At 65.3% G+C, this 54812-nt stretch carries 61 protein-coding genes (2 of these 61 cut by a window edge); 31 read left to right on the plus strand and 30 right to left on the minus strand.

Annotation, left to right across the window (positions count from 1 at the left end):
* Together EKH81_RS16720 and EKH81_RS16725 are read left to right on the plus strand one after the other, a co-directional pair.
* A protein-coding gene (locus tag EKH81_RS16720) for an RIO1 family regulatory kinase/ATPase domain-containing protein (protein WP_132060519.1) crosses the window boundary here: on the plus strand, positions 1-402 show its end. Its footprint begins 408 nt before the window's first position; 402 of the gene's 810 nt are visible here — the last part of the coding sequence; its start codon lies off the left edge, out of view; its stop codon occupies positions 400-402.
* Positions 403-533: 131 nt separating this feature from the next.
* Positions 534-2072 carry an aldehyde dehydrogenase family protein gene (locus EKH81_RS16725; RefSeq protein ID WP_132060521.1) on the plus strand — a complete coding sequence of 513 codons (1539 nt, stop codon included), beginning with the start codon at positions 534-536 and terminating at the stop codon, positions 2070-2072.
* A gap of 262 nt (positions 2073-2334) precedes the next feature.
* Here the strand turns inward: EKH81_RS16725 and EKH81_RS16730 are convergent, their stop codons facing one another.
* The 5 genes from EKH81_RS16730 to EKH81_RS16750 form a co-directional block, all read right to left on the minus strand.
* Entirely contained in the window at positions 2335-2919 is a 585-nt protein-coding gene (locus tag EKH81_RS16730) for a DUF7344 domain-containing protein (protein WP_132060523.1), read from the minus strand.
* A gap of 65 nt (positions 2920-2984) precedes the next feature.
* The gene (locus tag EKH81_RS16735) at positions 2985-3839 is read right to left on the minus strand and encodes a nitrilase-related carbon-nitrogen hydrolase (protein ID WP_132060525.1); all 855 of its coding nucleotides are present in this window, start codon (positions 3837-3839) and stop codon (positions 2985-2987) included.
* Complete coding sequence (locus EKH81_RS16740) at positions 3836-4258, minus strand: SRPBCC family protein (protein WP_132060527.1); 423 nt, start codon at positions 4256-4258, stop codon at positions 3836-3838. The genes EKH81_RS16735 and EKH81_RS16740 overlap by 4 nt, the downstream gene beginning before the upstream one ends.
* Positions 4259-4349: 91 nt before the next feature.
* Entirely contained in the window at positions 4350-4574 is a 225-nt protein-coding gene (locus EKH81_RS16745; RefSeq protein ID WP_132060528.1) for a DUF7123 family protein, read from the minus strand.
* Between the two features lie 101 nt (positions 4575-4675).
* Entirely contained in the window at positions 4676-4864 is a 189-nt protein-coding gene (locus EKH81_RS16750) for a DUF7525 family protein (protein ID WP_132060530.1), read from the minus strand.
* Between the two features lie 92 nt (positions 4865-4956).
* Here EKH81_RS16750 and EKH81_RS16755 point away from each other — a divergent pair, with 92 nt between their 5' ends.
* On the plus strand, positions 4957-6105 hold the full coding sequence (locus EKH81_RS16755; protein WP_132060532.1) for an LEA/WHy family protein: 1149 nt from the start codon (positions 4957-4959) through the stop codon (positions 6103-6105).
* 196 nt (positions 6106-6301) lie between these two features.
* Positions 6302-6691: a DUF7528 family protein gene (locus EKH81_RS16760; RefSeq protein WP_132060821.1), complete on the plus strand. Its 390-nt coding sequence runs from the start codon at positions 6302-6304 to the stop codon at positions 6689-6691.
* A gap of 67 nt (positions 6692-6758) precedes the next feature.
* On the opposite strand, the gene EKH81_RS16765 is transcribed toward EKH81_RS16760, so the two are convergent.
* The 8 genes from EKH81_RS16765 to EKH81_RS16800 form a co-directional block, all read right to left on the minus strand.
* On the minus strand, positions 6759-7787 hold the full coding sequence (locus EKH81_RS16765; RefSeq protein ID WP_132060534.1) for a phosphate uptake regulator PhoU: 1029 nt from the start codon (positions 7785-7787) through the stop codon (positions 6759-6761).
* 66 nt (positions 7788-7853) lie between these two features.
* Positions 7854-8984, minus strand: a complete 1131-nt coding sequence (locus EKH81_RS16770) for an ATP-NAD kinase family protein (RefSeq protein ID WP_162224664.1) — start codon at positions 8982-8984, stop codon at positions 7854-7856.
* Between the two features lie 79 nt (positions 8985-9063).
* Complete coding sequence (locus EKH81_RS16775; protein WP_202935182.1) at positions 9064-9831, minus strand: four-helix bundle copper-binding protein; 768 nt, start codon at positions 9829-9831, stop codon at positions 9064-9066.
* A 481-nt stretch (positions 9832-10312) separates the two neighbouring features.
* Positions 10313-11005 (minus strand): competence/damage-inducible protein A, encoded by a 693-nt coding sequence (locus EKH81_RS16780; RefSeq protein WP_132060536.1) that lies wholly within the window; start codon positions 11003-11005, stop codon positions 10313-10315.
* Between the two features lie 76 nt (positions 11006-11081).
* Complete coding sequence (locus EKH81_RS16785; protein ID WP_132060538.1) at positions 11082-11849, minus strand: DUF5803 family protein; 768 nt, start codon at positions 11847-11849, stop codon at positions 11082-11084.
* Positions 11846-12517, minus strand: coding sequence for a DUF2110 family protein (locus EKH81_RS16790; protein WP_132060540.1), 672 nt, complete (start codon positions 12515-12517; stop codon positions 11846-11848). Before EKH81_RS16790 ends, EKH81_RS16785 begins: the two co-directional genes overlap by 4 nt.
* On the minus strand, positions 12517-13053 hold the full coding sequence (locus tag EKH81_RS16795; protein WP_132060542.1) for a transcription factor: 537 nt from the start codon (positions 13051-13053) through the stop codon (positions 12517-12519). Before EKH81_RS16795 ends, EKH81_RS16790 begins: the two co-directional genes overlap by 1 nt.
* Before the next feature lie 78 nt (positions 13054-13131).
* A complete protein-coding gene (locus tag EKH81_RS16800; RefSeq protein ID WP_132060544.1) occupies positions 13132-14016 on the minus strand; it encodes a DNA-3-methyladenine glycosylase family protein in 885 nt (294 codons plus the stop codon).
* A gap of 128 nt (positions 14017-14144) precedes the next feature.
* Here EKH81_RS16800 and EKH81_RS16805 point away from each other — a divergent pair, with 128 nt between their 5' ends.
* A complete protein-coding gene (locus EKH81_RS16805) occupies positions 14145-14594 on the plus strand; it encodes a DUF555 domain-containing protein (protein ID WP_132060546.1) in 450 nt (149 codons plus the stop codon).
* 177 nt (positions 14595-14771) lie between these two features.
* Here EKH81_RS16805 and EKH81_RS16810 read toward each other — a convergent pair whose 3' ends face one another.
* Entirely contained in the window at positions 14772-15011 is a 240-nt protein-coding gene (locus tag EKH81_RS16810; protein ID WP_132060548.1) for a UPF0058 family protein, read from the minus strand.
* Positions 15012-15265: 254 nt separating this feature from the next.
* Between EKH81_RS16810 and EKH81_RS16815 the strand changes: the two genes are divergently transcribed.
* On the plus strand, positions 15266-15673 hold the full coding sequence (locus tag EKH81_RS16815) for a translation initiation factor IF-2 subunit beta (protein WP_132060550.1): 408 nt from the start codon (positions 15266-15268) through the stop codon (positions 15671-15673).
* A 13-nt stretch (positions 15674-15686) separates the two neighbouring features.
* Here EKH81_RS16815 and EKH81_RS16820 read toward each other — a convergent pair whose 3' ends face one another.
* A complete protein-coding gene (locus EKH81_RS16820) occupies positions 15687-15866 on the minus strand; it encodes a DUF7836 family putative zinc-binding protein (protein WP_132060552.1) in 180 nt (59 codons plus the stop codon).
* Between the two features lie 113 nt (positions 15867-15979).
* Here EKH81_RS16820 and EKH81_RS16825 point away from each other — a divergent pair, with 113 nt between their 5' ends.
* Positions 15980-16498, plus strand: a complete 519-nt coding sequence (locus EKH81_RS16825) for a hypothetical protein (protein WP_132060554.1) — start codon at positions 15980-15982, stop codon at positions 16496-16498.
* 103 nt (positions 16499-16601) lie between these two features.
* On the opposite strand, the gene EKH81_RS16830 is transcribed toward EKH81_RS16825, so the two are convergent.
* Complete coding sequence (locus tag EKH81_RS16830; protein ID WP_132060556.1) at positions 16602-16886, minus strand: DUF357 domain-containing protein; 285 nt, start codon at positions 16884-16886, stop codon at positions 16602-16604.
* A 165-nt stretch (positions 16887-17051) separates the two neighbouring features.
* A complete protein-coding gene (locus EKH81_RS16835) occupies positions 17052-17618 on the minus strand; it encodes a hypothetical protein (protein ID WP_132060558.1) in 567 nt (188 codons plus the stop codon).
* Positions 17619-17748: 130 nt separating this feature from the next.
* Between EKH81_RS16835 and grxC the strand changes: the two genes are divergently transcribed.
* Positions 17749-19062, plus strand: a complete 1314-nt coding sequence (gene grxC, locus EKH81_RS16840; protein ID WP_132060560.1) for a glutaredoxin 3 — start codon at positions 17749-17751, stop codon at positions 19060-19062.
* Between the two features lie 187 nt (positions 19063-19249).
* Positions 19250-19939 carry a VOC family protein gene (locus tag EKH81_RS16845; protein ID WP_132060562.1) on the plus strand — a complete coding sequence of 230 codons (690 nt, stop codon included), beginning with the start codon at positions 19250-19252 and terminating at the stop codon, positions 19937-19939.
* Between the two features lie 9 nt (positions 19940-19948).
* Here the strand turns inward: EKH81_RS16845 and EKH81_RS16850 are convergent, their stop codons facing one another.
* The 3 genes from EKH81_RS16850 to EKH81_RS16860 all read right to left on the minus strand — a co-directional run bounded on the left by EKH81_RS16850 (position 19949) and on the right by EKH81_RS16860 (position 21469).
* Positions 19949-20254 (minus strand): DUF5779 family protein, encoded by a 306-nt coding sequence (locus tag EKH81_RS16850; protein ID WP_132060564.1) that lies wholly within the window; start codon positions 20252-20254, stop codon positions 19949-19951.
* Positions 20255-20321: 67 nt separating this feature from the next.
* Positions 20322-20810: a DUF3592 domain-containing protein gene (locus tag EKH81_RS16855; RefSeq protein WP_132060566.1), complete on the minus strand. Its 489-nt coding sequence runs from the start codon at positions 20808-20810 to the stop codon at positions 20322-20324.
* Positions 20811-21019: 209 nt separating this feature from the next.
* Positions 21020-21469: a ferritin-like domain-containing protein gene (locus EKH81_RS16860; RefSeq protein WP_132060568.1), complete on the minus strand. Its 450-nt coding sequence runs from the start codon at positions 21467-21469 to the stop codon at positions 21020-21022.
* Between the two features lie 317 nt (positions 21470-21786).
* Between EKH81_RS16860 and EKH81_RS16865 the strand changes: the two genes are divergently transcribed.
* From EKH81_RS16865 to EKH81_RS16900, 8 genes are all read left to right on the plus strand, one after another.
* On the plus strand, positions 21787-23043 hold the full coding sequence (locus EKH81_RS16865; protein WP_132060570.1) for a LeuA family protein: 1257 nt from the start codon (positions 21787-21789) through the stop codon (positions 23041-23043).
* Positions 23044-23467: 424 nt separating this feature from the next.
* On the plus strand, positions 23468-25252 hold the full coding sequence (gene ilvB / locus EKH81_RS16870; RefSeq protein WP_132060572.1) for a biosynthetic-type acetolactate synthase large subunit: 1785 nt from the start codon (positions 23468-23470) through the stop codon (positions 25250-25252).
* Entirely contained in the window at positions 25249-25938 is a 690-nt protein-coding gene (ilvN, locus tag EKH81_RS16875; RefSeq protein WP_132060574.1) for an acetolactate synthase small subunit, read from the plus strand. Before ilvB ends, ilvN begins: the two co-directional genes overlap by 4 nt.
* Before the next feature lie 28 nt (positions 25939-25966).
* Positions 25967-27010 carry a ketol-acid reductoisomerase gene (gene ilvC, locus EKH81_RS16880; RefSeq protein WP_132060576.1) on the plus strand — a complete coding sequence of 348 codons (1044 nt, stop codon included), beginning with the start codon at positions 25967-25969 and terminating at the stop codon, positions 27008-27010.
* A 26-nt stretch (positions 27011-27036) separates the two neighbouring features.
* The gene (locus EKH81_RS16885; protein WP_238392226.1) at positions 27037-27300 is read left to right on the plus strand and encodes a DUF7989 family protein; all 264 of its coding nucleotides are present in this window, start codon (positions 27037-27039) and stop codon (positions 27298-27300) included.
* Entirely contained in the window at positions 27297-28721 is a 1425-nt protein-coding gene (gene leuC, locus EKH81_RS16890) for a 3-isopropylmalate dehydratase large subunit (RefSeq protein ID WP_132060580.1), read from the plus strand. Before EKH81_RS16885 ends, leuC begins: the two co-directional genes overlap by 4 nt.
* Entirely contained in the window at positions 28718-29344 is a 627-nt protein-coding gene (gene leuD, locus EKH81_RS16895; RefSeq protein WP_132060581.1) for a 3-isopropylmalate dehydratase small subunit, read from the plus strand. The genes leuC and leuD overlap by 4 nt, the downstream gene beginning before the upstream one ends.
* Positions 29341-30333 (plus strand): isocitrate/isopropylmalate dehydrogenase family protein, encoded by a 993-nt coding sequence (locus tag EKH81_RS16900; RefSeq protein ID WP_132060583.1) that lies wholly within the window; start codon positions 29341-29343, stop codon positions 30331-30333. Before leuD ends, EKH81_RS16900 begins: the two co-directional genes overlap by 4 nt.
* Before the next feature lie 30 nt (positions 30334-30363).
* Here the strand turns inward: EKH81_RS16900 and EKH81_RS16905 are convergent, their stop codons facing one another.
* Entirely contained in the window at positions 30364-30597 is a 234-nt protein-coding gene (locus EKH81_RS16905; protein WP_132060585.1) for a DUF7563 family protein, read from the minus strand.
* A 385-nt stretch (positions 30598-30982) separates the two neighbouring features.
* Here EKH81_RS16905 and EKH81_RS16910 point away from each other — a divergent pair, with 385 nt between their 5' ends.
* Entirely contained in the window at positions 30983-31291 is a 309-nt protein-coding gene (locus tag EKH81_RS16910; protein WP_132060587.1) for a HalOD1 output domain-containing protein, read from the plus strand.
* Between the two features lie 6 nt (positions 31292-31297).
* Here the strand turns inward: EKH81_RS16910 and EKH81_RS16915 are convergent, their stop codons facing one another.
* Positions 31298-31534 (minus strand): amphi-Trp domain-containing protein, encoded by a 237-nt coding sequence (locus EKH81_RS16915; protein ID WP_132060589.1) that lies wholly within the window; start codon positions 31532-31534, stop codon positions 31298-31300.
* Positions 31535-31671: 137 nt separating this feature from the next.
* Here EKH81_RS16915 and EKH81_RS16920 point away from each other — a divergent pair, with 137 nt between their 5' ends.
* Positions 31672-32676 carry a hypothetical protein gene (locus EKH81_RS16920; RefSeq protein WP_132060591.1) on the plus strand — a complete coding sequence of 335 codons (1005 nt, stop codon included), beginning with the start codon at positions 31672-31674 and terminating at the stop codon, positions 32674-32676.
* Here the strand turns inward: EKH81_RS16920 and EKH81_RS16925 are convergent.
* Entirely contained in the window at positions 32673-33482 is an 810-nt protein-coding gene (locus tag EKH81_RS16925) for a YihY/virulence factor BrkB family protein (RefSeq protein ID WP_238392227.1), read from the minus strand. The genes EKH81_RS16920 and EKH81_RS16925 overlap by 4 nt on opposite strands.
* A 199-nt stretch (positions 33483-33681) precedes the next feature.
* Here EKH81_RS16925 and EKH81_RS16930 point away from each other — a divergent pair, with 199 nt between their 5' ends.
* From EKH81_RS16930 to EKH81_RS16960, 7 genes are all read left to right on the plus strand, one after another.
* The gene (locus EKH81_RS16930; RefSeq protein WP_132060595.1) at positions 33682-34950 is read left to right on the plus strand and encodes a Single-stranded DNA binding protein; all 1269 of its coding nucleotides are present in this window, start codon (positions 33682-33684) and stop codon (positions 34948-34950) included.
* A complete protein-coding gene (locus tag EKH81_RS16935) occupies positions 34947-36689 on the plus strand; it encodes a hypothetical protein (RefSeq protein WP_132060597.1) in 1743 nt (580 codons plus the stop codon). Before EKH81_RS16930 ends, EKH81_RS16935 begins: the two co-directional genes overlap by 4 nt.
* The gene (locus tag EKH81_RS16940; RefSeq protein ID WP_132060599.1) at positions 36689-37432 is read left to right on the plus strand and encodes a metallophosphoesterase; all 744 of its coding nucleotides are present in this window, start codon (positions 36689-36691) and stop codon (positions 37430-37432) included. The genes EKH81_RS16935 and EKH81_RS16940 overlap by 1 nt, the downstream gene beginning before the upstream one ends.
* A 94-nt stretch (positions 37433-37526) precedes the next feature.
* Positions 37527-38327, plus strand: coding sequence for a YqcI/YcgG family protein (locus tag EKH81_RS16945; RefSeq protein ID WP_132060601.1), 801 nt, complete (start codon positions 37527-37529; stop codon positions 38325-38327).
* Positions 38324-38920 carry a cysteine hydrolase family protein gene (locus EKH81_RS16950; RefSeq protein WP_132060603.1) on the plus strand — a complete coding sequence of 199 codons (597 nt, stop codon included), beginning with the start codon at positions 38324-38326 and terminating at the stop codon, positions 38918-38920. Before EKH81_RS16945 ends, EKH81_RS16950 begins: the two co-directional genes overlap by 4 nt.
* Before the next feature lie 514 nt (positions 38921-39434).
* Positions 39435-40295 (plus strand): 3-hydroxyacyl-CoA dehydrogenase family protein, encoded by an 861-nt coding sequence (locus EKH81_RS16955; protein WP_132060605.1) that lies wholly within the window; start codon positions 39435-39437, stop codon positions 40293-40295.
* A gap of 36 nt (positions 40296-40331) precedes the next feature.
* The gene (locus EKH81_RS16960) at positions 40332-41135 is read left to right on the plus strand and encodes a hypothetical protein (RefSeq protein WP_132060607.1); all 804 of its coding nucleotides are present in this window, start codon (positions 40332-40334) and stop codon (positions 41133-41135) included.
* Positions 41136-41323: 188 nt separating this feature from the next.
* Here the strand turns inward: EKH81_RS16960 and EKH81_RS16965 are convergent, their stop codons facing one another.
* Positions 41324-41881 (minus strand): Ig-like domain-containing protein, encoded by a 558-nt coding sequence (locus tag EKH81_RS16965; protein WP_132060609.1) that lies wholly within the window; start codon positions 41879-41881, stop codon positions 41324-41326.
* A 219-nt stretch (positions 41882-42100) separates the two neighbouring features.
* Positions 42101-43168 carry a phytoene/squalene synthase family protein gene (locus EKH81_RS16970; protein WP_132060611.1) on the minus strand — a complete coding sequence of 356 codons (1068 nt, stop codon included), beginning with the start codon at positions 43166-43168 and terminating at the stop codon, positions 42101-42103.
* 116 nt (positions 43169-43284) lie between these two features.
* Here EKH81_RS16970 and EKH81_RS16975 point away from each other — a divergent pair, with 116 nt between their 5' ends.
* Positions 43285-43485 (plus strand): dodecin, encoded by a 201-nt coding sequence (locus EKH81_RS16975; protein WP_132060613.1) that lies wholly within the window; start codon positions 43285-43287, stop codon positions 43483-43485.
* On the opposite strand, the gene EKH81_RS16980 is transcribed toward EKH81_RS16975, so the two are convergent.
* A complete protein-coding gene (locus EKH81_RS16980) occupies positions 43486-44043 on the minus strand; it encodes a GNAT family N-acetyltransferase (protein ID WP_132060615.1) in 558 nt (185 codons plus the stop codon).
* Positions 44044-44174: 131 nt separating this feature from the next.
* Between EKH81_RS16980 and EKH81_RS16985 the strand changes: the two genes are divergently transcribed.
* Both EKH81_RS16985 and EKH81_RS16990 read left to right on the plus strand, forming a co-directional pair.
* The gene (locus EKH81_RS16985) at positions 44175-44543 is read left to right on the plus strand and encodes a HesB/IscA family protein (protein WP_132060617.1); all 369 of its coding nucleotides are present in this window, start codon (positions 44175-44177) and stop codon (positions 44541-44543) included.
* Positions 44544-44740: 197 nt separating this feature from the next.
* Entirely contained in the window at positions 44741-46078 is a 1338-nt protein-coding gene (locus EKH81_RS16990) for a hemolysin family protein (RefSeq protein ID WP_132060619.1), read from the plus strand.
* A 16-nt stretch (positions 46079-46094) separates the two neighbouring features.
* Here the strand turns inward: EKH81_RS16990 and hisD are convergent, their stop codons facing one another.
* From hisD to EKH81_RS17005, 3 genes are all read right to left on the minus strand, one after another.
* On the minus strand, positions 46095-47369 hold the full coding sequence (gene hisD / locus EKH81_RS16995) for a histidinol dehydrogenase (protein ID WP_132060621.1): 1275 nt from the start codon (positions 47367-47369) through the stop codon (positions 46095-46097).
* Between the two features lie 367 nt (positions 47370-47736).
* Positions 47737-49248 carry an extracellular catalytic domain type 1 short-chain-length polyhydroxyalkanoate depolymerase gene (locus tag EKH81_RS17000; protein WP_132060623.1) on the minus strand — a complete coding sequence of 504 codons (1512 nt, stop codon included), beginning with the start codon at positions 49246-49248 and terminating at the stop codon, positions 47737-47739.
* An 85-nt stretch (positions 49249-49333) separates the two neighbouring features.
* Positions 49334-50323, minus strand: coding sequence for an extracellular catalytic domain type 1 short-chain-length polyhydroxyalkanoate depolymerase (locus EKH81_RS17005; RefSeq protein WP_132060625.1), 990 nt, complete (start codon positions 50321-50323; stop codon positions 49334-49336).
* A gap of 324 nt (positions 50324-50647) precedes the next feature.
* On the opposite strand from EKH81_RS17005, the gene katG reads away from it, so the two are divergent.
* Positions 50648-52786 carry a catalase/peroxidase HPI gene (gene katG, locus EKH81_RS17010; protein WP_132060627.1) on the plus strand — a complete coding sequence of 713 codons (2139 nt, stop codon included), beginning with the start codon at positions 50648-50650 and terminating at the stop codon, positions 52784-52786.
* Between the two features lie 158 nt (positions 52787-52944).
* Here the strand turns inward: katG and EKH81_RS17015 are convergent, their stop codons facing one another.
* Positions 52945-53562, minus strand: a complete 618-nt coding sequence (locus EKH81_RS17015; protein WP_132060629.1) for a class I SAM-dependent methyltransferase — start codon at positions 53560-53562, stop codon at positions 52945-52947.
* A gap of 458 nt (positions 53563-54020) precedes the next feature.
* Between EKH81_RS17015 and EKH81_RS17020 the strand changes: the two genes are divergently transcribed.
* A protein-coding gene (locus EKH81_RS17020; protein ID WP_132060631.1) for a ParA family protein crosses the window boundary here: on the plus strand, positions 54021-54812 show its 5' portion. Its footprint extends 105 nt past the window's final position; the window shows 792 of its 897 coding nt (coding positions 1-792); its start codon is at positions 54021-54023; its stop codon lies beyond the right edge, outside the window.

Raw genomic sequence — 54812 nt, forward strand, 5'->3', positions numbered from 1 at the left:
GAGACGTTCGACGACCTGCCCGCCGAGGCGGTCGAACGCCACGCGCCCGAGGTGTTCGAGGCGCTATCGGTGATGCACGACCACGGACTCGCCCACGGCGACTTGCGGGGCGAGAACGTCCTCGTCTACCGGGACGAGGTGTACTTTATCGACGCGACCAACGTCCGCGAGGACGGTCTCGCGGAGGCGCGGTCGTACGACCTCGCGTGCGCGCTCGCGGCGCTCGAACCGCTCATCGGCGCGCGGGCGTCGGTCGCGGCCGCCACCGAGCGGTACTCGTCCGCCGAACTCCTCGCGGCGCGTGAGTTCCTCGATTTCGTGAACATGCGCCCGGACCACGACTTCGACGCGGTGGAAGTTCGGGCGGAAATCGAAAAGCTGGCAGGGAGCGAAGGCGAGTAGCTCGACGCGTTTCGGGCGACCGATTTCTGTCAGGATGTATCGTCGCTCTTTGTTTCGAACCATTGGCTGTCCGAACGTGGACTACAATTGGGTGGCTTTTTTAGCGATGCCGACTCAGGTTCCCTCATAGCATGAGCCAGCAAGCTAGCGAGCAGACCTATCAGCACTACATCGGCGGCGAGTGGACCGAGGGCGCGGGCGACGAGACGTTCGAGAGCGTCAATCCCGCGAACCAGGAGTCGCTCGGCGAGTTCCACCGCGGCGTCCCCGAAGACGTGGACGCGGCGCTTTCGGCGGCCGAGGAAGCAGAAGACGAGTGGGCCGACCTCTCGTACATCGACCGCGCGGAGTACCTCTGGGACATCTACCACGAACTCAAAGACCGGACCGAGGAACTCGGCGAGGTCATCGCCAAGGAGTGCGGCAAGGAGATTTCGGAAGGGAAGGCCGACGTTGTCGAGGCCGCCCACATGGTCGAGTGGGCCGCGGGCAACGCCCGCCACCCTCACGGCGACGTGGTTCCCTCCGAGATTCCGAGCAAGGACGCCTACATGCGCCGCAAGCCGCGGGGCATCATCGGCTGTATCACCCCGTGGAACTTCCCGGTCGCCATCCCGTTCTGGCACATGGCGCTCGCGCTGGTCGAGGGCAACACCGTCGTCTGGAAGCCCGCCGAGCAGACGCCGTGGTGCGGCCAGATAATCGCGGAGATGTTCGAGGACGTCGGCGTCCCCGAGGGCGTGTTCAACATGGTCCAAGGCTTCGGTGACGCCGGAAACGCCATCGTCGAGGACGAGCGCGTGGACACGGTCCTGTTCACCGGTTCGTCGGAAGTCGGCCACAAAATCGCGGGTAAGGTCGGCGGCGAACCCGGCAAACTCGCGGCGTGCGAGATGGGCGGCAAGAACGGCATCGTCGTGACCGAGAACGCCGACCTCGACGTGGCGGTCCACTCGGCCATCATGTCCTCGTTCAAGACCACCGGCCAGCGGTGTGTCTCCTCCGAGCGCCTCATCGTCCACGAGGACGTGTACGACGAGTTCAAGGAGCGCTACGTCGACCTCGCAGAGGACGTGTCGGTCGGCGACCCGCTCGACGAGAACACCTTCATGGGTCCGATGGTCAACGAAGAGCAGGTCGAGAAGTTCGGCAAGTACAACGACCTCGCCCGCCAGGAAGGCGCGAACGTCCTCGTGGACCGTGAGGAACTCGACGCCGACGAACTCCCCGAGGGCCACGAGGACGGCTACTGGGTCGGCCCGTTCGTCTACGAGGTCGATTACGACCCGGACCTCCGGTGCATCAAGGAGGAGGTCTTCGGTCCCCACGTCGCGCTGATGAGCTACTCCGGCGACATCGAGGAGGCCGTCGACATCCACAACGACACTCCGTACGGACTCGCTGGCGCGGTCATCTCCGAGGACTACCGCCAAATCAACTACTTCCGCGACAACGCCGAAATCGGACTGGCCTACGCCAACCTCCCGTGCATCGGCGCGGAAGTTCAGCTCCCGTTCGGCGGCGTCAAGAAGTCGGGTAACGGCTACCCGAGTGCGCGCGAGGCCATCGAGGCCGTCACCGAGCGCACCGCGTGGACGCTCAACAACAGCAAGGACATCCAGATGGCGCAGGGGCTGTCGGCGGACATCAAGACCGAGAGTGACGACTGAGCTGTGAGGCCCTCGTGGCCGAACACACGTAGTCTCGCTTTCGCAGAAAGCGACGACTGAGACGTAGAACGCACCTACACCGCTTTCCGACTTTCTACCTTTCGCGGAGTTTCTGATTCTCACCGAGCGACCCTCGCGCGCGGAGGCCGCGCCGGAGGCGCGGCCTCCGCGCGTCGAACGCTCGCAAAAACTCCCAATCGGGCGACGAGACGACCGGTACTTCCGGGCAGTAACTGCAAAAGAACCGTACTCCGCGAATCGACTACTGGCCGATTTTCCGGAGCAGTTTCTCGCCCTCGACCGCCATCACGAACGAGACGCTGAGCATCATGAACGCCACCGTGAGCAGTCCGTAGAGGCTCTCGGTGGTGATGCTGTCGGCGGGCGTGGTGCCGAGCCAGTGGCCCGCGATGACCGCGCTCCCGACCACCGCGGTCCAGAGGAAGTAGCGACTCCACTTCCGGGGACAGCTTCGCTGTTCGGTGTCGCCCACGTCGAGAAAGCTTCTGAGTCGGTCGGGGTCCCCGGTGAGTTCGACCACGCGGTCGTCGGTGTGGTACTCGACCAGTCCGTGTTCGCTGAGTCGCGGGAGGTGGGTCTGATAGAGCGAGGAGTACACCTGCTTGCGCTCGCGCGAGGACACCTCGTGGACCGTCGTGTCGTTCTCCCACGCCGCGATGCGGCCGCTCAGATTCGTGAGCGTGACGGCCGAGTCGTTCAGCAGGTGACGCAGGACCCGTCGCCGCCGGGCGTTCCCGAGCAGGTCGAACATCGCCTCTCGGGAGGGGTGGCTCGCGCCGTCTTCTCGCGGGTCGGCGGTGTCGATACCGGTTTTCGCCCGAGACATTTCTCTGGTATCGTACAATTCTCGCGAGTCGTAATTAAAATTCGGATTTCGGGAACGAGCTTCGTTCAGCGTCGTCTGTCGTGCCACGCCGGGAACTCTTCGCGCACGCGCTCGACTCGCCCGAGGTCCGCGTCGGTCGTCACGATGTCGGGGTCGTCGCCCGTGCTGGCGAGCGCGGTTCCCCACGGGTCGTACACCGTCGAGCGTCCGAGCAGGGTCGCGTCGTCCGCCGACCCCGACCCGTTGATTGCGGCGACGAACAACTGATTCTCGACCGCGCGCGCACGCGGCAGGAGTTTCCAGTGTTCGACGCGGGGGTAGGGCCACGCGCTCGGAACCAGAATCAGGTCCGCGCCCGCCGCCGCGATGTCGCGGTAGAGTTCGGGGAATCGGAGGTCGTAGCACGTCGTCATGCCGACGGTCGCGTTGACCGAACGCTCCGGCGTTCGGTCGCTCGCCGAGGCTCCCTCGGCGGTGACTTCGAACGCCGCGATGCCGAGGCGCTCGCCCGGAACGAGCATCTGGGCTTCGGCCGACTCGTAGCCGAACAGGTGGTGTTTGCGGTAGAACGCGAGTCGCGACCCGTCGCGGTCGAACAGGACCGAGGTGTTCGCCAGTCCCTCGTCGGCGGGCGTCGGAACCGACTCGGTCTCGGCGAGGTCCTCCACGATGCTCCCCGCGAGGACGCCGATGTCGTGTTCGCTGGCGGCGTCGGAAATCGCCGAGAGAGTCGGTCCGTCGATGGGTTCGGCGGCGCGCTGGTAGGAGCCGAACGCGAAGTAGCCCACGTTGAAGATTTCGGGAAGCGCGACGAGGTCCGCGCCTCGGTCGGCGGCCTCGGCGACGGCATCGACGGCGCGCTCGCGGTTGGTCTCGACCGCGCCGCTCTCGATTTCGAGTTGGGCGAGCGCGAGTTTCACGAGAGGCCCTCCGCTTCGAGCGCGTCTTCGAGGTTGTCGAGTTCCCTGTCGAGATTCTTCTTGAAGTAGCGCTCGATGCCGGGGACTCGGCCCTCGACCACGAACTTGTTCACGAGCTTACTCCCCGTTTCGGTCTCTCGAATTTCGTGTTCGCCCGTCACCCGAAGCGCCGACGACCGACCCACGAACTTGACGTATCGCGGCGGGTCGCGCGTCACGTCCTCGGTTTCGACCGGAACGGTCGTGTCGAGAAACGGAATCGGGACCGAGATGTGCCAGATAGAGGTCGTCTCACCGGTTCGCTCGTAGTCGGCGACGACGCTAATCGCGTTAGCTCGCTTCTCCGGGTCGGAGATGAACTCCCAAACTGTCTCCGGTGGGACCGAAAGCTCGAACGTCCGCTCCACCCGAACTGTCATACCTCAATTTCGACCCGCGATGCCAAAAAGCCGCCGGACCAGTCTCGGAGACGCTGTTCCGATGTCACGTTTCCTCCCGCAATGTCACTTCCTATCCCGGCGTCACTTTCCACGTCGTGGAGCGCGCGCGACCCCACTTCTCGATGTCGACTTCCTCGGCCTTCTCGGCGAGGCGCGGAAGCCTGACGCCGACCTGCTTCGAGGAGAGGCCGAGCTGCTCGGCGATGTTCTTCGCGCGGAAGTAGCGCTCGCCGCCCGAGACGCTCTCGCGGAGGTACGCGAGGATGCGTCGTTCCTCGTCGGTGTAGTCGGTCATCCTGATACGGTAGTAAGGCGTTCGTACCCTTAACGATTTCCCGCGGGAAATCGTTCAGTTCTCTTACTCGTTCGCGGTCGGAGATTCGGTCGGCGGTGTCCCTACCGCCAGTAGAGGTGGACCGCCGAGACCGCGAGCACGCCAGCCACCATCGCGACCGCGAACCCCCACGCGGCGAGTTCGGTTCCCGGCGCGGCGAACATCGCCACCGCGGCGACTGTCGCCAGCAGCGTGAACATCGTGGCGAGTCCGATACCCTTGTCCGTCGAAACCGTCCCGTGTTCGGTCATGTCTCGGAGTTTCGGCGGCCGGAACTTAGTTCATTCTACTCGGTGGCAGGTGCCGATACACTTTAGCCGGTGGCGTGTTGGCACCGAGTACGATGGGAATCCTCAAGTCGGTCTTACTCGGGAGTAAGCTCAAAATACTGCTGACAGCCGTCCTCGCGCTCGGAATCACCGTCGCCGGGGCGTTCTCGCTCGGCGTCCTCGGCGCGCCGAGCGTCGGCGGTGTTCAGAACTCCTTCGGCAACGTGACCGACGAGACAACCGAGATAAAGAGCGACCTCGTGGTCAACAATCCGAACCCCGTCGGCGCGAACCTCGGGAGCGTGTCGGTGACGTACAACGTGACGATGAACGAGGTCGCGATGGCGAACGGAACGAAGAGGGGCATCTCAATCGGCGCGGGCAACAGCACGGTCGGATTCAGCACCGAGATGCGAAACGACCGCATCCCGGTGTGGTGGGCCAGTCACGTCCGAAACGGCGAACAGACGACGCTCCGCGTCGATGCCTCGGTTCGGGAGGGGACGCTCGACCGGACCTTCGACGCACCGCCCATCGAGCGCCAAATCTCGACCGACATCATCTCGCAGTTCAATTCGAGCGAGACCCGCCCGGTCAACGCGAACCAGCCTCTCGTCTCGGACCCGGTCGCCTACGTCAACGAGACCAGCGCGAACTGGGGCGACGTGACCGACGACGAGACGCCAATCGAGATGCGGTTCGAGGTGTACAACGCCAAGACGATGCCGATGGCGATTACCGAAATCGGATACAACATCACGATGAACGACGTGAACGTGGGGAGCGGGACGACTGACCGCGAACACGTCATCGAAGGCAAGACGAGCGAGACCGTCGAGGCCGAGACCGCAATCGAAAACGACCGCCTCGACGAGTGGTGGGTCACCCACCTCGAAAACAATCAGGTGACCGACCTCCGCATCGACTTCTACGCGAAGATAGAAATCGGCGGCGAGACGTTCCGCGTGGACCTCGAAGAGATGTCCTACGAGAAGACCATCGAGACCGACGTCTTCGGCACGAAGGGCGAGACCGACGCCGAGAGTTCGGTCGATGGAAGCGACGAGACCACCGAAACCGACGACGCCGCCCCGACCGAGACCACGACCGACGACTCGGAGACGACCGACGAAGCCGACGACTCCGACGAAGGAAGCGACTCCGGCGAAGACACCGCGACCGAGGGCGAGAATACGACGACTGAGGACGACGGACTGCTGTGATTCGTCGGCGACGACCCGACTCGAAGTAAGGTTTGCAGTCGCCGGTAGAGTTTTTACCCCGGAGTAGATAGGTAGAGGTGTATGACACGGAGTGTTCAGGCTCCTGATCGAGTTCTTCTCGGGCGATGAGAACGACGTATCGGTACGACGAGACGGTGAATCGATAGTTCTGGCGGTCGGCGACCGCGACTACGAACTGACTAGAGACGAGGCCACGGACCTCCAGGAGGCGGTCGGGGCGGCCCTGACCGAGCGCCGGGAGTTCTTCCGGACCGAGGGCGTCCACCGCGAGGACGGCACCTACGAGGTGTCCCGGCGGGGCGCGGACTCGGCGGGCAACTCGAAGGTGTTCGAGAGCTTCGAGGCGCTGACCCGGATGTTCGACCGACTCCCCGACGAGTTCACGGCCGACGACGTCGGCCGGACCGGAATCACGGGGTCGCGCCGACACATGCTGGTGCGCCACTTCGCCGAGCATCCGCAGTTCGACTGCGGCATCTCGCACCGGAATCCCCTGACGGCCGAAAAGACGTGCGAGGAGCGGGCGAGCGACGACGCCGAACTCGTGGACGCTATCGCAGATTGAGGTTCGGCGTACGCCCTCGCCGCGCGATTTTCGAGAAAAGTCGAGAGAACCACGAGGGACGCGACCGCTACTTAATCGTCGTGTGCTCGCTCTCTTCGTTGAGCGCGAGGTTCGCCGCGATTTCGGCGTTCCGCATGGCGTACTGGGCGGTCTGCTGGAGGCTCACCAGCACCTCACGTACCGCGAGCAGACTCTCGTTGCTCATCTCGGGCAGGTCGGCCAGAATTTCGCTCTCGCGGTCGCCGATTTCGTGGAACAGCGCCCGGACTTCGAGGGTCATGTCGTAGTCGCGCTCGACCGCGGCTTGGACCGCCTTCGCGGTAATCTCGTCCACTTGGTCGGTGAACTCCCGAATGCGCCGGAGGACCGCGGCGTCCACGTCGAGGGTGTGGCCCTCGGATTCGAGCGTGATTTCGGCGATGTCCTCGGCGTTGTCCGCGATGAGTTCGAGGTTCTTCGCGATGGACCGGTAGCCGATGAGCGGGAAGCCGCTGTCCAAGTCCACGGCGCGCGCGAGCGTGGGGTTCTGGTACGCGGTGAAGATGAGTCTGAGCAGGAGGACGAAAATCTTGTTCGCCTGCCGCTCGCGGTTGAGCGCGCGCTGGGCGAGGTCGGCGTTGCCGTGTGCGAGCGCCTTCACGGCCTCGCCGCGCATCGTGGACCCGGTGTTTTCGAGGCGTTCGAGCAGATTGTCGAGGCTGAAGTCCTCGGGGTCCACCGAACACCGGATGGCGATGCTGTCGGGCGTCTCCTCGACCACGCCGAGTCCCATGAGTTGGGTCTCGGCTTTGTAGACCGCGTTGATGTGGGCGCTGTCGAGGGTGTCCTCGCTCTCGACGTGGATGACCCGCCGCCCGAGGACGTACTGGGCCACGATGGCGCGCTCGACCGCGTCGGCGTCGAGGTTCTCGGCGTGGATGATGGCCTCGGACTCCTCGGTGTGGGCCGACTCGGGGAGGACCGTCAGCGTCCCCTTCCCGCCCATCCGAAGCGAGACCTCGTCACCCTTCTCGACGTTGTTCTCCTTGGCCCACTCCGCCGGAAGCGTCATCGCCAGCGTCGAGGGGCCCAGCCGCTGAACTTTCCGCGTCTCCATACGCGACTAGTTCGCCACCGAGTACCTTAAGCTTCCCTAGATGCCAATTATTGTCCCTTCCTCACTCTACACGACCTTCATCATCCGGCGCTCGAACCGACCGACCCGGACCTTCCGCCACCCGCGGAGCGACTCGTCCGCCTCGTCGTCGCCGGTATCGACCCGGAGAACCCCGATGTCGTCGAGCTTTCGCTTCGAGGCGACGATTTCGATTTCGGATTCGCGAATCACGGCGGGCGAAATCTGGTCGTTGCCCCGGCCGAACACGAACCCCTGGCCGCCGATGGGCGACACCACGACGACGTTTCTGTCTCCGAGGTTCGCCAGAATTTCGTCGGCGGTCGCATCCCGGACCAGCACCTCACCGTCTCGCCACACGTCCACGCCGAGCGGCGACCCCCTGAAGCCGAGCTCGTCCTTTATCGCGCCGACGGTGCCGCCCGGGCCGAGGACGTAGGTCGCCGACGCATCTTCGGCGGTTTCACCGCCTCCGTCTCGTTGCCTCTCCGAGGCAACGCGCGCGTCGTCGGCGACTCCCGCCGCGAGACTCTCGACGGTCCCGCCGCCGACCTGCTTGCTCGATTGGAGGTCCTCGGCGACCGGCACCTCGGCGAGTGCCCTGAGTTCGGCCCGGACCTCGCCCTCTCGGTAGGCCGCCTCGTCGATGTCGTTGACTTCGCGGGTCTCGGTCCGGTCGAAGTCGGCGGCGACTCTGCCCGCGGCCTCGGGCGAAACCGCGAACACCGCCGAGTACACTTTCACTCCCGCTGGAACGCCGAGAATCGGAATCTCGGCGTCGAGGTCGTCGAGCGTTTCGGCCACGTCCACCGCCGTTCCGTCGCCGCCGACGAACAGAATCAAGTCGGCGTCGGCCTCGGCGAAGGCTCGGACCGCCGCGCGGGTGTCCTCGGCGGTCGTCGCCTCGCCCGCGGGCGAGGCGACGACCGCGGGGTCGAACCCGGCCTCGCGGGTCTCGGTCTCGCCCATCTCGCCGCCCGCGGTCAGCATTTCGACGTCGAGGTCGCCGCGCGCGCTCGCGCGCTCTGCGAGCGCCGCGAGCGCGGCGACCGCCCGGTCGGGCGCGCGCGGCTCCGCCCCGCGTTCGCGCGCTTCCTCGACCTTCCCGTCGGTGCCCTTGAGTCCCACTCGGCCGCCCATCCCCGCGATGGGGTTGACTACCACGCCGATACGTCGCATAACCGTGGCTACGGAAGTCGAGCGCAAAAACCGTCCGGTCCTCCCAAAAAAGTGGTCTCGACGTCAGTCGGGTCTCGGCTCAGTACGACGTCTGACTACCCTGACTCTGCGGCTGAAACTGCTGGCCCTGCGGCTGCTGGGACTGCTGACCCGTCTGACCCTGCGGCTGCTGGGACTGCTGGCCCTGCGACTGCTGAGTCATCTCCTGAATGCCCTGCATCCCCTGCTGCTGGCCGCTAATCGAACTCAGGAGCTTGTTGGTCGAATCGACCGCGTAGGTAACCGCCTGTAGCGTCTCCTGGACGTGGGGCGACTGCTGGTGCTGCTGGAGAATCGGAAGCCCGTGCTGGGCGACCCGAAGGAACGTCTCGGCGACCTCCGGGCCGTTGATGGAGTCGCGCGCGATGAGCTTCTCGTTTAGCTCTGCCAACTCCGCGAGGTCGTCGCAGAGTCGAGCGCACTCTGCCATCTGCGGCCCGGACTCGATGCACTTGTCGGCGCACCACGACGCGATTTCGACCACGCGGTCGAACGCTTCGAGCGACTCGTTGAGTTCGGGCGTGAGTTCGGATTCGAACTGCTGGCCGACCTTCTGGTGCGTGGTCTGGTGGGCCGACCCGGTCTGGACCCCTCCCTGTTGGGACTTCATCTGCCCGCCGAACTGCTGGCCTTGCCCGCCGGACTGCTGGCCCTGCATGCCTTGACCCATCGACTGGGGCTGTTGCTGACCCGACTGGCCCATCTGCGGTTGCTGCTGGCTCATCTGGCCCTGCGGCTGTTGCTGGCTCTGTCCACCGTACGTCTGCTGGCCGGTGCTTCCCGTGGATTGCTGAGGCTGTTGTGACATTGTTCTCTCCTGTCCGCGTAGGCGCATCTTAACCCTCGATGCGCCCCCCGCGGGCGTCCACCGATTCACCGGAATCGCAGATAAACGGGTCCGACTGTTGGCGACCGTTCACCCGAGCAACGAACTGTTTCCGTCGCGGCCGGGTGCGTGCGTCGAGTTCACAATCCGCGTCCCGCCCGCGATTTACGCCGACGTTACGTCATCGTTCGCGCGAGCAATATCGGATTTTTCCCGGCGCGATCGTCGGCGCGCTCGCGAGCGCGAGCGCGCCGACCACGAACGCGGCGAACCGGAACGAACCCGGTCACGGCCGCCGAGGTGCTTGGTAAGCGTTAAGGGAGCGCCCGCAGAACCCTCGGGCATGTTCGTACTCGCAGAATCCGCGTCGATTCCGGCGAACGCGTCGGGAATCGTCGTCAGCGTCGTCGGCATCCTGCTCACGGTCGCGTGGGTCGCGTACCTCTACCGTTGAACTGCTCCGCTACTGTGAAACGTTCTCGACTCGTTCGCGGAGCCACGCCGCGGCGCGGTCGAGTTCCGCTTCGTCGGCGCTCTGGAGTTTGACCCGGACGTGGTCGCCCGGGTAGCTCCCGACCGTCACGTCGAATCGCTCGCGTAGCTCCGCGAATCGGCCGACGAGCGCGCTCTCGGGTTCGTCGGCTTCGACGGTTCTGACGTGCCTGTACTCGCCAGCGAACTCGTCGGCGACGCGCTCGAACATCGCCTTCATCTCGGTCGGGACGCCCGGAAGGACGTAGATTCCCTCGATGGCGCATCCCGGCGCGACTCCCTCGTCGTTGGGGAGCAGGCGCGCACCCTTCGGGAGGTGAGTCGTGCCGTCCACGAGGTCGGCGTGCGAGTAGTCGCTGTGGTCGGCTATCCACGCGACGGCTTCGGGGTGTTCTTCGACCGGAACGCCGACCGCGGCCGCGACTCCCTCCATCGTCAGGTCGTCGTGAGTCGGGCCGAGACCGCCCGTGACGAGGACCGCGTCGTACTCCGCGCGAAGTTCGTTGACGGTTCGGGCGATGTCGGTGACTCTGTCGGGGAGCACCACCACGCGCTCGACGCTCGCGCCGCGCTCGGCGAGGCGCTCGCCGAGCCACGCCGCGTTCGTGTTGACGGTGTCGCCCGCCAGCAGTTCGTCGCCGACGGTGACGAGGGCTACCTGCATGGGAGGGGGTAGTGGTCGCGAGAGTAAAAAGAGGCGGTTCGGTCAGCTCGGCGAGACGGTTCGGTGACCGAGCGACCTACCGCATCCCCGGCGGCGGTCCCTTGTCGAACTCGTCGTCGCCGGTATCGACGTTCAGCCCCAGTTCCTCGCGCTCGCGTTCGAGCCGTCGAATCTGGAGCCGGTAGTACGCCAGTCCGAACAGTCCGACGAAGACCGCGCCGACGATGACGGCGAGGAAAATCGTGCGGTCGCGTTCGAGGTAGTACCGGACGGTCACGGTGTCGGCGGTCATGTCCGTCCACGTGATGTGGACGCGGCCGTCGCGCTGGTCGGTGACGTAGTCGCCGGGCCGGACCTGACTCAACAGGAAGGTCCCGACTCGCATCCCTCGCGGCAGAATCACCTCGTAGGAGCCTTCGACCGGCGCGGGCATGGTGAACGTCTTGCCTCTGTGGGGCGCGGAGTACGCCAGCTTTCCGTCGTCGCTCGGCGTCCGAATCACCGTCCGCGAGTCCTGTTTCTCGACGTCGAGGCGGTCTGCGGTCACGACCGTCCCGTTCGGATACCGGAACTGGACCGCCGACACTTCGACCGGGTCTTCCTCGCCGAGTGCGGCGCGCTGGAACGTCCGAATCTCGGAGCGGTTCGAGAGGTCGTAGACGATTCGGTACTCGTCGCTGGTGACGTTGATGGTAACGTCGGTCGAGGTGTCCCAGTCGTACTCGGCGTCCTGTGACAACTGCTCGTCGCTGAACTCTCCCGACCCGAACATGCCGCCCATACAACCCGCAGAGACCGCGAGCAGGGCGAGCGCCGCGAACCCGAGTAGGAGCCGTCGGTTCATGGAATGACGCAACGAAGCTCCGCGGGCAGATAGCCGCCGATGGCCGCGAGCAGACCCGGTGGGTCGGTTTCGTCCTTGCAGACGATGCTCTGTTCGAGGAGGCCGAGTCGCTCGACCGTTACGATGTCGCGGGCGTGACCCGCGCGGTTGACCGTCGCGCGCACCTCGCCGCGGGTCGAACTGTTGACGTTGACTCGGCCCGCGCCGCGAGTCCAGTCGTAGAGTCGGTCGCGCTCCTCGTCTGCGAGGCGGTTGGGTTCGTCGCCGCCGTAGACGAACGCAAGGGGCATGTGCTGGACCAGTCCGAACCGCTCGACGATTTGGATGGGCGTCCCCTGCCCGAGTCCGAGTTCGCCCGCGGGAATCGAGACGTCTTCGCCCGCTTCGAGCACGAACCCGTCCTCGTCCCACGATTCGAGCGTGCCGACGTACGTCTCGCCAGCGACCATGTCCGAAGTTATCTCGCCCCACTCCTCGCGGAGGAGGTTGCGCGCGATGACTTCGTCGTCGCCCTCGATGGTCACGACCGCGAAGTCGTCGTGGCGCACGCCGACGGTGTACTCGACGTCGAGTTCGCCAATCGTGTTGTTCACGAGCGACTGGAGGCCGTCGAGCGCGCGCTCGCGGGCGTCGCCCTGCACGTACACTTTGGTTGCGAGGACGACCATTACGCCTCGGCCTCTTCGCGGTGTTCGACGTTGAGTTCGTCGCGGAGTTCCGCGATGCGTTCGCGCATCGACTCGACGAGTCGGCCGTTCTCCATCGATTCGAGCGGCGACCCGCACTCGGGGCACTCGAAGCCGAAGTCCATCGCCTCGCCGAACTCGAACCGAATCGAGCACACCTCACACAGGTAGAACTCGTGGTGGCGCTCGTACTCCTGGCGCTGTTCGAGCGCGTCGAGCAGGCGGTGCATCTCCTCTTCTAAGTTGCCGGGGATGTTGTCGTACTCGAACGTCCAGAGGTACGTCAGCCACCCGGAGTCCTCGTCGCGGAGCCGTCGATAGGTCGCGAGGTCGTTCTCGTAGAGGATGAACAGCGCGCGCCGGACGTCGTTGAGTTCGAGGTCGAGGTCCTCCGCGAGTTCCTCGTCGGTGACCTCGCCGTCCGGCGGCGCCGCCGCGACCGGCATTCCTTTCGGACCGACCAATTCGTGAAGATACTTCTGAATTACCGGGTCCTCCAGTAAGTCCTCAAAAGCCATTATCGTACATGGGGGCGTTCAGCCGTTTAAAACCATCGGGGCGGATTCGTTCGCCACTCCTTCGGAAGAATCCAAGTCTCACTCCCGATTCCGGAGGTAGTGAAACACGTACGTCTGGGCGTATCCGGCGTACTCGCCGCCGAACGCCCGGCGAATCGCCCGCGAGGTCTCGGCGTACGACCCCCGCTCGCAGTCGGGATAGTGGTCCTCGATGGCGGTCTGAATCCAGGTGTCGAGCGGGACGGCCTCCAGAAAGCCGAGCGAGAACAGCAACACGCAGTCGGCAACTTTGTCGCCGACGCCTACGAACGCCTGGAGGGCGTCTCGGGCGTCCTCGTACTCCATCTCGCGGACGGCCGCGGGCGAGACCTCGCCCGCGGCCGCCAACTCCGCCGACCGCTGGACGTAGGGCGCGCGGTAGCCCAACCCTAACTCGCGCAACTCCGCTTCGGTCGCCTCGGCGAGACGCTCGGGCGTCGGGAAGGCGTGGTACGTCTCGCCGTCGAATCCGACGGTCTCGCCGAACTCGCGGGCCAGCGCGGTCCCCATCGCGTGGATGCGCTCGACTCGCATCTGGGCCGAGCAGATGAACGAGACGAGACACGGGAAGAACGGGTCGTTCACGATTCGCATGCCGGGGTACGCCTCGCGCGCGTCGGCGACCAGCGAGTCGTCGGTCCCCTCGAAGATTTCCGGGAGGTCGTCGTCGAGGCGGAGTCGCTCTTCGAGCAGGGGTTCGGCGTCGGTGGTCGCCTCCCATTCCAGTCGTCCGTCGCGCTGGCGCGCGCGGACGACCTCGCCCTCGGCGACGGTGTAGTACCACGCCGACCCGCCGTGTGCGGCGGTCTCCTCGTACGCTCGGCCGTCCTCGCGCCGCCAGAGGAACGTCTGGCCGCTTTCGAGCGTCGATTGCAAGTCGAGGCCGCCCGATGCGTCGGTCAGCGGTATCGAACCCGATTCCATCGACCGTCGGGAGGTGCCCGAGCGGGGGAAAGCTTTCGTTTCGGAACGGGCAGGGCGCAGCGACCGAGAATGGCGGTTTTTCGGAGGGCTAACCTTGATACTGTTGGCGCTACAACTTCTATGCGACTATGAACTGCAGAGTTGTCGTGGAGGCCGCAGTTCCGGTCTACGACGTGGAGACGCCGGACGAGGCCGTTCGAATCGCCATCTCCAAGACCGGCGAGTTGCTCAATCCCGACCTCAACTACGTCGAGATAAACATGGGCGAGCGGGCGTGTCCCCACTGCGACGAGGAACTCGACCCCGCGTTCATCGCGGCCGACGAGAGCCTCGTCGCGCTCGAACTGGAGATGACCGTCTTCAACGTCGAACGCGAGGAACACGCCTCCCGCATCGCTCGGAAGGAAATCGGCCAGCGCCTCGAAAGCATCCCGCTGACCGTCCTCGAAGTCGAAGTCATCGAGGACGACGAGGACGAAGACGAAAGTTCGGAAGGGGACGCCGACGACGCCACCGACGAGTCGGACGAAGCCGACGACGACGAAGTACTACCGGAGTTCGAAGACCTCATCGAGTGAGACTCGAATCGGTTGCGCGACCGCCACGACGCCGAGGAGTCGCGGTATCGCCGAGACCCGTCCGACACAGACCACGATTCTCTGCCGTTTCGACCGTTCCGCGAGCGTTGCATCCGGTCCGATAGCCGAGGCTGTCCGGTTCGCTGTTTCGTGAGGAGTAGGTCCGTCGCTGTGAGGTCAGTCGGCTTTGGCGGCGACTTTTTCGCTCGCCTCGACCGCGGTCATTTCGGATGTAATTGCCTTTGCCATCGCAAACACCGCTGCCTTGTGGTCAGTTTTCGACTTGTGAATAGAAGTTGGTCGTACGCCAAGGGATTCGTAGTCGTCAAGGTTCACATCGGTGCTGTGCTCTTCTTCGTAGTAGTTCCCGACCTCCGCAAGCAGGCCGTGAAGGTGGATGAGTTCCTGCTTCTTCATAAGCAAACGAGGCTAACAGTTGCAGGGTTATAGTATTATCTTGAGTCCCGTTAACACGGGCTATGGATTACCCCTTCCGTCGGGAACGTAATCGTACGCACAGATGGCTAACGCGGTATTGGAAAACTGTTCGCACCGTTCCGTTCAGTTTCGTCGCAACGGAACCTTACCGACCGCTCACAGGCGGCCCCTCGCGACCGACCGCCCGCAGAACTCTGAAAACTTTTTACCTGAATCGCTCCCAACGCACGCGTATGGAGGGTTACGACGACCACCTCGACCGGGCGCTCGAACGCACGCCCGAAATCGAGGGCAGCGGCGACCGATTCGACGTGCCCGACCCCGACGTTCGCCAGGAGGGCAACGTCACGGTGTACGAGAACTTTCAGGCCACGCTCGACCGACTCGGCCGCGACGGCGACCACGTCCTGAAGTTCCTGCAGGACGAACTCGGCACGAGCGCGCACATCGACGAGAGCGGCCGCGCGCGCCTGACCGGCGAGTTCGGCGAATCGCGCATCGCGGACGCCATCGACGAGTACGCCGAGGAGTTCGTCCTCTGTCCCGAATGCGGTCTCCCGGATACGAAACTCGAACGAGAACAGGGCGCGGTGTTGCTCCGGTGTGAGGCGTGCGGCGCGCGCTCGGCCACCAGTCAGTGACCGCGGAACCGGGCTACTTGAACTGTTTTAACGTCGCCAAGTCGCGTTCGGTCCGGGTGAACTCCGCGGTTCGACGGGTCGCGTGACAGTTCGGACAGTGGAACATCTCGTCGGGGGCGGGGAGGTCGTCGGGACCTTCTTCCCAGTCCTTGGCGCATTCGGGACAGACCAACCGGACGTACGTTTCGTTCATGCCATGAACACGTGTGTGAGACGAGTAGAAAAAACTTGCCGCGAGTCGAACCTGATACGTGAGCCACCACGGCTAAGGAAACTGTCGCGCAATCCCCGCCGGGGGAACTCAAAATGGCACATCCACAGCGAGAGCGTAAGCGGCGCGACGAGGCTGACGAGGACCGACTCCACCAGCGTCGAGACGACCAGAACCGCGGGGACCGACACCCCGCGGACGAGCGCCACAGCAATCAGTACGGCGACGCCGCCGACCGGGACCGCGACCGCCGGGAGCGCGCGGACGAGTCCGGACACACGAACCGGTACGGAAGTCGCGGCGCGAACGACGCCGGAACGTCTCGGAGTCCCCGAATCGGCGGCGAACCGGAACCCGGTCAGGGTCACGACCGCACCGCCGACGACACCCAATCTCGGGGCGGCGACCCGAGTCAGGGACGCGAGTCGTACGTCGAACGCGGCGGCCACCGGGAGAGCCAGCGAGGACGGGACCGCGACGACATCACGCCGACCACACGCGAGACCGGCGGAAACATCGATTATAGCCGCAATGAGGACGAACGTGACCGCCGATACGGGAGTCGTCGCGGCCACGGCACCCACCAGCAGGAACCGCGCGAGCGCCGCGACTGACGTGCGAGTTCGGTCGGAGAACTCGCAGAATCGAGCGCCGCCGACGAGTCGGCGGCGCTCGATTCTGGCCTTTGCGAGGGAGCGATTTCGGAGGAAACGACGGCTACACCGTGAACAGGTGTCCCTCGCGGGGAACGTCGAACAGTCCCACGCGTGCGCCTGCGTCCAACCACGCGTGACCGTAGGAGAACGACGCGAGCGCGTTCACGAGGTCGTCGTTCTCGCGGAAGTGGCGGCCGTCTTCGAGATACGAGGTAGCCATCTCCAGACACTCCGCCGCGGCCTCGCCCATCGGGGTGTCCTCGGGCGGCGCGATTTCGGCGGCGTCGAGGGCTTCAGCGAGCAGGCCCTCGTAGCGGTCGGTCTTCTCTTCGAGGTCGGCGGGCATGCGCGAAGTGTTGGGTGGCGGTGGGCTAAGGGCTTCGGGAAGTCAGTCGTCTTCGTCGTCTGCGTTGCGTTTCACGCCCGTGGTCGTCGCACCGGGTTCGCCGAGGTCCTCGGGCCGAACGAACACATCTTCGTCGTCCGTTTCGTCACTCATGACTCGTATTTATCAATAAAGGCTCAAAAGGATTCCGGCGAGTAGGGTCGCAAATCCTGCGAAGAACGCGACGAACGACCGCCGAATCCACTGTTCTTTTCTATCGGTTTTCCGGACACCGTCGGCTATCCACTTCGGATAGCCGAGCGTCAAAACCCAATTCAGATACTCCGTTTGGTCGAGTTTGTAAGTAGTTAGCTTCCCGAACGTTCGCGTGTCGATACCTCGATTCACCGTCGTCGTCATGTACCCTGCGAGAGCGAACGCTGTCGATGCAACGAACAGCAGTAGGGAAGCAACCGACGAGACGTTGCTGTATAGTCTGACCGTGACTTGCGAAGTCACTGCGACTAAAATTGTAATGACGAGTGCATTGAGTCGGATAAGCCGAAATGCCTCGTTCGAGAGGTCCGAAAACAGTCGAAGTGTCTGTTCCAACACGAGCCGTGCGTCTTCATGAGCGGAGTCGAGAGCATCGGCGTCTACTGTTCGCCTCTCGACTGCTTTCTGGAGACGTTTCTCACGCCCCTTCGACTGTTCGCCCTCGCTCGTCTCGGCGTTCTCCGTATTTTCGTCCATCGTTCTCGGTCGTGCGACACGCCGGGGTTGCCCCGTCTTCACTTAAGTATCTACGCGAGAACCGACGCCGATACCGGAAAGTCGGCGTCACAACACAAGCTAAATACCCGCCCGTTCCCAATATTGCACCATGAGTGAACAACCCCGAGTCGAGATTTACACGAAGGACGACTGCCCGTACTGTGATAAGGCGAAGGACCTCTTCGACGCCAAGGGCGTCGAGTACGAGACCTACAACGTGACCGGCGACGACGACCTGTTCGACGAGATGGTCGAGCGCGCTGACGGCCGCCAGACCGCGCCCGAGGTGTTCATCGACGACGAGCTAATCGGCGGGTGGGACGACACCACTGCGCTCGACGAAACGGGCGAACTCGACAAGAAACTGGGTCTCGACACCGAAGCCGCAGTCGAACACCACAAACTGATAATCGCGGGGAGCGGCATCGCGGGTCTCACTGCGGCCATCTACGCCGCGCGGTCGAACAACGACCCGCTGGTGCTTGAGGGAGGCGAACCCGGCGGCCAGTTGACGCTCACCACGGACGTGGAGAACTACCCCGGCTTCCCCGAGGGTCTCAGCGGCCCCGACCTCATCAATCGGATGAAAGAGCAGGCCGAACGGTTCGGAACCGAAATCGAGAACGGCGTCATCGAGTCGGTGGACGACTCGAAGCGGCCCTATCGCGTCGAACTCACGAACGGCGACGTGTACACCGCAGACGCCTTCATCGCGGCGTCGGGCGCGAGCGCCCGGACCCTCGGAATTCCCGGTGAGGACGACCTGATGGGCTACGGCGTCTCGACGTGTGCGACCTGCGACGGAGCCTTCTTCCGGGGCGAGGAGATGCTGGTGGTCGGCGGCGGCGACGCCGCGATGGAGGAGGCCAACTTCCTCACCAAGTTCGCCGAGAAGGTGTACCTCGCCCACCGCCGCGAGGAGTTCCGCGCCGAAGACTACTGGATAGACCGGATTCACGAGAAGGTCGAGGCGGGCGAAATCGAGATACTAAAGAACACCGAACTCACCGAAGTCGTCGGCTCGGCCGAGGAGGGCGTCGATTACGCCAGCCTCGTCCGTCACCCCGAGGGCCACCCCACCGACAAACTCGACGACCCCGAGACCGAGGAATTCGAGATGGACGTGGGCGCGGTGTTCCTCGCTATCGGCCACACGCCCAACACCGAGTACCTCGAAGGGACCGGCGTGGAGATGGACGACGCGGGCTACCTCAAGACCGAGGGCGGCAAGGGCGGGAGTCAGACCGCGACCGGCGTCCCCGGCATCTTCGGCGCGGGCGACGTGGTGGACTTCCACTACCAGCAGGCCGTGACCGCCGCGGGCATGGGGTGTAAGGCCGCGCTCGACGCGGACGACTACCTCGAAGCCACCGAAATCGACTCCGAGGAGCCAGCCACCGAGGCCGCGGCGGGCGACGACTGAGGCCGCTGCGAGCGACGACTGATAGGGACTGTTGTAACTAATCTCGCCGGAGTCGCCGAATCATGGCTGTTCTGCAGTTCCACTCGGCCACTCCGTTTCGCCACGGCGGTAACGAATTACAACAGTCCCTACGAGGCGTTTCGGCTCTCACTCACTTTTAAGCGCGCGGGCTACATACCTCGGTTCGATGCTCTCGGGATTGGACTGGTTGGCGCTCGAAGCGAAGTACCTCGACCGGGCGTGCGACTTCTACGAGACCCATCTCGGTCTCTCGGCGGTCAGCGAACGCGACGGCGAGGTGGTCCTCGACGCCGGGGACACAGACCTCGTCCTCCGGGAACCCGGACGGGTCCCGCGAGGCGGGGTCCACACCCACTACGCGTTCGCCACTCCGCCCGAGCGCTACGACGAGTGGTACGACCGACTCGCGGACTCGTTCGACCTCACGGAGTTCGACTTCGGCGGGTCGAAGTCGCTGTACTTCTACGACCCGGACGGCAACTGCGTCGAAATCGGCGGGTGTGGCGCGGGCGACGACCCCATCACTGACGTGTTCGAAATCGTACTGGAAGTCGAGGACCTCGCGCGCGCGGAATCATTGTACACTTCGCTGGGCTTCGAGGCGACCGACCGGGGTGACGAGCGAAAGCGGGTGCGACTCGGCGGCCCGGTGGCGCTCGAACTCTGGGAGCCACACCTCGGTATCGCCGACGCCCGCGGCGGCCTCCACGTCGATATGGGATTCTCCGCGGACGACCCCGCGGTCGTCGCCGAGGCGGTCGAAGACCGGGCGTGCGCGGTCGAAAAAGTAGACGGCGGCGTGCGAGTGCGCGACCCCGACGGTCACTATCTGACGGCTCGTTCGAGCAGCGAGTGATGGTGACGGTTACAGCCGGTCGGAATCCACGCTGACCTCCTTCGGCGTCACGAGCAGAAAGTCCCGAAATCGGACCAGATTCCCGCCGCGCTCTTTGACTTTCGGTGCGAGGTCGGCCGCGAGTTCCGAAAGTTCGCCCTCGACCGCGAGCACGAGCGCGTCGCCGCGCTCGACGACCCGGAACCACTCGCTGTCGTCGGTCGTCCCGTCGAGCACGCCGAGTACGATTCGGCGCTCGGCCTCCTCGTCGCCGTCGTCGCCTTCCTCTATCTCCTGCTCGACCGCGTTGAGGTCGAGGTCGAAACCACTTCCCATACGCGCCCGCTCGGACTCCCCCGGCAAAACCCTTTCTCCGTGGCGGTCGTTCGGGCGGTCTCGCGCGTTACGACTCTTGAGAGGATTTGAAAATATGCCTGCCAGCGACGAGCAGAGTAATGGTTCCGATTCCCACGAGCGTGAGCGGTTTGTCCGACTTTTCGTTTTCGAGGAACGCGCTGTCAGGACTGGACGGATTCACGTACGCGGTGACGGTCGTGCCCTCCTCGTACTCCTGCACTACGTCTCTGGCTTTCGATTCCTTGTTGTAGTTTGACCCCGACCCCGCTGGATAGATGTTGTCCGAGGTGTACGACGTGTTCTGGTAGCGATATTCGAAGGTGACCTCGGGTATGAAATCCCTGTTTCCCCGCCTGACATCGGTCGCGATATCCGTCTCGGCCACGGTCGCGTTTACTTCGACCGTGTGCTCCAAGGCAGTCGATTGCTGTTGATAGTTGTACGCACCGTACCCGACGAGGCTGACACCGACCAAGAGGATGATGATTACCGGAATATGACGGACTTCGAGGGAATCTGCCAAAGGGAGGGCCATAGACAAATACCCAGACTCGAAATGTATAAATCTAATCGAGTTTGATTTCTATCTCGTCTGCATGACTCGGCTCGCCGTCGAAATCAAGATGGAGGTCTCGCGTTCGCGCTCAGAAACGGGTTCGGCTCCGGACTGACAGTCGCGAGCGATGCTCGGTCAGGGTCGGCGTTCAGCGGTCCCCGCCGAACGCCGACTGACCCGAACTGCGCTCAGTTCTGATACTCGCGCTTGAAGCCGCGGAACTCGGTGCGGTGGGCCTCCTCGTCGGCGAGAATCGTCACCGCGATGTCCTCGGTGACGGGGTCGTCGTCGCCAGCGGCCGTGATAAGTTCGCGGTACGTCTGGATGGCGTCTTCCTCGGCGTCGAGGACGCCTTCGATGACCGAGAGTACGTCGGTGCTGTCCTCGGGCGGCTGGAGGCTCTCTTGTTTAGCCTCGAAGTCGTAGGACGCGGGCGGGCGCTCGTCGAGTTGTTTGAGTCGGTTGCCGAGCAGTTCGGCGTGACTGAGCTCCTCCTGAATGTCGGTTTCGAGGCTCTCTTTGACCTCCTCGGCGCTCACGCCGTCGAGGACGATGGAGTTCGTCAGGTAGTTCATCACGGTCTCGATTTCGTCGCTGTACGCCTTCTTGAGTAGCTGTGTGACTTCCTCGTTCGTCATGACGTTCGAACGTACGTTCCCCGGCCCCCTTATCGTTACGGCAGGGACGAAGCTTGACGGAACCGACGCCGGAATTCGACTCGACTCGCGTTTTGCGTCGAGAGACTCGCGCTGCGCGCAGTCGTTCTGCTCGACTTCGACCGAAAAATTAAGTCCAAGACAGGAGGGGTTCGAAGTTCGCGCCCCGAGTGAATATAAGGTGATATTATGTCATTGGGAGTGTTAAAACACGACGATGTCCCCGGGTTTTCCGCAAGCGTCGTCGAAGGCCATCGGTCCGGGGCGCGTCCGATAATCTGTCGCAACGGCAGTTTTAAATAGGTGGATGGCCCCACGTCGGAGTACGATGTCACACCACGACACGTCTTCCTCCGACACCAGTCGGGGGGGTCGAGTTCTTCGAGGGCACGTTAGACACCTCCACTGAAATCGAGTCCGTGCGGGTCTTCGATACGACCCTGCGCGACGGTGAACAGGCACCGCGCACCTCATTCTCTTACGACGAGAAGCGCGCTATCGCGGCCACCTTGGACGACATGGGCACCCACGTAATCGAGGCTGGGTTCCCGGTCAACTCCGACGCGGAGTTCGAGGCGGTCAGCGACATCGCCGCGAGCACTACCACGACGACCTGCGGGTTGGCCCGCGTGGTCGAGAAAGACGTCGAAGCCGCACTCGACTCCGGTGTCGAGTTGGTCCACGTCTTCGCCTCGACCAGCGACGTGCAGTTGGAAGACTCCATGCACGCCACCCGCGAGGAGGTCGTCGAGCGGTCGGTCGAATCGGTCGAGCGCGTCAAAGAGGCTGGCGCGACCGCGATGTTCTCGCCGATGGACGCCACCCGGACCGACGAGGAGTACCTCGTCGAGGTCGTCGAGGCCGTCTCCGAGGCTGGCGTCGATTGGATAAACATCCCCGACACGTGCGGGGTCGCCACCCCGACCCGGTTCGCGAAGCTGGTCGCGATGGTGAACGACGCCACCGACGCGCGAATCGACGTTCACACCCACGACGACTTCGGGATGGCGTCGGCCAACGCGCTGGCCGGATTCGAGGCCGGGGCCGACCAGGCCCAGGTCTCGGTCAACGGCATCGGCGAGCGCGCGGGCAACGCCGCCTACGAGGAGGTCGTGATGACCGTCGAATCGGTGTACGGCGTCGATACCGGTATCGACACCACCCAAATCACCGACCTCTCGCGCGCGGTCGAACAGTACAGCGACGTACCGATTCCGGCGAACAAGCCGGTCGTGGGTGCGAACGCGTTCGCCCACGAGAGCGGCATCCACGCCGCGGGCGTCATCGAGAACTCCGACACGTTCGAACCCGGAGTCATGACCCCCGAGATGGTCGGCGCGAAGCGCGAGTTCGTGCTGGGCAAGCACACCGGGACGAACTCGGTCAGAAAGCGGTTGGAAGATTCGGGCTTCGACCCGACCGACGACGAGGTTCGGGAAGTCACTCGCCGGGTCAAAGACTACGGCGCGGAGAAGAACCGCGTCACGACCACCGACCTGAAGCGGTTCGCCCGCGAGGTCGGGGTCGCCCGCGAGGAATCGGAGGTCAAAGCCTGATGACGTCCGCCCGGTTCGCCCGCGCTCGACAGCCGCGCGCGGCGGTCTCGCGCCCGAGCGCGAGGGATCGGCGTTCGAACGTCGCGGCTCCCCGCCCGCACCGACGCGGCGTGGGAGACGTGCGCGATTCGGACAATAGTTGCCGACCGGGCAAACGTTATAACCGTGCGGGTCAGTACAACACAACCACAGATGCGACGGTCGCTCGTCACTCCGAATTCGCTCTCGGTCGCCGAGAGCGACGTGGCCGTCGAGCGCGGAATCATTATTGTAGGGGCGTAGCCCCCTACTACACTGCTTTTCCGACCCGCCGGTTCGCCGCATCGTTCCAGATTACAACAGCACGCGCTCGACCGATGAACGCTACAGAGGCACACGCACAGACCGAGACGTATCGTACGCAGAACAACGAGGTGACCCGAACGTGAGCGAACACGCTCGCCCGAAGGCGACCGATGACTCGGAAACCGAGACTTCCGAGACGGATACCGAGACGGAAGCCGAAGCGACCGACGCGGAGCCGGTTTCGACCGGCGCGCAGTCGGCCATCGCGGCGCTCGAACAGGCCGGAGCCGAGACGCTGTTCGGCGTGCAGGGCGGGGCTATCATGCCCATTTACGACGCGCTGTACGACTCCGAACTCACCCACGTCACGATGGCTCACGAGCAGGGTGCGGCCCACGCCGCCGACGCCTACGGCGTCGTCAGGGGCGACCCCGGCGTCTGTCTCGCCACCTCGGGACCGGGAGCGACCAATCTCGTCACCGGCATCGCCGACGCCAACATGGACTCGGACGCGATGCTCGCGCTGACGGGACAGGTCCCGACCGAGTTCGTCGGCTCCGACGCGTTCCAGGAGACCGACACCACCGGCGTGACCGCGCCCATCACGAAGCACAACTACTTCGCGGGCGACGCCGACACCGTGGGCGACACGGTGGGCGAGGCGTTCGCGCTGGCCGGGGCGGGCCGTCCCGGCCCGACGCTCGTGGACCTGCCGAAGGACGTGACGCTCGACGACACCGACACCCAGCCCGGTCCCGCCGAGACGCCATCGACGTACTCCTTCCGAGAGGAGGCCGACGAGGAGGAAGTCGCCGACGCGGCGCGCGCAATCGAGCGCGCGGAGAAGCCGCTCTTGCTGTTCGGCGGCGGCGTCGTCAAGGCCGAGGCAACCGAGGAGGCCCGGCGGTTCGCCACCGAGTTCGGCATCCCGGTCGCCACCACGATGCCAGCAATCGGCACCATGCCCGAGGACCACGACCTCTGTCTGTCGTGGGCGGGAATGCACGGCACGGGCTACGCCAACATGGCGATTACCCACACCGACTGCCTCGTCGCGGTCGGCACCCGGTTCGACGACCGACTCACCGGCGGCGTGGACACCTTCGCGCCCGAGGCCGAGGTCGTTCACGTCGATATCGACCCCGCCGAGATTTCGAAGAACGTCCACGCCGACTACCCGGTCGTCGGTGACGCGGCGAGTGCTCTCGAACAACTCGAAGCCGAGATGGATGCCGCGCCCGACGCGCGCGAGTGGCGCGAGCAGTGTCGGACGTGGAAGGAGGAGTACCCACTGGCGTACGTCACGCCCGACGACGAACCGCTCAAGCCGCAGTTCGTCGTGGAGGCGTTCGACGAAGCGACCGACGACGACACCATCGTCACGACCGGCGTGGGCCAACACCAGATGTGGGCCGCGCAGTTCTGGACCTACACGAACCCCCGGACGTGGGTGTCTTCGCACGGTCTCGGAACGATGGGGTACGGACTCCCGGCCGCAATCGGCGCGCGCCTCGCCGCCGAGGACGACCAGCAGGTCGTCTGCTTCGACGGCGACGGCTCGCTGCTGATGACGATGCAGGAGCTTTCGGTCGCGGTCCGCGAGAACCTCGACATCACCGTCGCGGTGCTCAACAACAAGTACATCGGGATGGTCCGCCAGTGGCAGGACGCCTTCTTCGAGGGCAGACAGATGGCGGCCGACTACGGCTGGTGTCCCGAGTTCGACAAGCTCGCCGAGGCGTTCGGAGCCAAGGGCCTCCGCGTGGACGACTACGACGAGGTCGCCGACGCCATCGACGAGGCGCTCGGTTACGACGGCCCGGCGGTCATCGACTTCCACGTCGACCCGGCCGAGAACGTCTACCCGATGGTGCCGAGCGGCGGTGCGAACGGGAAGTTCGCCCTCACGGAGGACCAGCTATGAGCGGAAACGACGCGGAGCAAACCGACGACTCGGCGTCCGAGTCGTCGGTCGAGATTCCGGCCGCCGGAATGCCGGGTCCCGAACCCGACGAACGCCCGCACCCGGAAGGACGGCGAAACTCGCAGGGAATTCGCATCGACCCCGAAGCCGAGGCCGAACCCCGGTACCGGACCGCGGTGGTGTCGGCGCTGGTCGAACACGAACCTGGCGTCCTCTCGCGGGTGTCGGGGCTGTTCTCCCGGCGGCAGTTCAACATCGAGAGCCTGACCGTCGGCCCGACCACCGTCGAGGGCCACGCCCGAATCACGCTGGTGGTCGAGGAGACCGACCCCGGCATCGACCAGGTCAAAAAGCAGTTGGCGAAGCTCAAGCCCGTGATTCAGGTGGGCGAACTCGACGACGACGCGGTGCAGGCCGAGCTCGTCGTCCTGAAGGTTCGGGGCGACGAACCCGACAAGGTCCACGCCATCACCCAGATGTACGAGGGCCAGACTCTCGACGCCGGACCTCGGACCATCACGGTCCAGATTACCGGCGACCAGGGCAAGATAGACGACGCCGTGGACGCGTTCCGGCAGTTCGGCATCATCGAAATCGCCCGGACCGGCCAGACCGCGCTGGCGCGCGGCGATACGCCGACCACGCCCGGCGAGGAGCCGGGCTACGCCGAATCGAACGACGACTGAGAGACGACACACAATTCACACTAACACAATGACGGACGAATTCAACGCCGAGATATATTACGACGACGACGCGAACAGCGCGAACCTCGAGAACAAGACCGTAGCCGTCCTCGGCTACGGAAGCCAGGGCCACGCTCACGCCCAGAACCTCGCCGACAGCGGGGTCAACGTGGCGGTCGGCCTGCGAGAGGACTCCTCCTCGCGGGAGGCCGCCGAAGCCGACGGTCTCAAAGTCGGTACTCCGAAGGAGGTCGCCGCCTCGGCTGACGTGATTTCGATGCTGGTGCCCGACACGGTTCAGCCCGCGGTGTACGCCGATATCGAGGACGAACTCGAACCCGGCGACACGCTCCAGTTCGCGCACGGTTTCAACATCCACTACGGCCAAATCGAGCCGCCGGAGGACGTGGACGTGACGATGATAGCGCCCAAGTCGCCGGGCCACCTCGTCCGGCGTAACTACGAGAACGACCAGGGAACGCCCGGCCTGCTCGCGGTCTATCAGGACGCGACGGGTGACGCCAAAGACGAGGCGCTCGCCTACGCGGAGGCCATCGGCTGCACGCGCGCGGGCGTCGTCGAAACCACGTTCCGAGAGGAGACCGAGACCGACCTGTTCGGCGAGCAGGCGGTCCTCTGTGGCGGCATCACCGAACTCATCAAGGTCGCCTACGAGACGCTCGTGGACGCGGGCTACTCGCCCGAGATGGCGTACTTCGAGTGTCTCAACGAGATGAAGCTCATCGTGGACCTGATGTACGAGGGCGGGATGCGCGAGATGTGGGACTCGGTCTCGGACACCGCCGAGTACGGCGGTCTGACCCAAGGCCCCGCCATCATCGACGACGGCGTGCGCGCCAACATGGACGAGACGCTCGAAGCCGTCCAGAACGGCGAGTTCGCCCGCGAGTGGATTACCGAGAACCAGACCGGCCGCCCGGTGTACCACCAGGCCAAGCAGCGCGACGTGAACCACGAAATCGAGGACGTGGGCGCTCGCCTCCGGAGCCTGTTCGCGTGGGCCGAGGAGGACGGCGAAACCGAAGACGAAAAAGAGCAAGTGAGAGCATGACCGACCGACGAAACCGACCGACTCGAATGGCAGACGTGAGCCACACCCATCCGCACACCGACCGCGGCGCGATAAACCGGCCGTTCGTTCGCGGGCCAGTCGTGGCCGCGGACGGGGGAGAGCGCGAGTCCTACGACGGTGAGGAAGCCGCCGACGAGTCCGAAGATGAGGAATCGCGACAGCAAATGAAGGACGTGAATCACACGCCGCCGGACGGCGAGGGAGCGAACCCCGTGTTCGAGCGCGGCGGCAAAGAAGAGCCGGTAGCGCCGGTAGAAGACGAAGAATGAGCCGAGGAACGCTCTACGACAAGGTCTGGGACCGGCACACGGTCACGCGACTCCCGACCGGACAGGACCAGCTCTTCGTGGGTCTCCACCTCGTCCACGAGGTCACGAGTCCCCAGGCGTTCGGCATGCTTCGCGAGCGCGACATGGAGGTCGCGTACCCCGAGCGAACCCACGCCACCGTGGACCACATCGTGCCGACCGGCGACCGGAGTCGCCCCTTCGAGGGCGCGGCCGAGGAGATGATGTCCCATCTGGAGGAGAACGTCCGCGAGGCCGGAATCGACTTTTCGCACCCCGACACGGGCGACCAGGGCATCGTCCACGTCATCGGACCGGAGCAGGGTCTCACCCAACCCGGCATGACAATCGTCTGTGGCGACAGCCACACCTCGACGCACGGAGCCTTCGGCGCGCTCGCATTCGGCATCGGCACGTCCCAGATTCGGGACGTGCTGGCGACCGGCACCATCGCGATGGAGAAACAGAAGGTCCGCCGGATTCGAGTCACCGGCGAACTCGGCGAAGCCGTCGAGGCCAAGGACGTGATTCTCGAAATCATCCGCCGACTCGGCACCGACGGCGGCGTCGGCTACGTCTACGAGTACGCGGGCGAGGCCATCGAGAGCCTCGACATGGAGGGTCGGATGAGCATCTGCAACATGTCCATCGAGGGCGGCGCTCGCGCGGGCTACATCAACCCCGACGAGACCACCTACGAGTGGCTCGAAGACACCGACGCCTTCGCCGACGACCCCGAGCGATTCGCGGAACTCAAGTCCTACTGGGAGTCCATCACATCCGACGACGACGCCGAGTACGACGACGAAGTCGTCATCGACGGCTCCGAACTCGAACCCGTAGTAACTTGGGGCACCACGCCCGGACAGGGCATCGGCATCTCGGAGGAGATTCCCCACCCCGAAGACCTGCCCGAGGACAAGCAGGACACCGCTCGGCACGCCCAGGAACACATGCGCGTCGAACCCGGCGACACGATGAAAGGCTACCCGATAGACGTGGCGTTCCTCGGGTCGTGTACGAACGCCCGGATGCCCGACCTCAGAAACGCGGCCCGCGTCGTCGCGGGCCGCGAGGTCCACGACGACGTGCGAGCCATGGTCGTTCCCGGAAGCCAGCGCGTCAAGGCCGCGGCCGAAGCCGAGGGCCTCGACGAAATCTTCCGCGAGGCCGGATTCGACTGGCGCGACGCGGGATGCTCGATGTGCCTCGGCATGAACGAAGACCAACTCGAAGGCGACGAGGCGAGCGCCTCGTCGTCGAACCGCAACTTCGTCGGGCGACAGGGGAGCAAGGAGGGCCGAACGGTCCTGATGAATCCCAAGATGGTCGCCGCCGCCGCAATCGAGGGCGAAGTCACCGACGTTCGCGACCTCCCCGAGACGGAGGTGAGCGCCCAATGAGCGACGACAACGGCGTCGAGACCGTCGAGCGAGCCTCCGGAACGGGCGTCCCCGTCCGAGGCAACGACATCGACACCGACCAGATAATTCCCGCCCGGTTCCTCAAGGTCGTCACCTTCGACGGCATCGGCCAGTTCGCGTTCCACGACGTGCGCTTCGACGACGACGACAACCCCAAGGACCACCCGTTCAACGAGGACCGCTTCCGCGACGCCTCGATTCTGGTGGTCAACGCCAACTTCGGCTGTGGCTCCTCGCGCGAACACGCGCCCCAAGCCCTCAAACGCTGGGGCATCGATGCCGTGGTGGGCGAGAGCTTCGCCGAGATTTTCGCGGGCAACTGCCTCGCGCTCGGCGTCCCCACGGTTACGGCGAGCGCCGAGGAAATCGAAGCCCTGCAGGACTTCGTGGACGAAAACCCCGACGCCGAAATCGACGTGGACGTCGCCGACGAGACCGTGACCTACGGCGACACCAAAATCGACGCGAACGTGGACGACGCCCAGCGAAAGGCGCTCGTGGAAGGCGTCTGGGACACCACCGCGCTGATGAAGTCGAACGCCGAGGCGGTCGCCGAGACCGCCGCGAGTCTGCCGTACATCGAATCGGAGGGCGACGCATGACCGAGCGAATCGTGGTCATCCCCGGCGACGGCATCGGCCAAGAGGTCGCCCCCGCGGCCCGCGAAGTCTTGGAAGCTGCGGGTCCCGACTTCGAGTTCGTGGAGGCCGAAGCAGGCGACGCCGTGAAAGAGCGAACCGGCGAGGCGCTTCCGGACGAGACCCGCGAACTCGTCGGGAACGCCGACGCCACGCTGTTCGGCGCGGCGGGCGAGACCGCGGCCGACGTGATTCTCCCGCTCCGGGGCGTGGTCGATTCGTTCGCGAACGTTCGCCCCGTTCGGGCGTACCCCGGCACGGAGGCGCTCAAGCCCGAGACCGACCTCGTGTTCGTCCGCGAGAACACCGAAGGCGTCTACTCGGGCCACGAGAATCGACTCTCGTCGGACCTGACCACCCTGACACGGGTCGTTACCGAGTCGGCGTCCCGAGAAATCGCGCGTTACGCCTTCGAGTACGCGGCCGAGCGCGACCAGACGGTGACGATTGGCCACAAGGCGAACGTGATGCGCCTGACCGACGGCGTGTTCCTCGACGCCGCCGAGTCGGTCGGCGCGGAGTTCGACGTGGAGTTCGACGACGCGCTCATGGACGCGCTGGCGACGCACCTCGTGCTGCGACCCGAGGAGTACGACGTCATCGTCTGTCCGAACCTCGCGGGCGACGTGCTGTCGGACCTCGCGGCGGGGCTAGTGGGCGGACTCGGCCTGCTCCCGAGCGCGAACATCGGTCCGGAGCGCGCGCTGTTCGAACCGGTCCACGGCACCGCGCCCGACATCGCCGGTCAGGGCGTGGCGAACCCCTCCGCGGCGATGCTGTCGGCCGCGATGCTGCTGGAGTACCTCGGCTACGACGACGCGGGCCAGACCGTTCGCTCGGCGGTCGAGGAGACGCTGGCGGCCGGGCCGCGGACGACCGACCTCGGCGGCGACGCGACGACACGAGACGTGACCGACGCGGTGCTGGAGCGAATCGAACGCGGCGAGAAGTAGTTCCGAACGTACCGTCGCTCGAAAGCCGAACTATCGGAGCGGCTCGCGCCCGCCGATGAGGTTGGTCGTATCGACCTGCTCGGCGCGCGCGCCGCCTTTCTTGACCTCTGTCGCCGTCATGCATTCGAGGCAGCCGAACACCTCGTTGTGATTGTTCCCGAAGACGCGCGCGAAGTCCCGCGTCACGAACGAACCGCAGCTCTGGCACCGGTTCTCCGCCATCGTGTCGTCACCGTGGGTGAGTCTGTTGTCGGTCGTGGTCATGCGTGGCGATAGTTACACGCCACTAGAGGCACTTTGTTATCCAGTACCTACACCCCCGTAACCAACCGCTACCGGCACCGGTAACCGCTTATTACGGGGTTCCGAGAGTTCGAGGACGGTCGCAATCTCCGATGGATTTCGGTCGGACGGTCGCAATCTCCGATGGATTTCGGTCGGACGGTCGCAATCTCCGATGGATTTCGGTCGGACGGTCGATACACCTGTCGCGGGATTCATCGTCAATCGAGACTCACCGCGAGACGAAACTCACCGCCGGTTCGACCGCGTTCGCGGTCGAACCGGCGGCTGGTCTCGCGGAAACAAAACGAGTCTACCTGTCACACCGACACTGTTATCAACTAATACTTGTCATATCGGCGCTCGTATGTCCGATTCCCGAGAGTCGCGCGACGGTCCGCGGCGGCGACACTGGACCGGTCGCGACGAGACGCCCTCCGGTGCGGTCGTCGAAGCCGTCGCGTCCGCTTCCGGCACCGACGCCAAGGACCTCCCACCGCTCGGCGACCGACTCGACACCGACTCGCTCGACGGCCTGTTCGCTTCGACGGACCCGACGTCGTCGTCCGGTCGCATTTCCGCCCGAACGGCGGACATGGACGCGGGCCTCGAAGTCCGGTTCGAGTACGCGGGCTACGACGTGACCGTGGCCGACGACGACGTGATTTTGGAGTGAATCGGCTTACTCGCCGGGTTCCCACTCCAGTTCGAGTTCGACCGACTCGCGCGCGCCTCGCAGGAACGACGACTCCTCTCGCACGTCGATTTCGTACGAGACCTGTTCTCCGGGCGAGAGTCGGACGGTCTTGTTGCCGACCGCCACGTCCGCGTCGGCGGTTCGGAGTTGGGCGGCCAGTTCCTGCAAGCGGTCGGCGGCCTCCTCGCGGCTCAGTCGCTCCCCGTGAGTGGTCTTGGTCATGGCCGCCGGAACGGCGACCCCCCGGAAGATAGCTGTTGTGGCGGCACGGAGAGCCGAGATATTTCACTCTCAGAGTATGTAAAATCGACGCTTGACCTTCCGGAACTACCTTTGAACGGGGCGTCCAATCGAAAGCCATGAAGCGACGCGAACTCCTCCGACGCGCTGGCGCGTTGGCATCGGTCGCCGGTCTCGCTGGCTGTCTCGGAAGCGGACCGCCCGGCGGCGGGGCGAACGACTCCGGGGACAGCACCGCGAACGAACCCGACGGTACTACCTCGGACGACTCCGAAGACTGCGAACCGACCGAGACCACCGCGGACGACTTCTCGGGCATCGAATCCGACGCCGACGAACCGTTCCGGACCGTCTCGGTGGGGGATAGAGACGAGGCGGCGTTCCCCGACAACAACCGCCCGCGAACCGTTCGCATCTGGAACGCCGCCGACGAATCGCGGGACATCGACGTTCGCGTCAATCGCGGGTCCGAGACGCCGTTCGACGAGACCGTCGAGTTCGCTGCCGACGCCTACCTCTCGGTGACGCTCGAAGCGCCTGCGGACTACGGCGTCTCGGTCGGCGTCTCGGACGCCGTGACCGAGCGTTCGTGCGACGCGAACGAGGGAGCAGACACCGGCGCGAGTACGGGTGCGAGCGCCGAATCCGCCGCGTTCGAAGTTGCTCGGTCGGCGTTCGACTGCAACACGGCCACCATCGACGCGGGCGTCATGCCCGACGGGAGCGTCGAGACCGTCGAAACCGCGACCACGATGGGGTGTGGCGGTCCGCGACTCGCCGCGACCGAGTTCGACGCCGAGCAGGGCGATTGTGGCACCCAGAACACCGCGAGCGTGACCTTCGAGGCCGAATCCGTCCGAATCGAGGGAACGGTCCGGACCCCGACCCCGGCGTGGACGGTCGAGCTCGCCGACACCGACTACGACGAGGACGCCGATACGCTGTCCGTGCGCGTGCGCGCGAGAGAATCGGGTAGCACGGACGCCAGCGTCCAGTGCGTCGCCACGATTCCCTACGAGGCGACCGCGAACTTCGAGAACGCGCTTCCCGGCGAGGTGGTCGTGACTCACGACACCGACGACGGGGCGACCGAGGTGGCGTCCGAGACGCGCGCGGACGACTAACTCTCGCCCGACGTTTGGCCCGCGAGGACCGCGTTCACGACGGCCCCGACGAGGAACGCGAGACCCGCGAAGTAGAGCCACGTCACGAGGAGGAGGACAGCGCCCAGAATCCCGTAGGCCTGATACTGGCCCGCGTTCGCGGCGTAGATTCCGAACCCGACTTCGAGAACCACCCACCCCGCCGCGGCGAACGCCGCGCCGGGGAGCGCCTCGCCGAGCGACACCGTTATCGGCGGCAGGACGTAGTAGAGCGGGAGAAACGCCACGACGAGTCCGACGAACAGGCCGAGCGTGGCGACGACGCCGGAGTACGGAAGCGCGTCCACGACTCCCGAAAGCCCGACGACGTAGCCGACCGCGACCAGCAGGCCGACCGTCAGGCCGAGGAGCGCGACGGTGACCGCGCCGTCCACGACCTGCCCGACCAGCGACGGTTCGCCCGGCGTGCCGTACGCCTCGGCGAACGCGAGCGAGAGGCCTCGGAAGAGTCGGAGCGCGCCCCACGTCAGCACGACGACGCTGGCCACGCCCGCGCCGGTCCGACCCTCGGAGTTCGTGAGCGCCATGTGGACGACCTCCCGGCCCGATTCGGAGAGCACGCCCTGTATCTGGCGGACGACCAACTGAGCGAACGCCTCGCCGCCGACGAGGCTCCCGACCGCCACCACGAGCAACAGGAGCGGCAGGAGCGAGACGAACCCGTAGTAGGCTACGCTCGCCGCGAGAAACGTGATGTTTCGGTCGCGCGATACCCCGACGACTCGCCGGGCGACCCCGAGTACCCCCATCCCACGGACCTGTACCACGACCGGACAGATAGGCGATGTGGTTGGTCGAAGATTTGATACGTCGGCGAGGTCGCCGTCGAAACGGCGACCTCGCCGAACGAATCGAGTCGAAGACGCCTCTCCTCGCCGATTTCGGGGACGTTCCCGACCGCACCGAACTCGGGGACGTACACGACGTGACGAACACTTTTAATCCATCCCGAGCAAAGTGGGGACGATGAGTCTCGACGACCATGCCGAGGGTCTCGCCTCCGACCTCGGTGTCGATAAGGAGGAGGTCAAAGCGGACTTGCAGAACCTCGTAGAGTACAGCGTCCCCATCGAGGAGGCCAAACAGAGCCTCCGGCGGAAGTACGGCGACGGCGGCGGCGGGGGGAGCGGCCCCTCCCGCGCCGACATCGCCGACGTGACCACCGACAGCGGGAGCGTCACCGTGACCGCGAAGGTCCTGACCGTCGGCAAGCGCTCGATTCGGTATCAGGGCAACGAGCAGGTCATCTTCGAGGGCGAACTCGCCGACGAGACCGGAACGATATCCTACACCGCGTGGGAGGACTTCGGTCTCTCGTCGGGCGACACAATCACCGCGGGCAACGCTGGCGTCCGCGAGTGGGAGGGCAGACCCGAACTCAATCTGGGCGAGTCCACCAATATCGCGTTCGAGGACGACATCGAAGTGCCCTACGACGTGGGCGGCGAAGCCGACCTCGAATCGCTCGAACCCGGCGACCGGGGAATCTCGCTCGAAGTCGAGGTGGTCGAAGTCGAGCAGAAGACCATCGACGGCCGGGACGGCGAGACCGAAATCAAGAGCGGCGTCCTCGCCGACGAGACCGCGCGGCTTCCGTTCACCGACTGGGAGGCCCGCCCCGAAATCGCCGCGGGCGCACGCCTTCGGGTCGAAGACGTGTACGTCCGAGAGTTCCGCGGGGTCCCCTCCGTGAACTTCTCGGAGTTCACGACGGTCGCGCCGTTAGACCGCGACCTCGAAGTCAGCGACACCGCGACCCGGATGACCGTGCGCGAAGCGGTCGAGTCCGGCGGCGCGTACGACGTGGAAGTCCTCGGGAGCATCGTGGCGGTCCGAGACGGTTCGGGCCTCATCGAGCGATGCCCCGAGTGCGGCCGCGTCACCCAGAACGGCCAGTGCCGGAGCCACGGCGACGTGGACGGTGAGGACGACCTCCGCGTGAAAGCCATCGTGGACGACGGCACGGGCACCGTGACCGCGGTCCTCGACGCCGAGCGAACCGCCGAGGTGTACGGCGGCGACGTGGACGACGCCAAAGCGCAGGCCCGCGACGCGATGGACAAGGAGGTCGTGGCCGACTCGATTCGCGACGAAATCGTGGGCCGGGAGTTCCGCATCCGCGGGAATCTCTCGGTGGACGACTACGGCGCGAACCTCGAAGTCACCGAGTTCGACGAGTGCGACGACGCGCCAGCAGACCGTGCGAAGGCGCTCCTCGCGGAGGTGGCAGAATGAGTTCGAACGAGTCCGACCAGGGCGGCGCGGGCCGCCGCGAGGTCGCGTGGCGCGTGTTCGCCGCCGAGTACGACGACGCCAGCCTCGACTACTCCGAAAGCGACGAGGAGCGCGCCCCGAACTACGTGGTCACGCCGACTGGCGCGCGAATCAATCGGCTGTTCGTCGTGGGCGTGCTCACGCAGGTCGAACAGGTCAGCGACGACGTGCTCCGGGCGCGAATCGTGGACCCGACGGGCGCGTTCGTGGTCTACGCCGGGCAGTATCAGCCCGACGAGATGGCGTTCCTCGAAAGCGCCTCGCCCCCCGCGTTCGTCGCGGTCACGGGCAAGGCGCGGACGTTCCAGCCCGACGACTCGGACCGCGTGTTCACCTCGGTCCGACCCGAGTCCATCAGTCGCGTGGACGCCGACACCCGCGACCGCTGGGTGGTCCAGACCGCCGAGCAGACCCTCGACAGAGTTTCGACGTTCGCCGACGCGCTGGAGTCGGACGCGCGCGGCGACGACCTCCGCGCCGCCCTCGAAGCGGGCGGCGCGGACGCCGGACTCGCATCCGGTATCCCGCTCGCCATCGACCACTACGGCACGACGAAGGCGTACCTCGCGGCGGTCCGTGACGCCGCAATCGACACTGCGCGCGTCGTGTCGGGCGAACTCGACGCCGACGAGGTCGGCCCGCTCGACCTCGCGCCCGACGAGGGCGGCGAGGTGGACGCCGACTTCGAGTACTCGCTTTCGGACGCCGAACCGACCGAAATCGCCGAAATCGAATCGAGCGACGAAACGGCCACCGAGGCGGAGACGCCCGAAGCCGAGACGCCGCCCGCCGAGTCCCGAACCGAGGTCGGCGAGACCGACGCCGCGAGCGAGGGGAGTTCCGAACCCGAACCGACCGAGAGCGTCGGAGAATCGGACGCCTCGGCGAGCGCCGAGGCGTCCGAACCGAGCGCGAGCGACGACCTCGGCGAGGCCCCGACCAGCACGGTCGATGCGGACGCCGAAGCGAGGACCGAGACCGAACCGGACGCGTCCGAGGTCGAGGACGCCGAAGACGCCGCCGAACTCCAAGGCGAAATTGGCACCGACGAACCGCCGACCGTCGAGGACGACCAGGAGACGACTGCCGACGAAGCCGTCGAACCCGAGACCGACGACGGCGACGACGGTCCCGACATCGGCACCGCGGGAGCGGGCGACGAGATGTACGAGATGGACGACGACGAGCGCCAGGAGACCATCGAGGAACACGGTCTCGAATTCTCGTCGGGGACGGACGTCAGCGACCCGGGCGAGGCCGATATCGAGACGCCCGACGCCGAGACGCTTCAGGACGTAGAATCGGCGCAGGGCGGCACGGAGGACGGGGTTGGAACCGACGAGCAGGCTCCCGCTGGCGGCGAATCGGCCGCCGGGGAAGCGCCGGGTGCGGAAATCGGCGAGGAGGAGACCGCCGACCTTGAACCCGAACCCGAGGACGAGACCGCCGACTCCGAGGGGTCCGACGCCGAACCCGAAGGGGAGGCGGGCGACAACCCCGAACCCGACAACCTCGAAAACACCGTGATGAACACCATGCAGGACCTGAACGACGGCGACGGCGTCGAGCGCGAGACCCTGCTCGCGGCGGTCGTCCAGAACTACGACGTGACGCCCGCCGACGTGGACGACGCGCTCGAAGCCGCGCTGATGGCGGGCCGGTGCTACGAATCGGGCGAGGACACCCTCAAGCCCATCTGATGGCGCTCGTCGAACCCGTTCCCGGCGACCCCGCCGCGGTCGCCGACCTCGGGTCCGAGCGGGCGCTGGTCGTCGCCGACTACCACGCGGGCATCGAGCAGGCGCTCCACGCGGAGGGCGTCTCGCTCGCCAGCGCGGCTGGCGAGCGCCGCGAGCGAATCCTCTCGCTGGTCGAGCGAACCCTCCCAGACCGCGTGATTTTCCTGGGCGACCTGATGCACGCCATCGGCGACCCCGGCGGGGCCGAGCGCGGCGAAATCGAGGTGCTGGTCGAACGTCTCGAAATGCGGGACGTGGGCGTCACGCTCGTCAAGGGCAACCACGACGGGGCCATCGAATCGTGGGTCGAGTGCGAGGTCACGGGCGGCGACGGCGCGCGATTCGGCGACGTGGGGTTCGCCCACGGGCACACGTGGCCCGCGCCCGAGGTCCTCGACAGCGAGGTGGTCTGCGTTGGTCACGAACACCCGGCGGTCCGCTTGGAGGACGAGGTGGGCGGCAGTCGCGTCGAACGCGCGTGGCTTCGGGGACCCATCGCGCCCGAGGCGTTCACCCGGCGGGGCGGCGAGGTCCGGGAGGGCGCGGAGCTAATCGTGTTCCCGGCGTTCAACGACCTCGCTGGCGCGACGTGGGTCAACGTCGAGGGACAGGAGTTTCTGGCCCCGTTCCTGCCCGCGGGGTTCCGGTCGGCGGAGGCGTATCTGCTCGACGGGACGCGGTTGGGCGAGTACGCCGGGGTGTGAGACCCAGTACCGCGATGCGAGACGCCTCGCCGCACGCGGCGAGGCGTCTCGCGCGTGAAAAAGGCTATGTAGCCGTCGAACCCAACTCTCGGGTATGAACGAATCGGGCCTGCACGTCCTGCTCGACCAGCAGACGCTGGAAAACCGCATCGAGTCCGGTGCGCTTCCCGAGTGGGCGGTCGCCCACTACGAGAGCTTTCACGAGGCGATTCTCGGCGAGCGAAACGGGACGCCGTTCCCGTGCTACTTCGGCGTCGAGTCCGAGAAGAAGGGACTCGGACTCTACTCCTTCTGCGATTCGACCACCGACAAGGACTCGCTGTTCGACCTCGGCGAGACCCTGCTCGAATACCTCGACACCTACGAAGACCACAGCGAGCGCGCTCCGCTGACCGTCTTCTTCAGGCCGTCCGACGACGTTTCGACCGAGGCCGACTACCACGAGGCACTCTGGCACGTCCTCCAGTTCCTACACGTCCACGACCCCGAACCGTGGCCCGACGACATCCCGACTGACCCCGACGACGCCCGCTGGGAGTTCTGCTTCGGCGGCACGCCGATGTTCCCGACCTCGCGCGCGCCGTTCTACGACGACCGTAAGAGTCGGTACTGCCCGGTCGGACTCGAAATCACGTTCCAACCGCGCGACGTCTTCGAGGGCGTGACCGCCGACACCGAGGCGGGCCAGCAGGCCCGCGAAATCATTCAGGGCCGCCTCGAAGACTACGACGGCGTCTGTCCCCACGCCGACCTCGGCGACTGGGGCGTCGAGGGCGACCGCGAGTGGAAGCAGTACCTCTTCTCGGCCGACGACGAGCAGGCTCCCGAGACGTGCCCGATTCGCGTGACGCGCGAGCATCCCAAGACCGAGATGCCGGTCGGGGGGAACGCATGAGTGCTGGTGCTTCGGGTGAGGCACTCGACCTCCCCGAGGACGCCCCCCTCGTCCTCGTGGACTTCCAGCGCGGCTTGGACGACCCCTCGTACGGCGACCGCAACAACCCCGACGCCGAGGACCGCGCGGCCGACCTCCTCGCGGCGTGGCGAGATGCCGACCGCCCCGTGGTCCACGTCCGCCACGATTCGCAGGAGGACGACTCCCCACTCCGGGGCGACAGCGAGGGCTTCGCGTTCGTGCCCGCGCTCGCGCCCGCCGGCGGGCGCGAGCGCGAGGTCGAAATGGTGAAGCGCGTCAACAGCGCGTTCGTCGGGACCGAGTTGGAGTCGTGGCTCCGCGAGCGCGGCCACGAGACCATCGTCGTGGTCGGCCTCACGACCGACCACTGCGTCTCGACCACGACCCGGATGGCCGACAATCTCGGCTTCGACCCGGTCGTGGTCTCGGACGCGACCGCGACCCACGGCCGTGAGGCCCCCGACGGAACGACCGTCTCGCCCGAAGAAAATCATCGGGCTGCGCTCGCGCAACTGTACGGGGAGTTCGCTGAAGTCGCCACCGCGGACGAAATACTTCGGGCGCTCGCCTGAATCGTCCGGATTTCGCGGTGGGCGGCGCGATTCGGTATCGGCCGGTGACACCGACCACGGAAAACGGCAGGCCGACCGACTTTCGGGGTGGGACTTCCGAAAGACGCGTCTTTCGACGTCCCGTTCGTTCCTCACGGGACTGAAAGGGGCCGCCCGGTCGCGGGCCGTAGGCCCGTGGTCGTCTCTGTGGGCCACTATTCGCGCCGACGCGGTGCTGTGCGGTGAGGCGCGAATATCCCGCAGAGCGACCGTCTCGTGAGCGAAGCGAACGAGACCTCGGCAGTCGCAGCCCGCGCAGCGAAGCGAGCAGGACCGTCTTCCGGTGGCGACCGGGCGGGGGCTTTCTGGCTGTTTTCCGCTGTTGGTTCTGTAGCTCATAGCGACCGGGCGGGGGCTTTCGAGGTATTCACCGACTCGACTGCTTTCGATGTTCACGCTCGACTGCCGTCGCACCTTTGACCGTCACGTAGATTGCTTCGGTAGGCTTACGAACCGACCGCAAGAATTGCCGGACATGGTACGCACTCTCGACAGCATCGACAGTATCGGCGTCGTCGGCGCGGGAACGATGGGAAGTGGCATCGCGCAGGTCGCGGCCCAGTCGGGCTACGACGTGGTGATGCGCGACATCGAAACCGAGTACGTCGAGAACGGCTTCGACACCATCGAGGACAGTCTCGACAGATTCGTCTCGAAGGACAAACTCACCGAGGACGAAGCCGAAGCGACCCTCGACCGAATTTCGGGCACGACCGACCTCGCGGACCTCGCCGACTGCGACTTCGTAGTCGAGGCCGCGGTCGAGAACATGGACATCAAGCGCGACATCTTCGCCGACTTGGACGAGGCGATTCCCGAGGACGTGGCGCTCGCCACGAACACCTCCACGCTGTCCATCACGACCATCGCGGCCGCGACCGACCGCGAGGAGCAGGTCGTGGGACTCCACTTCATGAACCCCGTGCCCATCATGACCGGCGTCGAAGTGGTGGTCGGCGAGAACACCGACGACGACGTAGCCGAGCTGGCTCACGCGCTCGCCGAGGACCTCGGCAAGGAGACGTGGGAGTCCGACGACAAGCCCGGATTCGTCACCAACCGCATCCTGATGCCGTGGCTGAACGAGGGCGTCCGGGCCTACGACGAAGGCGTCGCCTCCAAGGAGGACATCGACAAGGGAATGAAACTCGGCACGAACGTCCCGATGGGTCCGCTCGAACTCGCAGACCACATCGGTCTCGACATCTGCTTGGACGCGAGCGAGACGCTTCACGAGGAACTGGGCGACCGCTACAAGCCCGCCTACCTGCTCAAGCGCAAGGTCGCCGCCGGGGACTTGGGGAAGAAGACCGGAGAAGGATTCTACGAGTACTGACCCAACGATTAACTGTCGGTCCTTCGAACCCGGAGTATGGTTCGGTCGTTCGAGTTCGAGTCGGTAGGCGCTGGTGACGAGCGACTCCGGGCGACGACGCCCGGCGGCGAGTCAGTCACGATTCCCGCGGGATGGTTCGACGAGAGCGACGAGTGGCGACGAATCTTCGGCCACGTCCTCGACGCCGGACTCCCGGACGCGGTTTCGTTCGACGGCGCTGCGAACGTCCCGACGGAGAACGCGCTCGTCGGGATTCGCGACGGAGAAGCAGTCTCGGGCGGCGAGGCCGAAGCGTTGCTCGCTCGTCTCGATGCAGAGGGCGCGGTGTCTGTGTCCGACACCACAGTCAGCGTCCTGTTCGACCCCGAGACCGCTGACTCGTTCTCCCGCGAGCGGTGGGCGGCCGCGAGGGACTCGCTCGCCGACGAACTCGAACGGGTCGAAATCGACCTGTTCGACCGACCCTCGCTCGGCGAAGACGTCGAAGCGAAGCAGGCGGAACTCGCGGCGGAGATTCGGGACCTCTTGCCGGACGGCGACCCGTCCGATATCGACGCGCTCTCTGACGACGAGCGCGAGCGGTTCGAACGACTCAGGGAGCGATACCATTACTACGACCAACTCGACGCCGCGAACATCGACCCACTACTCGCACCGGGACCGAGCGACTGGGCCGACCAACTCCGAGACGCGACGACGACGCCGTCGGACGCGCTCGCGGACTTCGAGGCGGCGGTCGAAGCCCTCGCGGCGTTGCAGGACGGCGGCGAGGAGTTGCACGAATCCGGGGAGCGACTTCGTCGCCTCCGCGAGGCGGTGGACCGCCTCGCGGAGGCGTAGGTCGGCGGAAAATCGGCGTTTTCGAAAGGCGAGAAGAGGAGGGGAGAGGAGAGACCGTCTACACCTGATGGAACGGCCGCCGAGCGATTCGCTCCCAAATATCGCCCATCGCGTCCCTGTCGGCCTCGCTCGCGAATCGCGAACGCGCCGATGACCGGCGGGGGCCACACCGCCCTGCGTCAGAGTCATTATTCGCACGTGAACGGGTCGTCGATAGTGGTCCCGGCCCCCGATTCCATGTGTAGTTGGTCGATTCTGAGCCGTCGTTCGCCGTCGTCGGTGTAGAGTTCGACGATGGCTTCCGCATTGAGTTTGCACGCATTGAACTCCGCGGTGGCGCTATCGAAGTCGGTGCTTGCCTTGAGAGTGTAGCTCCCGGACTCGGAAACGGTGAGGGCCTCCGTCCCCTCATCGTCCGCGAGAGTCACCTCCGTTTCGTCGTGGAGGTCACCGTCGGGAGCGAGGACGCGAACTGTCACTGTACTCTCTTCTTCGAGGTCGTTACTGACGATAATGTCCCACGGCCCGTAATCGGGGGACTCGGACTGGGTCGAGGTGGTGGCAGCCGATGTTGTGTCAGTCGAGGTGGTCTTGGACGATGTGGTGGTAGTCGAGTCGGTCTCAGACTCGTCGGTCCGGTCCGTACCGGACCGTCCGGTGTCAGACGTGGTGCATCCGGCGAGGAGGGCGGAAGCGAGACCTGTAGCGGCAGTTTGGAGGACGGTTCGGCGGCGTTGTTCGGACACTTATAACATGTGTAACGTGACGACTATCAGTTTTGTGGATGGTCTGACAGGCTTGGTTTTTGGATGCCTGTCCCCGGTCTTTCCGCTCCGAGCGATTGCCTGCCGGAAGACGAGCCTCGCGTTTCTGCCGGAAAGTCGGCCAGCGCGAGACGGTAGCAAGGTTAGCGTCGCGGAACACGGCGGAAAATCAACAGCGACCGAGCGACCGAACGACCCGGCTCAGACGTGATGGAACGGCTTGCGAGCGATGCGCTCTCGGATGTCGCCCACCGCGTCCCTGTCGGCCTCGCTCGCGAACGCGCCGATGACGGCGTGGACCTCCTCGCGCGAGATTTTGATGTTCCGGTCGCGGACCGCGTCGCGGGGGCGCTCGCTGACCTCCCGGAGGGTGCCGACCGCGAGCAGATACGGAATCGCCCACGCGCCGAGCGTGTTCCCGCCTTCGAGCGGGACCGCTTCGAGGTAGGCTTGGGAGTCTTCGAGGTAGCTTCGGGCACGGTCTGCGGTTCGACGCACGACCGCGGCAACCCCCTCCTCGTTGTCGGGATGGGTGACCTCCTCGGGGGAGACGCCCTCCGACCGGAGCCACGTTTCGGGGAGGTAGACGTTGTTCTCCTCGTGGTAGTCGTCGTGGACGTCCTTGGCGATGTTGACCAACTGGAGCAGGCGGCCGAACGACTCGGCGCGCTCGTAGAGGCGGCGCTCGTCTTCGGCGTTCACGCCGTTCCGGCACGCGAGGTTAGTGATGAGTTCGCCGACCGTCCCGGCGACGTAGTGACAGTACTCCTCGAGTTCTGCGGGCGTCTGGATTCGAAGGCCGCCCTCGTCGGCGTACCGCTCGACGAACATCCCCATCCCGGAGACGAGTTCGCGCGCGGGGTCGCGGACCGCGTCCCGAATCTCGGGCGGCTGACTCTCGAACGCCCGGAACACCCGGTCGGCGTTCGCGACGACCTCCCAGTCGTCGTTTCGCTCGTCGGGCGCGGGAAGCCACTCCTCGACCGCAGTCTGGAAGGACTCGACCGTCGCGGGGTCGTCGGGGTCGAGCGACCGGTCGTAGCGGTTTAGTAATTCCACCTGCTCGTCGGCCGGGATGTGTCCGGCGTCCTCGACGGTGTCGGGAATCCGACACAGGAGGTATCCCACGCAGATGGCCGACTTCATCGGCTCTTCCAACACGTCGATTGTGATGGCAAACGTGCGCGAGACGCCGCGAACGGCCTGAAAGCACCAAGCCAGCTCCGCGTCAGAGTTCGCGCCGCGCTCGCTGGGCGGCTCCGTGTCCATTGACTTTCGGGACCTAAGAGCCGAACACAGAAAAACTTGAGCAAATGCGTAAGGCGTGCGTCCCCGCTTGACACGAATCAACCTTTAAGAACCCGTGCGACGAACTGGCACGCGCGATGGTCTTCAAGAAAATCACGCTCATCGGAACGAGTCCCGAGAGCTTCGACGCGGCGGCCGACGACGCGATAGACCGGGCGGAGAACACCCTGCAGAACATCAAGTGGGTCGAAGTGGACGAACTCGGTGTCGAACTCGCGAGCGTCGAGGACCGCGAGTACCAGGCCGAAGTCACGGTGGCGTTCGAACTCGAAGACTAATCACGCGTCGCGCTCGCGCCACTCCCGGCGGAGGAGTCCGTACTGGACGGTGTCCACGTATTCGCCGTCGATGAAGCGGTCCTTGCGGACGCGTCCTTCCTCCGCGAAGCCGAGCGACTCCAGCAGGCCGCGCGACGCGTCGTTGAAGTCGTACGCGACTGCGCCCACCGCCGGGTGGTCGTACGTACTGAAGACGTAGTCGATGAGGAGCGAGACCGCCTCTTTTCCGTAGCCATCGCCGTGGACCTCCGGAACGAGCCAGTATCCCAAGTCCGGACGACGCCAGTCGGCGTCGTCCACGTGGACCGTGCCGATTCGCCGCACGTCGTCCTCGTCTGGCTGGCCGGGTCCGGCGTCGTCACCGTCGAGACAGACGACGAACGCGTCGCTCCCGTCGTCGTCGCTCTCCACGTCGATTTGGGCCTGACTCCTGATTGGGTTCCCCATCGGAACCCGGATTTCGGGGTTCGCGAAGGCCCGCTGGACGAAGGCAACGTCCTCACTCTCGGTCGTTCGAAGCGTGACTCGCTCGCCGTCGTTGATGCGTGCGCCCGGCATGGTCGAATCGAGTGCGATACCTGATATATGTTTTCTGGACCGAGTTCGTCCGATGAAGGTTTATATTGCCAGTCGAACCGCTTCGGTCGGCGGCGTCAACATTAACACCCTTCGCGCGAAACGATACGAATATGAGTACCGAAACCGCGCCCGACGGCGACACCGTGCCCAAAATCGAGGTGACCGAAACTGCGGCCGAGCAGGCGCTCGCGCTGTTGGACGGCGAGAGCCTCGACGCCAACGAGGCCGGACTCCGGCTGTTCGTCCAGCAGGGCGGCTGTGCCGGGCTCTCGTACGGGATGCGATTCGACGAGGCTCCCGAGGACGACGACACCATCTACGAACACCACGACCTCCGAGTGTTCGTGGACCCCGCGAGCCTGAACTACATCGAGGGGAGCGTCGTGGATTACGAGACCGGGCTCCAGGGCGCGGGATTCCACGTCGAGAATCCGAACGTCGTCAGCGAGTGCGGCTGTGGCGAGAGCTTCCGGACGTAGATTCGCCAAACGGTCGATTCGTCGGTCGCAGGACGGTCCCACGAAGCCGATTCGTCGGTCTCGGGGGCTACGTTTATCCCACCGAAGCGATTACGTGCGCGTATGACACGATACGGTAGCAGCCCTCCGGACGCGCCGACCCCGAACGCTGGCCGACGCCATCGACCGACTCGCGTGGGGCCGCCCGGAGGTATCGAATGGTAGACGTCGTCTTCTCTGCAGGCCGGGTCCTCCTCGCGTTCTTCCTCGTGTTCCTGAACGGCTTCTTCGTGGCCGCGGAGTTCGCGTACGTCCGAATTCGTTCGACGACCGTGGACACGCTTGTCGAGGAGGGTCGGCCCGGAGCCGAACTGTTGGACGAGGCGATGGAGAACCTCGACGACTACCTCGCGGTGACCCAACTCGGTATCACGATTTCCTCGCTCGGACTCGGTTGGATTGGCGAACCCGCGGTCGCCGCGCTCATCGAACCGGTGCTGGAGTCGTTCCTGCCCGCGAGCGCCATCCACCTCGTGGCGTTCGCCGTCGGCTTCGGCTTCATCACGTTCCTCCACGTCGTGTTCGGCGAACTCGCGCCCAAGACCATCGCCATCGCCCGAGCAGAGCGCGTCTCGCTGTTCGTCGCCGCACCGATGCGATTCTTCTACTACGTGTTCCTGCCGGGTCTCGTCGTGTTCAACGGCACGGCAAACTTCTTCACGCGACTCATCGGCATCCCGCCCGCGTCCGAGACCGAGGAGACGCTCGAAGAGGAGGAGATTCTGATGGTGTTGAGCCACTCGGGCCGGAAGGGCCACATCGACAAGGAGGAAGTGGAGATGATAGAGCGCATCTTCGAACTCGACGACATCTCGGTTCGAGAGGTCATGGTGCCCCGACCCGACGTGGTGAGCGTCCCTGAGGACCTCCCGCTCACCGACCTTCGAACCCTGATAATCGACGAGGCACACACTCGCTACCCGGTCATCGCGGCCGACGACACCGACCAAGTGGTGGGCTACCTCGACGTGAAAGATGTGATGCGCGCGACCGACCTAGGCGACGACGACGTCACCGCCGGGGACCTCGCGCGCGACCTCCCGGTCGTTCCCGAGACCGGCCGCATCAACGACCTCCTGACGGAGTTCCAGTCCGAGCAGAGCCAGATGGCCGCGGTCATCGACGAGTGGGGGTCGTTCGAAGGTATCGCGACCGTCGAGGACATCATCGAGCAGGTCGTGGGCGACATCCGCGACCAGTTCGACGTGGACGAGCGCGAACCGTCCATCGACCGGCGCGGGGACGGCACCTACGCCGTGGACGGCGGCGTCCCCATCTCGCAGGTCAACGACGCGCTCGACGCCGACTTCGACATCGAGGACTTCGGGACCGTCGGCGGTCTCGTCCTCGACCGACTCGGGCGCGCGCCCGAGGTCGGCGACGAAATCGAGGTGGACGGCTACGCCCTCGAAGTGGCGGACATCGACGGCGCGCGAATCTCGACGGTCGTGATTCGAAAGGCGGCCCAAGACGAGACGCCGTCAAGCGAGTCGTAACTTCGATTCCCGATTCTCAGTCCTCGAACCGCTTCCGGACGCTCTCGGCGTGGGCCTCCAGCCCCTCGGCCTCCGCGAGCGTCGTAATCGTTCCTTCGAGGTCGGCGAGCGCGTCCCGGTCGAGTCGCTGGACCGTGGTCGAGCGAACGAACGTATCGACCGAGAGGCCGCCCGTAATCTTCGCGAGGCCGTTCGTGGGGAGGACGTGGTTGGTCCCGCTGGCGTAATCGCCCGCCGCGACCGGGGTGTAGCGACCGAGGAACACGCTTCCCGCCGAGTCGATGCGGTCGAGAACCGCCTCGTCGTCGTCGGCCTGAATCGAGAGGTGTTCGGCGGCGTACTCCTCGGCGAACAGGATGGCCTCGCTCATCGACCGGGCGACGAAGACGCCGCCGGTCTCGTTGTCGAGCGCCTCGCGGATGATGTCCTCGCGCTCGCGCTCGCCCGCCTGTCGGTCGATTTCCTCGACCACGGCGTCTGCGAGGGCCGAATCGTCGGTCACGAGCGCGACCGGGGATTCGGGGTCGTGTTCGGCCTGCGCCACGAGGTCGGCCGCGACCACCGTCGGGTCGGCGGTGTCGTCGGCGACGACCAGCACCTCGCTCGGTCCCGCCAGAAAGTCGATGGTCACGTCGCCACGCACTTCGGCCTTCGCGGCCGTGACCCACTTGTTTCCGGGGCCGACGATTTTCTGCGCGCGGTCCACCTGCTCGGTGCCGTAGGCGAGCGCCGCGATTGCCTGCGCCCCGCCGACGCTGTACACCTTGTCCGCGCCCGCGAGGTGAATCGCGGCCAGCGTCACGGGGTTCATCTCGTCGGCGGGCGGGGTCGCGACCGCGACCTGCTCGACTCCGGCGACTTTCGCGGGAATCACGCCCATCAGCGCGCTGGAGGGGTAGGCCGCGGCCCCGCCGGGGACGTAGACGCCGACGCGTTCGATGGGTCGGAATCGCCGTCCGAGTTCGCGGCCGTCGGAAAATTCTCGCCGCCAGTCCTCGGGGACCTGTGCCTCGTGAAACTCCCGGACGTTCTCGGCGGCGGTCTCGATGGCCTCGCGAATCTCGCCGTCGAGTTCGTCGGCCGCGCGCTCGGCCTCGTCGGTCACGTCGATGTTGCCGACGGCTACGCCGTCGAACTCCTCGCAGAACTCCCGGACGGCCACGTCGCCCTCCTCGCGCACGCGCGAGACGATTTCGGCTACGTCGTCGCGAACCGCTTCGATGCCCGCGTCGCGGTCGAACAGCGCCCGCCGGTCGTCGGGGGCGAGGTCCGCCAACTCCTGTGGGTTCATGCTCGGGGGTTCGGAGCGCGCGCGAAAAACGGTTTCCTTCCGGGGAGCGCGGCCGAGTCACCTCGGAAACTCTCCGAAATCCAACCGTCCGACTCGGCGCGTGCGGGCGCGGCCCGTAAGTGGCCGCGCCGAACCGCGCGAGGGATGAGGACCACAGAGTGCGAGCGTCAGCGAGCAGTCGAGGACCGCAGTCGGTTGGGGAGGCGTGTGGTTTGCGGTGGCGGTGCGGTCTTCATTTGTACCGGGAGTAGCTAGCACCCTGCTGGCTTTTTGGGAAAATAGCATCTTACTGTCTCTTGGGCGAAAAACGCGAACTGCATCGACCTGCAAAAAGAAACACACAAACAGAATCAACCGACTGCAAACCCTAACAACTGTCCGTCGTTTCGAAGTAGCCCTCCGAGGTCTCCGTCAGCGTCGCGGTCTCGAAGGTGTTGTACAGACCGAGTTCCTCGTCCGAGCCTTCGGCGTAGGCGTAGCCGCCCGACGAGTACGCCCGGCCCGCCTGTACGTGGGCGTAGTTGTCGTCGGTGCCGCAGTAGCCCTCGAACCCGCCGTCGCCGACCGTCACCGTCACCGAATCCGTGTCGGTCGCGCCCGCGTCGTCGGTCACGGTCAGGGTCGCGGTGTACTCGCCTGACTCGTCGTAGGCGTGGGTCGCGGTTTCGCCGGTCGCCGTGGCTCCGTCGCCGAAGTCCCAGTCGTAGGACTCGACCGAGCCGTCGGGGTCCGACGACCCCGACCCGTCGAACGAGACGGTCTCGTCCGTGTCGGGGTCGGTGGGGGTCGCGGCCGCCGAGGCGGTCGGCGCGTCGTTGTCGCCGCCGTCACCATCGTCACCATCGTCGCCGTCGTCGCCGTCGCCCGCACCGTCCAGGGTGTATCGCGAGAAGAAATCCCACATGATTTGACTCGCGTCCGGACCGCCCGGCGCGGTGTACGACCCGCCGGACGCGCCGCCCGACCACGCGTGGCCCATCCCCTCGACCGTGTAGTTCTCGACCCAGACCGTCCCCTCGTCGTCGGCGTAGGTCGTTCGGGTATAACTCAGGCTGTCGCCCGACCCGGTCTCGGTCTCGCCGTCGCCGTAGTCCGGACTGTCGTCGTCTGCGCCGTCGAGCGCGAGGTCGGCCGTGATGACCGCCCGTTCGGTCTCTTGGTCGCCGTTGCACGGCGAGACCGTGTAGTCGTCCGACCCGTGGAACACGACGGTCGGGACGGGGCGCGTGATACCGTGGTCCTCCATCCGGTCGTAGGCCTGCTGGCCCATTCCCGAGGGCGTGGGGTCTCCGCTACAGTCGGTCATCGTCGTCGTGCCTTCGAGTTGGCTCTCGGCGACATCGTACATCAGGCCGGAGTGGACCCCGCTCGCGGCGAACACGTCGGCGTACTCCACCGCGAGATTCGGGACGAACCCGCCGCCAGCCGAGAATCCGGCGGCGTAGACGCGCGAGTCGTCGATGGCGTGGTCGTCCTTCACGTCGTCCACCATCCCCTTGATGAGCGCGGCTTCGCCGTTTCCGCGCGTAGTGTTGGCGTCGTTGAACCACTGCCAGCACTCGTTCATGTCGGCGCTCGTGGTCTGGTCGGGGTAGATGACGACGAACGTCTCGGCCTCTGCGACCTCGTTCATCGCCGTCTCGTCCTTGAATCCGTCGGGACTCTGGGTACACCCGTGAAGCATCACCACCAGCGGAATCTCGGTCGAGCTATCGGCCCCGGTCGGGACGTACTTCTTGTACGTCCGGCCGTCGTACGTCTCGGAGGTGTACTCCCCTGCGGCCGCGCTCGCGCTCGGGACGCCCCCGAGCGCGGTCGCACCGCCCGCGGCGACGCCGAGCGACTTCAGCACGCTTCGTCGGTGTAGCTTCTGTGGCATGGCAGGTATCACCTCTACCGGCACCTTAATTTAGAACTAGGTTAATATGTAAATATATTTCTAGAAACTGAAACCTACCCTCGGCTCAGTCCAACGTCCGGCCGTCGAAAAACTCCCACATGATTCGACTCGCGTCGGGTCCGCCCGGCGCGGTGTACGACCCGCCGGACGCGCCGCCCGACCACGCGTGGTCCATGCCCTCGACCAGCCACTTTTCGACCACGGTGTCGCCGTTCCCGTCGTGATACTCCGACACCGTGTAATCGTAGCTTTCGGACTCGCCTTCGGTCACGCTATCGGCGGTGTAATCGACGGTGCCGTCGTCGGTTCCGTTGATGGCGAGGTCGTTGGTCTGAGTCGCCTGCTCTGCGGCCTGCTCGCCGTTCACGGGGTACGCCGTGGTGTCGTCGGTGCCGTGGAACACGACGGTCGGCACCGTCGAGGTGATGCCGTACTCCTCCATCGCGTCGTAGGCGTCCTCGCCCTTCGCCTGCGGGTCAGGCCCGCCGTAGGTCATCGCGGCTGTCCCGCCGGTCGCGGTGTCGGCGGCGTCGTACTCCAGTCCGGAGTGGACCCCGCCCGCGGCGTACACGTCGGCGTACTCCGCGAGGAGGTTCGACACCATCGCGCCGCCCGCCGACAGGCCAGCGACGTACACGCGCTCGGGGTCGAGACCCTCCGTCTCGACGGTTTCGTCGGTCATCCCGGCGATGACCTCGGCCTCGCCGTTTCCGCGCGTGGTGTTGGCGTCGTAGAACCAGTTCCAGCACATCGCGCCGTTCCGAGCGTTGTACTGGTCGGGGTAGATGACCGCGAAGCCCTCCTCGTCGGCCACCGCGTTCATCTCGGTCTCCTCGCGGAACTGGTCGGCCGTCTGGGCGCAGCCGTGGAGCATCACCACGAGCGGGTCGCCCGACCCGACGCCGTCGGGGACGTACTTCCAGTAATCGAAGCCGCTGTAGTAGTGGTTCGTGTACGACCCGGATGCCGCGGCCGTGCCGACGCTTCCGAGGACGCTGGCAGTTCCGACTGCGCTTCCAACCGACTTGATGAGGGTTCGTCTGTTACAGTCCATGAGGTGTCATCTCGTACCACGTCGGTCGGCATTATTTAGGAGTGCGTTAATATGTGAAATTTATCGCCCGAATCGCGCTCCGAGAGATGAGGCGTATCGGTCGAGCGCTCGACTTTGCCTGACGACTGCCACGAATCCGAGCAAACGACACGGTTTCTCCGCCGAAACAACAAAAATTTGGGATTTCTCGACAGTCGTACCGGGTGCGTCCTCCACATCTATATACGACTCGGTTTTCGAAATGGAAACATTACTTTGGTCTTCGGGAAGACTTCATCGTCGAAGTAGGAAGTTTTAATACGCGAACGTGGCAACCGTCCGACGATGACTAAGTCTACCCAAGACTGGTGGCCGAATCAGTTGAACTTGGATATTCTCGACCAGAACGCCCGCCAAATCGACCCGATGGGCGAGGAGTTCGACTACGCCGAGGAGTTCGAGACACTCGACCTCGACGCCGTGAAGGCCGACATCGAAGACGTGATGACGACATCGCAGGACTGGTGGCCAGCGGACTACGGCCACTACGGCCCGCTGTTCATTCGGATGGCGTGGCACAGCGCCGGGACGTACCGCACCAGCGACGGTCGGGGCGGCGCGTCCGGCGGCCGACAGCGATTCGCTCCCCTCAACAGTTGGCCCGACAACGCGAACCTCGACAAGGCCCGCCGACTGCTCTGGCCGGTCAAGCAGAAGTACGGCCGCAAGCTCTCGTGGGCCGATTTGCTGGTCCTCTCCGGGAACGTCGCGCTGGAGTCGATGGGCTTCGAGACGTTCGGCTTCGCGGGCGGCCGCGAGGACGACTACGCGCCCGACGACGCCGTCGATTGGGGCCCCGAGGACGAGATGGAAGCCTCCGAGCGTTTCGACGAGGACGGAGAACTCCAGAACCCGCTCGGTGCCACCGTGATGGGCCTCATCTACGTGAACCCCGAGGGACCTGACGGCCAACCGGACCCCGAGGCGTCGGCGGAGAACATCCGCGAGTCGTTCGGCCGCATGGCGATGAACGACGAGGAGACCGCCGCGCTCATCGCGGGCGGACACACGTTCGGAAAGGTCCACGGTGCCGACTCCGGCGACAACCTCGGACCCGAACCCGAGGCCGCCCCCATCGAGGAGCAGGGTCTCGGCTGGAAGAACGAACACGGCTCCGGTAAAGGCGCGGACACGATAACGAGCGGTATCGAGGGTCCGTGGACCGAAGCGCCGATTTCGTGGGACATGGGCTACATCGACAACCTCCTCGAATACAACTGGTGGCCCGAGAAGGGTCCCGGTGGCGCGTGGCAGTGGACCACGCAGAACGGCGAACTCGACGAGGCCGCACCCGGCGTCGAGGAACCGTCGGAGAAAGAAGACGTGATGATGCTGACGACGGACATCGCGCTGAAGCGCGACCCGGAGTACCGGGAGATACTCGAACGCTTCCAGCAGAACCCCCGCGAGTTCCAAGAGGCGTTCGCGAAGGCGTGGTACAAGCTCATCCACCGCGACATGGGGCCGCCGTCCCGGTTCCTCGGCCCGGAGGTCCCCGACGAGGAGATGCTGTGGCAGGACCCCATCCCCGACGCCGACTACGGACTGGTCGGTGACGAGGAAATCGCCCAACTCAAAGCGGAGATTCTCGACTCGGAGCTATCCGTCTCCGAACTGGTCAAAACCGCGTGGGCGTCGGCATCGACGTACCGCGACAGCGACAAGCGCGGCGGAGCCAACGGCGCTCGCATCCGCCTCGAACCCCAAAAGAGCTGGGAGGCAAACGAACCCGAGCAGTTGGAGACCGTGCTGGAGACGCTAGAAGGGATTCAGGCGGAGTTCAACGACTCGCGGTCAGACGGGACGAAGGTCTCGCTCGCCGACCTCATCGTTCTCGGCGGGACCGCCGCCGTCGAGAAGGCGGCGGCGGACGCCGGGTACGACGTGGACGTTCCGTTCGAACCGGGTCGGACCGACGCGTCGCAGGAACAGACCGACGTCGAATCCTTCGAAGCGCTCGAACCCGAAGCCGACGGATTCCGTAACTACCTCAGTGACGAGGCCGAACGACCGCCCGAGGAACTCCTCGTGGACAAGGCGGAACTGCTGAATCTGAGACCCGACGAGATGACGGTTCTGGTCGGCGGCATGCGCGCGCTCGGTGCGACCTATCAGGACTCGGACCTCGGCGTCTTCACCGACCGGCCGGAGACGCTGACCAACGACTTCTTCGCGAACCTGCTCGGCATGGACATGGAGTGGGAGCCGTCCTCGGAATCCGAGGGGGTGTTCGAGCTACGCGACCGCGAGACGGGCGAACTCGAAGAGAAAGCGACCCGCGTGGACCTCGTCTTCGGCTCGAACTCCCGGCTTCGCGCCATCGCGGAAGTCTACGGTGCCGACGACGCCGAGGAGAAGTTCGTGCGCGACTTCGCGGACGCGTGGAGCAAAGTCATGACGCTCGACCGTTTCGACCTCGAATAAGCCGAAATCTCGTTCTCTACTTTTTCTCGGTGTAACCGTGGCTTGCCACTGACGGACGACGGAGCGCGCTGCTCTCTCCAACCGAATTAATATCGCGGATACCGATTTATCACCTCCCGTGCCGGAGAGTTCCCGTTTCTGCAGGGGGAGTCCCGACGTCACACGGTGCGAAAGACGCGAACCGTGTCGCGCTTGCCCGGTTCCGACAGGAGTTGAGCGAGACCGATGTCCGAGAAAATCCGCTTCCAGTCGCGGTGGTACAGCGGGAAGTCGTCGTGGACGTGACTCACTTCCGCACCTTCGCGACCTCGCCGCGGACTGTTGCCCTCGTTTTCCGCGGTCACGAGCAAATCCGAGGTGACGCGGGCCAATTCCTCGAACACCCACTCGTCGTCGGGGTGAATGTGCTGGAGCGTTTCGACCGAGTAGACTACGTCGAACGCGCCGTCGGGGAACTCGGGGACGATGTCCTCGATGGCTCCCGTGTGGAAGGTCCCCGTCTCGAACAGGCGGGGGTATCGGTCCGCCATCACGTCGAACGAATCGTCGTTGATGTCGATTCCGGTGAGGTCCTGGTACCCCGCGTCGAGCAGATGAGCGAGGTGACGCCCGGAGCTACAGCCGACTTCGAGAATCGCGGCGTCGGCGTCCACGTAGTGGTCGAACACGGCCGCGAGGGTTTCGGTGACTTCGTTCTGGCCGATATCGGCGTAGTACGCCGGTGAGAACTCCTCCGAGCGATTCGCCCAGTAGCGGTGATTGTCGTCCGGTTCCATACGAGGGGTCACGAAGTCGGAGAGTAAAGGGTTCGCGGAGTCTCCCGGACTCGGCGGGCGGTCCCGTCGCTCTGCGCGCGATGAATTGCATGTTGCGATACAGAAGCTCTGTTGGAGTGGCTGGTATGCGAGTAACAAGTATACGGTCGGGCACGGGCGTTCGGCGACACGCTGCAGCTCTCCGGCGTGAGATGCGTTTGGCTCGGGTACGAACGGCCGCTCGCCAATGCTATTCGTGAGCATCTCGGATACCGAAGTGGGCATTCGACCGTGGCGGCAACACCGCCGGTTTCTCTCGGCTATCGGCCGTGACACTGCGGTAGAGACCGTTTGGTGAGAGCACAAGCATTCGTTTGAAATACTTGTTACAAGTGTATGTTTCAAACGTTACTGCTGATTGCGTCCTGTATTTGAAACAGACGTAAACCCTTATCATCGACCCCGCCGATAGTCGTCCTATGTTATCGTATTCGGTGTACAGCGAGGCCGGGGGCGTCGGGAAGACGACGCTCAGCGCGAACTTGGCAGTGGCCCACGCCAGAGCGGGACTCGACGTGCTCGCGGTCCCGCTCGACCAGCAGGACGGCGACCTGAGCTACCTGTTCGACGTTGACGACGACCGGGCGAACACGGAGGTCGATACGCTCGTCCACCACCTCGTCGGGCGCGCGAACGGTCCGTTCGCCGACCTCGTGCGAACCGTCGAGCACGGCATCGACATCGTTCCGGAACACAACCGACTCGAAGACCTCGCCGAAGCGCTCCGAAAGGAGAAGGAGGCCCGAAACGACTTCGGCGAGTCGTTCCCGATGTGGACACAGCTCCAGCGCGTGCTTCGGGAGGCCGAGGTTCACAAACACTACGACGTTCTCGTCGTGGACCCGCCAGCGAGTTCGGGACCACACCTCTACAACGCGCTCGACGCGACGCGGAATCTCGTCCTCCCGGTCGAACCCTCCGGAAAGGGTCAGGCCTCGGTGAGCGGTCTCGACGTTCTCGTGGGGAATCTCGAAGAGCAACTCGAAATCAGCATCGGCGTCCTCGCTGCGGTCCCGAACCGCGTGAAGGGCACCCGCGACCAGGAGGAGATAATCGAGGAGGTCCGCGCGCAGGGGTTCGACGTGCCGGTCATCTTCCGCGACCGAACATCGCTGTTGGAGGGGTGCTGGCGCGAGCGGTGCAGCGCGTTCACGTACGTTCGCGAGCACCGCGAGCGCCGTCGCGACTACGAAGTCGAGACGCTCGCTCGA

The sequence above is a fragment of the Halorussus amylolyticus genome (assembly GCF_004143485.2).
In the GTDB taxonomy this organism is placed as follows: domain Archaea; phylum Halobacteriota; class Halobacteria; order Halobacteriales; family Haladaptataceae; genus Halorussus; species Halorussus amylolyticus.

Coding starts and splice junctions, on each gene's coding strand:
- EKH81_RS16725 (WP_132060521.1), top strand. CDS start 534: ATGAGCCAGCAAGCTAGCGAGCAGACCTATCAGCACTACATCGGCGGC.
- EKH81_RS16730 (WP_132060523.1), bottom strand. CDS start 2,919: ATGTCTCGGGCGAAAACCGGTATCGACACCGCCGACCCGCGAGAAGAC.
- EKH81_RS16740 (WP_132060527.1), bottom strand. CDS start 4,258: ATGACAGTTCGGGTGGAGCGGACGTTCGAGCTTTCGGTCCCACCGGAG.
- EKH81_RS16745 (WP_132060528.1), bottom strand. CDS start 4,574: ATGACCGACTACACCGACGAGGAACGACGCATCCTCGCGTACCTCCGC.
- EKH81_RS16750 (WP_132060530.1), bottom strand. CDS start 4,864: ATGACCGAACACGGGACGGTTTCGACGGACAAGGGTATCGGACTCGCC.
- EKH81_RS16755 (WP_132060532.1), top strand. CDS start 4,957: ATGGGAATCCTCAAGTCGGTCTTACTCGGGAGTAAGCTCAAAATACTG.
- EKH81_RS16765 (WP_132060534.1), bottom strand. CDS start 7,787: ATGGAGACGCGGAAAGTTCAGCGGCTGGGCCCCTCGACGCTGGCGATG.
- EKH81_RS16770 (WP_162224664.1), bottom strand. CDS start 8,984: ATGCGACGTATCGGCGTGGTAGTCAACCCCATCGCGGGGATGGGCGGC.
- EKH81_RS16775 (WP_202935182.1), bottom strand. CDS start 9,831: ATGTCACAACAGCCTCAGCAATCCACGGGAAGCACCGGCCAGCAGACG.
- EKH81_RS16780 (WP_132060536.1), bottom strand. CDS start 11,005: ATGCAGGTAGCCCTCGTCACCGTCGGCGACGAACTGCTGGCGGGCGAC.
- EKH81_RS16785 (WP_132060538.1), bottom strand. CDS start 11,849: ATGAACCGACGGCTCCTACTCGGGTTCGCGGCGCTCGCCCTGCTCGCG.
- EKH81_RS16790 (WP_132060540.1), bottom strand. CDS start 12,517: ATGGTCGTCCTCGCAACCAAAGTGTACGTGCAGGGCGACGCCCGCGAG.
- EKH81_RS16795 (WP_132060542.1), bottom strand. CDS start 13,053: ATGGCTTTTGAGGACTTACTGGAGGACCCGGTAATTCAGAAGTATCTT.
- EKH81_RS16800 (WP_132060544.1), bottom strand. CDS start 14,016: ATGGAATCGGGTTCGATACCGCTGACCGACGCATCGGGCGGCCTCGAC.
- EKH81_RS16805 (WP_132060546.1), top strand. CDS start 14,145: ATGAACTGCAGAGTTGTCGTGGAGGCCGCAGTTCCGGTCTACGACGTG.
- EKH81_RS16810 (WP_132060548.1), bottom strand. CDS start 15,011: ATGAAGAAGCAGGAACTCATCCACCTTCACGGCCTGCTTGCGGAGGTC.
- EKH81_RS16815 (WP_132060550.1), top strand. CDS start 15,266: ATGGAGGGTTACGACGACCACCTCGACCGGGCGCTCGAACGCACGCCC.
- EKH81_RS16820 (WP_132060552.1), bottom strand. CDS start 15,866: ATGAACGAAACGTACGTCCGGTTGGTCTGTCCCGAATGCGCCAAGGAC.
- EKH81_RS16825 (WP_132060554.1), top strand. CDS start 15,980: ATGGCACATCCACAGCGAGAGCGTAAGCGGCGCGACGAGGCTGACGAG.
- EKH81_RS16830 (WP_132060556.1), bottom strand. CDS start 16,886: ATGCCCGCCGACCTCGAAGAGAAGACCGACCGCTACGAGGGCCTGCTC.
- EKH81_RS16835 (WP_132060558.1), bottom strand. CDS start 17,618: ATGGACGAAAATACGGAGAACGCCGAGACGAGCGAGGGCGAACAGTCG.
- grxC (WP_132060560.1), top strand. CDS start 17,749: ATGAGTGAACAACCCCGAGTCGAGATTTACACGAAGGACGACTGCCCG.
- EKH81_RS16845 (WP_132060562.1), top strand. CDS start 19,250: ATGCTCTCGGGATTGGACTGGTTGGCGCTCGAAGCGAAGTACCTCGAC.
- EKH81_RS16850 (WP_132060564.1), bottom strand. CDS start 20,254: ATGGGAAGTGGTTTCGACCTCGACCTCAACGCGGTCGAGCAGGAGATA.
- EKH81_RS16855 (WP_132060566.1), bottom strand. CDS start 20,810: ATGGCCCTCCCTTTGGCAGATTCCCTCGAAGTCCGTCATATTCCGGTA.
- EKH81_RS16860 (WP_132060568.1), bottom strand. CDS start 21,469: ATGACGAACGAGGAAGTCACACAGCTACTCAAGAAGGCGTACAGCGAC.
- ilvN (WP_132060574.1), top strand. CDS start 25,249: ATGAGCGGAAACGACGCGGAGCAAACCGACGACTCGGCGTCCGAGTCG.
- ilvC (WP_132060576.1), top strand. CDS start 25,967: ATGACGGACGAATTCAACGCCGAGATATATTACGACGACGACGCGAAC.
- EKH81_RS16885 (WP_238392226.1), top strand. CDS start 27,037: ATGGCAGACGTGAGCCACACCCATCCGCACACCGACCGCGGCGCGATA.
- leuC (WP_132060580.1), top strand. CDS start 27,297: ATGAGCCGAGGAACGCTCTACGACAAGGTCTGGGACCGGCACACGGTC.
- leuD (WP_132060581.1), top strand. CDS start 28,718: ATGAGCGACGACAACGGCGTCGAGACCGTCGAGCGAGCCTCCGGAACG.
- EKH81_RS16900 (WP_132060583.1), top strand. CDS start 29,341: ATGACCGAGCGAATCGTGGTCATCCCCGGCGACGGCATCGGCCAAGAG.
- EKH81_RS16905 (WP_132060585.1), bottom strand. CDS start 30,597: ATGACCACGACCGACAACAGACTCACCCACGGTGACGACACGATGGCG.
- EKH81_RS16910 (WP_132060587.1), top strand. CDS start 30,983: ATGTCCGATTCCCGAGAGTCGCGCGACGGTCCGCGGCGGCGACACTGG.
- EKH81_RS16915 (WP_132060589.1), bottom strand. CDS start 31,534: ATGACCAAGACCACTCACGGGGAGCGACTGAGCCGCGAGGAGGCCGCC.
- EKH81_RS16920 (WP_132060591.1), top strand. CDS start 31,672: ATGAAGCGACGCGAACTCCTCCGACGCGCTGGCGCGTTGGCATCGGTC.
- EKH81_RS16930 (WP_132060595.1), top strand. CDS start 33,682: ATGAGTCTCGACGACCATGCCGAGGGTCTCGCCTCCGACCTCGGTGTC.
- EKH81_RS16935 (WP_132060597.1), top strand. CDS start 34,947: ATGAGTTCGAACGAGTCCGACCAGGGCGGCGCGGGCCGCCGCGAGGTC.
- EKH81_RS16940 (WP_132060599.1), top strand. CDS start 36,689: ATGGCGCTCGTCGAACCCGTTCCCGGCGACCCCGCCGCGGTCGCCGAC.
- EKH81_RS16945 (WP_132060601.1), top strand. CDS start 37,527: ATGAACGAATCGGGCCTGCACGTCCTGCTCGACCAGCAGACGCTGGAA.
- EKH81_RS16950 (WP_132060603.1), top strand. CDS start 38,324: ATGAGTGCTGGTGCTTCGGGTGAGGCACTCGACCTCCCCGAGGACGCC.
- EKH81_RS16955 (WP_132060605.1), top strand. CDS start 39,435: ATGGTACGCACTCTCGACAGCATCGACAGTATCGGCGTCGTCGGCGCG.
- EKH81_RS16960 (WP_132060607.1), top strand. CDS start 40,332: ATGGTTCGGTCGTTCGAGTTCGAGTCGGTAGGCGCTGGTGACGAGCGA.
- EKH81_RS16970 (WP_132060611.1), bottom strand. CDS start 43,168: ATGGACACGGAGCCGCCCAGCGAGCGCGGCGCGAACTCTGACGCGGAG.
- EKH81_RS16975 (WP_132060613.1), top strand. CDS start 43,285: ATGGTCTTCAAGAAAATCACGCTCATCGGAACGAGTCCCGAGAGCTTC.
- EKH81_RS16980 (WP_132060615.1), bottom strand. CDS start 44,043: ATGCCGGGCGCACGCATCAACGACGGCGAGCGAGTCACGCTTCGAACG.
- EKH81_RS16985 (WP_132060617.1), top strand. CDS start 44,175: ATGAGTACCGAAACCGCGCCCGACGGCGACACCGTGCCCAAAATCGAG.
- EKH81_RS16990 (WP_132060619.1), top strand. CDS start 44,741: ATGGTAGACGTCGTCTTCTCTGCAGGCCGGGTCCTCCTCGCGTTCTTC.
- hisD (WP_132060621.1), bottom strand. CDS start 47,369: ATGAACCCACAGGAGTTGGCGGACCTCGCCCCCGACGACCGGCGGGCG.
- EKH81_RS17000 (WP_132060623.1), bottom strand. CDS start 49,248: ATGCCACAGAAGCTACACCGACGAAGCGTGCTGAAGTCGCTCGGCGTC.
- EKH81_RS17005 (WP_132060625.1), bottom strand. CDS start 50,323: ATGGACTGTAACAGACGAACCCTCATCAAGTCGGTTGGAAGCGCAGTC.
- katG (WP_132060627.1), top strand. CDS start 50,648: ATGACTAAGTCTACCCAAGACTGGTGGCCGAATCAGTTGAACTTGGAT.
- EKH81_RS17015 (WP_132060629.1), bottom strand. CDS start 53,562: ATGGAACCGGACGACAATCACCGCTACTGGGCGAATCGCTCGGAGGAG.